Source organism: Streptomyces sp. MP131-18, from assembly GCF_001984575.1.
In the GTDB taxonomy this organism is placed as follows: domain Bacteria; phylum Actinomycetota; class Actinomycetes; order Streptomycetales; family Streptomycetaceae; genus Streptomyces; species Streptomyces johnsoniae.
Window position 1 is genome coordinate 2,044,705 of record NZ_LZNS01000001.1, and the last position, 57,671, is coordinate 2,102,375.

Annotated in this window: 46 protein-coding genes (2 of these 46 only partly in view); 23 read left to right on the top strand and 23 right to left on the bottom strand. The window is 71.5% G+C overall.

What is annotated here, in order from left to right:
• Both STBA_RS36335 and STBA_RS08910 read right to left on the bottom strand, forming a co-directional pair.
• Positions 1-1,036, bottom strand: partial view of a right-handed parallel beta-helix repeat-containing protein gene (locus STBA_RS36335; RefSeq protein ID WP_107485009.1) — the 5' portion only. Its footprint begins 974 nt before the window's first position; 1,036 of the gene's 2,010 nt are visible here — the first part of the coding sequence; it begins with the start codon at positions 1,034-1,036; its stop codon lies off the left edge, out of view.
• 261 nt (positions 1,037-1,297) lie between these two features.
• On the bottom strand, positions 1,298-1,645 hold the full coding sequence (locus tag STBA_RS08910) for a hypothetical protein (protein ID WP_077058719.1): 348 nt from the start codon (positions 1,643-1,645) through the stop codon (positions 1,298-1,300).
• Between the two features lie 114 nt (positions 1,646-1,759).
• Here STBA_RS08910 and STBA_RS08915 point away from each other — a divergent pair, with 114 nt between their 5' ends.
• Positions 1,760-3,559 (top strand): ABC transporter ATP-binding protein, encoded by a 1,800-nt coding sequence (locus STBA_RS08915; RefSeq protein ID WP_107485198.1) that lies wholly within the window; start codon positions 1,760-1,762, stop codon positions 3,557-3,559.
• Positions 3,556-5,409 carry an ABC transporter ATP-binding protein gene (locus tag STBA_RS08920; protein ID WP_077058721.1) on the top strand — a complete coding sequence of 618 codons (1,854 nt, stop codon included), beginning with the start codon at positions 3,556-3,558 and terminating at the stop codon, positions 5,407-5,409. Before STBA_RS08915 ends, STBA_RS08920 begins: the two co-directional genes overlap by 4 nt.
• A gap of 71 nt (positions 5,410-5,480) precedes the next feature.
• Here STBA_RS08920 and glgP read toward each other — a convergent pair whose 3' ends face one another.
• The 6 genes from glgP to STBA_RS08950 form a co-directional block, all read right to left on the bottom strand.
• Positions 5,481-8,042 carry an alpha-glucan family phosphorylase gene (gene glgP, locus STBA_RS08925; RefSeq protein WP_077058722.1) on the bottom strand — a complete coding sequence of 854 codons (2,562 nt, stop codon included), beginning with the start codon at positions 8,040-8,042 and terminating at the stop codon, positions 5,481-5,483.
• Between the two features lie 101 nt (positions 8,043-8,143).
• A complete protein-coding gene (locus STBA_RS08930; RefSeq protein ID WP_077058723.1) occupies positions 8,144-9,220 on the bottom strand; it encodes an oligopeptide/dipeptide ABC transporter ATP-binding protein in 1,077 nt (358 codons plus the stop codon).
• Positions 9,217-10,374, bottom strand: coding sequence for an ABC transporter ATP-binding protein (locus STBA_RS08935; RefSeq protein WP_079251814.1), 1,158 nt, complete (start codon positions 10,372-10,374; stop codon positions 9,217-9,219). The genes STBA_RS08930 and STBA_RS08935 overlap by 4 nt, the downstream gene beginning before the upstream one ends.
• Positions 10,375-10,380: 6 nt before the next feature.
• Complete coding sequence (locus tag STBA_RS08940) at positions 10,381-11,334, bottom strand: ABC transporter permease (RefSeq protein ID WP_077058724.1); 954 nt, start codon at positions 11,332-11,334, stop codon at positions 10,381-10,383.
• Positions 11,334-12,338 (bottom strand): ABC transporter permease, encoded by a 1,005-nt coding sequence (locus STBA_RS08945; RefSeq protein WP_077058725.1) that lies wholly within the window; start codon positions 12,336-12,338, stop codon positions 11,334-11,336. Before STBA_RS08945 ends, STBA_RS08940 begins: the two co-directional genes overlap by 1 nt.
• Positions 12,339-12,447: 109 nt before the next feature.
• The gene (locus tag STBA_RS08950) at positions 12,448-14,121 is read right to left on the bottom strand and encodes an ABC transporter substrate-binding protein (RefSeq protein WP_077058726.1); all 1,674 of its coding nucleotides are present in this window, start codon (positions 14,119-14,121) and stop codon (positions 12,448-12,450) included.
• Between the two features lie 267 nt (positions 14,122-14,388).
• Between STBA_RS08950 and STBA_RS08955 the strand changes: the two genes are divergently transcribed.
• From STBA_RS08955 to glgB, 5 genes are all read left to right on the top strand, one after another.
• On the top strand, positions 14,389-16,305 hold the full coding sequence (locus tag STBA_RS08955; RefSeq protein ID WP_077058727.1) for a rhamnogalacturonan lyase: 1,917 nt from the start codon (positions 14,389-14,391) through the stop codon (positions 16,303-16,305).
• 331 nt (positions 16,306-16,636) lie between these two features.
• Complete coding sequence (locus STBA_RS08960) at positions 16,637-18,673, top strand: alpha-1,4-glucan--maltose-1-phosphate maltosyltransferase (RefSeq protein ID WP_077058728.1); 2,037 nt, start codon at positions 16,637-16,639, stop codon at positions 18,671-18,673.
• Entirely contained in the window at positions 18,670-20,373 is a 1,704-nt protein-coding gene (gene treS, locus STBA_RS08965) for a maltose alpha-D-glucosyltransferase (RefSeq protein ID WP_077058729.1), read from the top strand. The genes STBA_RS08960 and treS overlap by 4 nt, the downstream gene beginning before the upstream one ends.
• Positions 20,374-20,576: 203 nt before the next feature.
• On the top strand, positions 20,577-22,061 hold the full coding sequence (locus tag STBA_RS38730) for a phosphotransferase (protein WP_077058730.1): 1,485 nt from the start codon (positions 20,577-20,579) through the stop codon (positions 22,059-22,061).
• A gap of 20 nt (positions 22,062-22,081) precedes the next feature.
• Complete coding sequence (glgB, locus tag STBA_RS08975; RefSeq protein WP_077058731.1) at positions 22,082-24,241, top strand: 1,4-alpha-glucan branching enzyme; 2,160 nt, start codon at positions 22,082-22,084, stop codon at positions 24,239-24,241.
• A gap of 13 nt (positions 24,242-24,254) precedes the next feature.
• On the opposite strand, the gene STBA_RS08980 is transcribed toward glgB, so the two are convergent.
• The 5 genes from STBA_RS08980 to STBA_RS09000 form a co-directional block, all read right to left on the bottom strand.
• Positions 24,255-24,704: a hypothetical protein gene (locus tag STBA_RS08980; protein WP_143659458.1), complete on the bottom strand. Its 450-nt coding sequence runs from the start codon at positions 24,702-24,704 to the stop codon at positions 24,255-24,257.
• A gap of 172 nt (positions 24,705-24,876) precedes the next feature.
• A complete protein-coding gene (locus STBA_RS08985) occupies positions 24,877-27,267 on the bottom strand; it encodes a hypothetical protein (protein ID WP_077058733.1) in 2,391 nt (796 codons plus the stop codon).
• Positions 27,264-27,638 (bottom strand): hypothetical protein, encoded by a 375-nt coding sequence (locus tag STBA_RS08990; RefSeq protein ID WP_077058734.1) that lies wholly within the window; start codon positions 27,636-27,638, stop codon positions 27,264-27,266. Before STBA_RS08990 ends, STBA_RS08985 begins: the two co-directional genes overlap by 4 nt.
• Positions 27,639-27,752: 114 nt before the next feature.
• Positions 27,753-28,547, bottom strand: coding sequence for an SGNH/GDSL hydrolase family protein (locus STBA_RS08995; RefSeq protein ID WP_077058735.1), 795 nt, complete (start codon positions 28,545-28,547; stop codon positions 27,753-27,755).
• A 217-nt stretch (positions 28,548-28,764) separates the two neighbouring features.
• Positions 28,765-29,988: an amidohydrolase gene (locus STBA_RS09000; protein WP_077058736.1), complete on the bottom strand. Its 1,224-nt coding sequence runs from the start codon at positions 29,986-29,988 to the stop codon at positions 28,765-28,767.
• Positions 29,989-30,331: 343 nt separating this feature from the next.
• Between STBA_RS09000 and STBA_RS09005 the strand changes: the two genes are divergently transcribed.
• Positions 30,332-32,833 (top strand): tetratricopeptide repeat protein, encoded by a 2,502-nt coding sequence (locus STBA_RS09005; protein ID WP_077058737.1) that lies wholly within the window; start codon positions 30,332-30,334, stop codon positions 32,831-32,833.
• A 14-nt stretch (positions 32,834-32,847) separates the two neighbouring features.
• Here STBA_RS09005 and STBA_RS09010 read toward each other — a convergent pair whose 3' ends face one another.
• Positions 32,848-33,492 (bottom strand): peptidoglycan DD-metalloendopeptidase family protein, encoded by a 645-nt coding sequence (locus tag STBA_RS09010; protein ID WP_077058738.1) that lies wholly within the window; start codon positions 33,490-33,492, stop codon positions 32,848-32,850.
• Between the two features lie 217 nt (positions 33,493-33,709).
• On the opposite strand from STBA_RS09010, the gene STBA_RS09015 reads away from it, so the two are divergent.
• The 6 genes from STBA_RS09015 (at position 33,710) to STBA_RS09045 (ending at position 41,577) form a co-directional block, all read left to right on the top strand.
• The gene (locus STBA_RS09015) at positions 33,710-34,873 is read left to right on the top strand and encodes a hypothetical protein (RefSeq protein ID WP_143659459.1); all 1,164 of its coding nucleotides are present in this window, start codon (positions 33,710-33,712) and stop codon (positions 34,871-34,873) included.
• A 297-nt stretch (positions 34,874-35,170) separates the two neighbouring features.
• Entirely contained in the window at positions 35,171-36,241 is a 1,071-nt protein-coding gene (locus STBA_RS09025) for an iron ABC transporter permease (RefSeq protein ID WP_253194592.1), read from the top strand.
• Positions 36,238-37,065, top strand: coding sequence for an ABC transporter ATP-binding protein (locus STBA_RS09030; RefSeq protein WP_077058741.1), 828 nt, complete (start codon positions 36,238-36,240; stop codon positions 37,063-37,065). The genes STBA_RS09025 and STBA_RS09030 overlap by 4 nt, the downstream gene beginning before the upstream one ends.
• Entirely contained in the window at positions 37,062-38,138 is a 1,077-nt protein-coding gene (locus STBA_RS09035) for an ABC transporter substrate-binding protein (RefSeq protein ID WP_079251817.1), read from the top strand. Before STBA_RS09030 ends, STBA_RS09035 begins: the two co-directional genes overlap by 4 nt.
• The gene (locus STBA_RS09040) at positions 38,135-39,901 is read left to right on the top strand and encodes an ABC transporter ATP-binding protein (protein WP_077058742.1); all 1,767 of its coding nucleotides are present in this window, start codon (positions 38,135-38,137) and stop codon (positions 39,899-39,901) included. The genes STBA_RS09035 and STBA_RS09040 overlap by 4 nt, the downstream gene beginning before the upstream one ends.
• Entirely contained in the window at positions 39,898-41,577 is a 1,680-nt protein-coding gene (locus STBA_RS09045; RefSeq protein WP_077058743.1) for an ABC transporter ATP-binding protein, read from the top strand. Before STBA_RS09040 ends, STBA_RS09045 begins: the two co-directional genes overlap by 4 nt.
• Positions 41,578-41,634: 57 nt before the next feature.
• On the opposite strand, the gene STBA_RS09050 is transcribed toward STBA_RS09045, so the two are convergent.
• Together STBA_RS09050 and STBA_RS09055 are read right to left on the bottom strand one after the other, a co-directional pair.
• Positions 41,635-42,051 (bottom strand): PIN domain nuclease, encoded by a 417-nt coding sequence (locus STBA_RS09050; protein WP_077058744.1) that lies wholly within the window; start codon positions 42,049-42,051, stop codon positions 41,635-41,637.
• Positions 42,048-42,284 (bottom strand): type II toxin-antitoxin system VapB family antitoxin, encoded by a 237-nt coding sequence (locus tag STBA_RS09055; protein WP_077058745.1) that lies wholly within the window; start codon positions 42,282-42,284, stop codon positions 42,048-42,050. Before STBA_RS09055 ends, STBA_RS09050 begins: the two co-directional genes overlap by 4 nt.
• Positions 42,285-42,430: 146 nt before the next feature.
• Between STBA_RS09055 and STBA_RS09060 the strand changes: the two genes are divergently transcribed.
• Positions 42,431-43,342: a glycoside hydrolase family 5 protein gene (locus STBA_RS09060; RefSeq protein WP_077058746.1), complete on the top strand. Its 912-nt coding sequence runs from the start codon at positions 42,431-42,433 to the stop codon at positions 43,340-43,342.
• 139 nt (positions 43,343-43,481) lie between these two features.
• On the opposite strand, the gene STBA_RS09065 is transcribed toward STBA_RS09060, so the two are convergent.
• Positions 43,482-44,333 carry a helix-turn-helix transcriptional regulator gene (locus STBA_RS09065; RefSeq protein ID WP_077058747.1) on the bottom strand — a complete coding sequence of 284 codons (852 nt, stop codon included), beginning with the start codon at positions 44,331-44,333 and terminating at the stop codon, positions 43,482-43,484.
• Between the two features lie 102 nt (positions 44,334-44,435).
• Here STBA_RS09065 and STBA_RS09070 point away from each other — a divergent pair, with 102 nt between their 5' ends.
• A complete protein-coding gene (locus STBA_RS09070; protein WP_077058748.1) occupies positions 44,436-45,938 on the top strand; it encodes an MFS transporter in 1,503 nt (500 codons plus the stop codon).
• Positions 45,939-46,166: 228 nt separating this feature from the next.
• On the opposite strand, the gene STBA_RS09075 is transcribed toward STBA_RS09070, so the two are convergent.
• Positions 46,167-46,853, bottom strand: coding sequence for a class I SAM-dependent methyltransferase (locus STBA_RS09075; protein ID WP_077058749.1), 687 nt, complete (start codon positions 46,851-46,853; stop codon positions 46,167-46,169).
• A gap of 111 nt (positions 46,854-46,964) precedes the next feature.
• Positions 46,965-47,429 (bottom strand): hypothetical protein, encoded by a 465-nt coding sequence (locus STBA_RS09080; protein WP_077058750.1) that lies wholly within the window; start codon positions 47,427-47,429, stop codon positions 46,965-46,967.
• A 189-nt stretch (positions 47,430-47,618) separates the two neighbouring features.
• On the opposite strand from STBA_RS09080, the gene STBA_RS09085 reads away from it, so the two are divergent.
• Positions 47,619-48,911, top strand: a complete 1,293-nt coding sequence (locus STBA_RS09085; RefSeq protein WP_077058751.1) for a helix-turn-helix transcriptional regulator — start codon at positions 47,619-47,621, stop codon at positions 48,909-48,911.
• A gap of 11 nt (positions 48,912-48,922) precedes the next feature.
• Here the strand turns inward: STBA_RS09085 and STBA_RS09090 are convergent, their stop codons facing one another.
• Positions 48,923-49,144: a DUF397 domain-containing protein gene (locus STBA_RS09090; RefSeq protein ID WP_077058752.1), complete on the bottom strand. Its 222-nt coding sequence runs from the start codon at positions 49,142-49,144 to the stop codon at positions 48,923-48,925.
• Entirely contained in the window at positions 49,128-49,922 is a 795-nt protein-coding gene (locus STBA_RS09095; RefSeq protein ID WP_253194594.1) for a helix-turn-helix transcriptional regulator, read from the bottom strand. The genes STBA_RS09090 and STBA_RS09095 overlap by 17 nt, the downstream gene beginning before the upstream one ends.
• Before the next feature lie 280 nt (positions 49,923-50,202).
• Here STBA_RS09095 and STBA_RS39240 point away from each other — a divergent pair, with 280 nt between their 5' ends.
• From STBA_RS39240 to STBA_RS09110, 4 genes are all read left to right on the top strand, one after another.
• Positions 50,203-50,331 (top strand): hypothetical protein, encoded by a 129-nt coding sequence (locus tag STBA_RS39240; RefSeq protein ID WP_290443763.1) that lies wholly within the window; start codon positions 50,203-50,205, stop codon positions 50,329-50,331.
• 5 nt (positions 50,332-50,336) lie between these two features.
• Complete coding sequence (locus STBA_RS09100; protein ID WP_143659460.1) at positions 50,337-50,603, top strand: hypothetical protein; 267 nt, start codon at positions 50,337-50,339, stop codon at positions 50,601-50,603.
• 63 nt (positions 50,604-50,666) lie between these two features.
• Positions 50,667-51,962, top strand: coding sequence for an acyltransferase family protein (locus STBA_RS09105; RefSeq protein WP_077058755.1), 1,296 nt, complete (start codon positions 50,667-50,669; stop codon positions 51,960-51,962).
• Positions 51,963-52,040: 78 nt separating this feature from the next.
• Positions 52,041-52,916 (top strand): sulfotransferase domain-containing protein, encoded by an 876-nt coding sequence (locus STBA_RS09110; RefSeq protein ID WP_171987678.1) that lies wholly within the window; start codon positions 52,041-52,043, stop codon positions 52,914-52,916.
• Between the two features lie 4 nt (positions 52,917-52,920).
• On the opposite strand, the gene STBA_RS09115 is transcribed toward STBA_RS09110, so the two are convergent.
• On the bottom strand, positions 52,921-53,559 hold the full coding sequence (locus STBA_RS09115) for a hypothetical protein (RefSeq protein WP_143659461.1): 639 nt from the start codon (positions 53,557-53,559) through the stop codon (positions 52,921-52,923).
• A 365-nt stretch (positions 53,560-53,924) separates the two neighbouring features.
• The gene (locus STBA_RS09120) at positions 53,925-54,950 is read right to left on the bottom strand and encodes an ATP-dependent 6-phosphofructokinase (RefSeq protein WP_077058758.1); all 1,026 of its coding nucleotides are present in this window, start codon (positions 54,948-54,950) and stop codon (positions 53,925-53,927) included.
• A gap of 234 nt (positions 54,951-55,184) precedes the next feature.
• On the opposite strand from STBA_RS09120, the gene pta reads away from it, so the two are divergent.
• Both pta and STBA_RS09130 read left to right on the top strand, forming a co-directional pair.
• Positions 55,185-57,308 (top strand): phosphate acetyltransferase, encoded by a 2,124-nt coding sequence (gene pta / locus STBA_RS09125; protein WP_077058759.1) that lies wholly within the window; start codon positions 55,185-55,187, stop codon positions 57,306-57,308.
• Positions 57,305-57,671, top strand: the beginning of a protein-coding gene (locus tag STBA_RS09130) for an acetate kinase (protein WP_077058760.1). 860 nt of this gene lie beyond the right edge of the window; the window shows 367 of its 1,227 coding nt (coding positions 1-367); its start codon is at positions 57,305-57,307; its stop codon lies beyond the right edge, outside the window. The genes pta and STBA_RS09130 overlap by 4 nt, the downstream gene beginning before the upstream one ends.

The window sequence follows — 57,671 nt, forward strand, 5'->3', positions numbered from 1 at the left end:
GCACGTCCGCACAGGGCAGGACGGTGTAGTCGTAGGGGATCTCGGCGACGCTGCCGCCGGTCTCGCCGTCGCCCGAGTTCTCGAAGCAGTTGTCCCGCGCTTCGAGGTTCCCGTCGCCGGAGCTGCCCTCGCCGAGGTGGAAGGGGTCGTCGACGTTCTCGAAGTAGTTGGCCTCGACGAGCACGCCCGCGTCCTCGGTGGAGGCCACGCCGTAGTCGTCGACGTCCAGGTAGTAGTTGTTGTAGACGTGCACCGGATCGCCGAAGCGCGCGCGGGGGTTCCGCTGGTCGGTGCCGTCGAAGAAGTTGTTGTGGTAGGTGACGTTCAGCCGCCCGACGTCCTGCTCGCTGTTGTCGTCGTCGTGGCCGAGCAGCATGTTCTTGCCGTGCATGCTGTGGTTCCACGACACGGTGACGAAGGACGAGCCGCGCTTGACGTCGAGCGCGCCGTCGCTGCCGCTGACGAACGTGTTGTGGTCGAGCCAGATGTGGTGGGAGAACATCTGGACGTTGATCGCGTCGTCCTCCCAGTCCTCGAAGGTGAGGTTCTGGACGATGACGTTGTGCACGGCGTCGTCCGGCGGATCGGTGATGTCGTCGTCGAGGGGCAGCCCGATGTTCAGCCCGGCACCGGTGAAGCCCGAGTCCGAGCCGACGCCGATGAGCGTCTTGTCGGAGGTCACCTCCTGCATCGGGCCCGGCAGCTCGATCATGCCGTCGACCTGGATGACCAGCGGCCCTTCCTGGCCGGCGGCCTCGATGAACTCGTCCGCGGAGCCGACCGTCACGGTCGGGCCGCCGGCACCGCCCGTGGTGCCGTCCTGGCCCAAGACCGACATCGAGGCGAAGCCCTCCGGCTCGCCGACGGCCGCCGCGGTCGGGTCCGCGCCCGCGCTCGGGGCGACCGTGAGGATCGTCCCCACGACGAGCGCGCCCGCCGCGCCGCCGATCAGCGCGTTGCGCCCGGCCCTGCGGCCGAACGGTCGCGCCGCCTCGCTCTTTCCTCTTCCCCGGTGGCGCACATGTGTGGATGCCATGCCGTGTCCTCCTGAAGGTCCGCGTCCGGCCGACGCGACCTGATCGCGTGCCAGGCGTGCCCTGCCCGCGGTAGCGGACCGCAAGGCCGAGGGGAGCCGTGCGCTCGTCCTGCGCACAAAGCTCTGCCTGGTGGATGGGGGGTGTGCCGGTATGCCGCGCGGCGGGTGGCTCGCTACGTAACCTAACCGGAGGACAGAGGACGATAACGCGACGCATGTGGACTCGGACGCCCGGAGCCGACGCGGACGGAAGCCCCCCGTTCACAGCGGACCGAAGCGCCCCCCGGGCCGGCGTGGCGGCGTGACCGGTGACCGCAGGCCCCGGGTGGCCCGGCGCCTGCGGTCGTTGCACAGCAGGCACTTGCCCCAGCCGGGCGGCAGCGGATCGTCCTTGTCGCCGTAGAGCGGGTCGACCGCGCCGCGCGGATGCTCGCGGCACCCCGTCTCGCCCGGCCCGTCCACGTAGGACTGGGCCGCGGCCAGCGCCCGGCGGAGCGCGTCCACCAGCACCTCGGCCTGCTCCCCCGCCGGCTCGTCGTGGTCGAAGGCGATGTCGGAGGCGGTCCGCAGGGCCGCCTGGAGATCCCTCAGCTCGGACTGCTGATTCATGCGCGCCAGCGTAGGCGGTACCGCTGACAGCGGGCCGGGCCGCGGGGCCTAGGACTGCCCTAGGCCCAAAAACCCATGGGAACTGTCAGAGGCTGCTCGTAGGCTCGTATGTTGATGTCTGCCTCAGCCGATCCCCCCGCGCCCCCTGCCAGAAAACGTTCCGTCGTCCGTTCCCTTCTTCGGCTGTGGCCCTACGTCCGCCCGGTCCGCGGAAGAGTCTTCAGCGCCGCGGGCGTGGCCATCGTCGCCGCCTCGATGGGGCTGCTCATGCCCCTGGTGCTGAAGTGGATCGTCGACGGTCCCGTCGCCGACGGCGACACGTCCGGGGTGTGGCTCGGCGGTGCGGTGCTGCTCGGCGTGGGGCTGGCCGAGGCCCTGCTGTTCGGTCTGCGGCGGTGGCTGGTGGCCAGGCCGCTGGCCGGTGTCGAGGCGTCGATGCGCGCCGCGCTGTACCGGCACGTGCAGCGGCTGCCCGTGTCCTTCCACGACCGGTGGGCCACCGGCCAGCTGCTCTCGCGCGGCACGGGGGACCTCCAGCTGCTCCGGATGTTCCTCGCGTTCGGCCTGACGTTCCTCATCGTCAACAGCGCGACCATCCTCATCGGCTTCGGCATCCTGATGTCGCAGGGCTGGCAGCTCGGCCTCGTGCTGGCCGCCCCCGTGGTGCCGCTGATCTGGCTGTGCGCCCTGTTCGAGACCCGGTTCTCGCTGGTCGCGCGCCGGGCGCAGGACCAGATGGGCGACCTCACCACCGTCATCGAGGAGTCCATCCTCGGTATCCGCATCATCAAGGGCTTCGGCAGGCATCGCAGCCAGGCCCGCGCCTTCCACGCGCTCTCCGGCCGCCTGATGGGGACCGAGCTGCACAAGGCCCGCCTGCTCGCGGGGATCTGGCTGGTCATCCTGGCCCTGCCCGAGATCTTCCTCGGCGCGGCCCTCGTGCTCGGTGCCGTGCAGGTCGCCGACGGCGACCTGACCGCGGGCACGCTCGTCGCCTTCATGACCACCGCGATGGCGCTGCGCTGGCCGATCGAGTCCATCGGCTTCCTGCTCGCCCTGTGCAACGAGTCGGCCACCGCGACCGACCGCTTCTTCGACGTCATGGACGCGGAGGTACCGCCCGAGTCCGCCCGGGAGGGCACGGCGCGGGTGCCCGGCGCCCCCGACGGCCTCCGCTTCGACAACGTGGTGTTCCGCTTCCCGGACAGCCCGCCGGGCAGCCCGCCCGTGCTGGACGGCATCGACCTGCACATCCGCCCCGGCGAGACGCTGGCGCTCGTCGGCGGCACCGGAAGCGGCAAGACCACCCTGATCGGCCTGGTGCCGCGCCTGCACGAGGTCACCTCGGGCCGCATCACGCTGGACGGTGAGGACATCGCCGCCCTGCCCCGGGCCGAGGTGCGGCGGCGGGTCGCCGTCGCCTTCGAGGAGCCGACGCTGTTCTCCGCCACCGTCCGGGAGAACGTGCTGATGGGCGCGGACGGCGTCGGGCACGAGGAGATGGAGCGGGCCCTGCGCGTCGGCCAGGCCGCCGACTTCGTCCACGCCCTGCCCCGGGGCACGGAGACCGAGGTCGGCGAGCAGGGCCTGAGCCTGTCCGGCGGACAGCGGCAGCGGCTGGCGCTGGCCCGCGCGGTCGTCGGCCGGCCGCCGTTCCTGGTGCTGGACGACCCGCTCTCCGCCCTCGACGTGCACACCGAGGCCCGCGTGGAGGCCGCGCTGCGCGACGTCCTCGCGGACACCACCGCGCTCGTCGTCGCCCACCGGCCCTCGACCGTGCAGCTGGCCGACCGCGTCGCGCTGCTGTCCCACGGCCGCATCGCCGCCGTCGGCACCCACGCCGAGCTGCTGCACTCCAACGCCGAGTACCGGCACCTGATGACCGGCGAGCACACCGAGGTGTCCCTGCCATGACCGCCACCGTCCCGAAACAGGCCCCGAAACAGCCGCCCGCCGCGCCGAAGCGTCCGGGGCCCGACATGTTCGACCAGGACACCCTGCCCGCGCCGCGTGGCGCGTCCCGCCGCCTCCTCGGCTCGCTGCTGCGCCCCCACCGCCGCCGGATCGGCCTGGCCGCGGCACTGCTGCTCACGCAGCAGGCCGCCGTGCAGGCCGTGCCGCTGATCGTCGCGTACGCGATCGACAGCGGCGTACCTGCCGTCCGCGACGACGACAACGGGCCGCTGATCGCGGTCGCCGTGGCCTACCTGATCTGCGCGCTCGGCGCCGGGCTGCTCCAGTACACGTTCATCCGCGTCTCCGCCCGGGTCAACCAGAGCATCCTGCTGGAGCTGCGCGGCCGGATCTACCGCCACGCGCAGGCGCTCAGCCTCGACTTCCACGACCGCTACACCTCGGGCCGCCTGATATCGCGCTCCACCAGCGACGTCCAGTCACTGCGCGAGCTGCTGGACGAGGGTCTCCAGGAGATGCTGATCATCCTGGTCTCCCTGGTGTACATCGGCGGGCTGCTGTTCTACCTGGATCTCGGCCTCGGCGGGGCCGCGCTGCTGTCGTTCGTGCCGCTGTGCCTGCTGGTGCGCAACTACCGGCGGCGTTCCGCCCAGCGCTTCAGCAAGCGGTCGACGGCGATCGCGGCGGTCATCGTCAAGTTCTCCGAGACGCTGAACGGGATCAGGCCGGTGAAGGCGTTCCGCCGCGAGCGGGCCAACGACGCCGCCTTCGACGAGCTGAACCGGCGCCACGAGCGCGTGAACGGCGACACGATCCTGGAGATGGCGCGCTTCGTCGTGCTGTCGCGGCTGGTCGCGGCCGTCTCCATCGCCGGGATCGTGCTGTGGGGCGCGCAGCGGGTCACCTCGGGCGACATGGAGCTGGGCGCGCTCGCCGCGGGCGCGCTGTACGTCCGGCGGCTGTACGACCCGCTGGACCGCTTCGCGATGATCCTGAACAACTACCAGTCGGCGGTGGCCTCGCTGGACAAGATCGCGGGCCTGCTCGCGCAGCGCCCCGACGTGCCGGAGCCGGAGCGGCCCGTGGAGCTGCCGCCGCGCTCGGCCGGGCGGCCGGGCCGCGAGGTCGTCTTCGACGACGTGCGGTTCGCGTACCGGACGGGCGGCGAGGTGCTGCCGACGTTCCGGCTGACGCTGCCCGCCGGGCAGACCACGGCCCTGGTGGGCGCGACCGGCGCGGGCAAGTCCACGCTGGCGAAGCTGCTGGCCCGCTTCTACGACGCGACGGAGGGCCGGGTCCTGCTCGACGGGACGGACCTGCGGGATCTCACCATGGCGGAGCTGCGGCGCGGTGTGGTGATGGTGACGCAGGAGGCGTTCCTCTTCTCCGGTACGGTCGCGGAGAACATTGCGCTGGGCAAGCCGGATGCCTCGCGCGAGGAGATCGAGCGGGCGGCGAAGGCCATCGGCGCGCACGACTTCATCGCGTCGCTGCCCGAGGGGTACGACACGGACGTCCGCAAGCGCGGCGGCCGGATCTCGGCGGGGCAGCGGCAGTTGGTGGCGTTCGCCCGGGTGCTGCTGGCCGACCCGTCCGTGGTGATCCTGGACGAGGCGACGTCCTCGCTGGACATCCCCGGGGAGAAGGCGGTGCAGGATGCCATGGTGACGGTGCTGCGCGGGCGCACCGCCCTGGTGATCGCGCACCGGCTGTCCACGGTGGAGATCGCCGACCGGGTGCTGGTGATGGAGGGCGGGCGCCTCGTCGAGGACGGGCCGCCCGCGGATCTGATCGCGGGCACCGGCCGGTTCTCCGACCTGCACCGCGCCTGGCGGGAGAGCCTGGCGTAGGCCGTGCCGTTCGGATCTTCCCGGGGCCCCGCCGGGGCCCGCCGTCGCGGGCCGTCCGGCGGGCTCGGCCGTCAGCGGAAGAGGGTGCCGTGGGCCTCGGCGGCCTCCTCCCCCGGCAGCGCCACGAGGCCCAGCTCGGCGCGGTGGGCCAGCAGCCGGTGGGAGGGCAGGATGCGGACGGTGTAGCCGAACGGGCCCGGCCGGTGCAGGGACAGCTCGCCCGAGAACGTCCAGCGGCCCGCCAGGTCGGCCCCGCCCTCCGGCTTCAGCTGCACGTACACCGGGTCGGCGAGCGTGTCGTCGCCGTCCACCCGGCCGGTGACCGCCTGCACCTCGACGGCGGCCGGATCGAGGTCGCCGAGGGAGACCCGCACCCGCAGCGACACCGTTCCGCCGAGGGTGGGCGACTCGGCGCCGGGCTCGACGTGGTCGACGGAGACCCGCGGCCACTCCTGCCGGACGCGGTCGGCGTACGCGGCCAGCTCCCCGGCGGCCTCCGGGGTCATCGCGCGGTGCGCGGCGGCGGCCGGGGCGTAGAAGCCGGTGACGTACTCGCGCAGCATCCGGTCGGCCAGCACGCGCGGGCCCAGCCGGTCGAGAGTCGCGCGGACCATTTCGAGCCAGCGGATGGGCAGCCCGCCGCGGTTCACGCCGCGGTCGTAGAAGCAGGGGGTGACCTGCTCGTTCAGCAGGGTGTAGAGCGCGGCGGCCTCGATCGCGTCGCGCCGGTCGGGCTCGGCGGCGGCCAGGCCGTCGGCGGTGGGGATCTCCCAGCCGAAGTCCGGGTCGAACCACTCGTCCCACCAGCCGTCGCGCACCGACAGGTTGAGGCAGCCGTTGAGCGCGGCCTTCATCCCCGAGGTGCCGCACGCCTCCAGCGGGCGCAGCGGATTGTTGAGCCACACATCGCAGCCCGCGTACAGGGAACGGGCCATCGCCATGCCGTAGTCGGGCAGGAAGACGATGCGGTGGCGGATCGCCGGGTCGTCGGCGAACCGGACCAGCTCCTGGATGAGCCGCTTGCCGCCGTCGTCCGCCGGGTGGGCCTTGCCCGCCACGACGATCTGCACCGGCCGCTCCGGGTGCAGCAGCAGGGACGTGAGGCGCTCGCGGTCGCGCAGCATCAGCGTCAGCCGCTTGTAGGAAGGAACGCGCCGTGCGAAACCGATGGTCAGAACGTCGGGGTCCAGGACGTCGTCCACCCAGCCCAGCTCGGCCTGCCCGGCTCCGCGCTGCCGCCAGGAGGCGCGCAGCCGGGCGCGGACCTCGTGCACCAGCTGCTCGCGCAGGGTGCGGCGAAGCTCCCACAGTTCGGCGTCGCCGAGCGCCTCGGTACGCGCCCGCAGCACGGCGTCCGCGGTCCAGGTGGGGGCGTGCACCCCGTTGGTGACCGCCCCGATGGGGGCTTCATCGGCGTCGAAGCCCGGCCACAGGCCCGCGAACATGCCGCGGCTCACGTTGCCGTGCAGAGCCGAGACGCCGTTGGCCCGCTGCGCGGTGCGCAGGCCGAGGACAGCCATGTTGAACTGCGGCTCGCCGTCCGCGGTCGTCTCGCGGCCGAGGCGCAGCAGTGCCTCGGTGCCCAGGCCCGCCAGCTCGCCGCCCTCGCCGAAGTGCCGGGCCACCAGCTCTTCAGGGAAGCGGTCGATGCCCGCGGGCACGGGGGTGTGGGTGGTGAACACGGTGCCGGCGCGGACGGACCACAGCGCGGCATCGAAGCCGGTGCCCGCCTCGCCCAGCTCGCGGATGCGCTCGGGGCCCAGGAACCCGGCGTGGCCTTCGTTCATGTGGCACACCTCGGGCTCCGCGTGTCCGGTGACGCGGCAGTAGGTGCGGACTGCACGCATGCCGCCGATGCCGAGCAGCATCTCCTGGAGCAGGCGGTGCTCGCCGCCGCCGCCGTAGAGCCGGTCGGTGACGTCGCGTTCGGCCGGCCCGTTCTCCGCGACGGTGGAGTCGAGCAGCAGCAGCGGAACGCGGCCCACCGCGACCTGCCAGATCCGGGCGGTGAGGGTGCGGCCGACCGGCAGGTCGAGCGTCACCCGGGCGGGTGTGCCGTCGGGCTCGGTGAGCGGGGTCAGCGGCAGCTCGTGCGGGTCGATCACCGGGTAGTGCTCCTGCTGCCAGCCGTCGGGCGACAGGCTCTGCCGGAAGTACCCGTGTCGGTAGAGGAGGCCGACGCCGATCAGCGGGGCACCCAGGTCGCTGGCGGCCTTCAGGTGGTCGCCGGCGAGGATGCCCAGGCCGCCCGAATACTGCGGCAGGGCGGCGGTGATGCCGAATTCCGGGGAGAAGTAGGCCACGCAGCGGGGCAGTTCGCCTCCGGCGCGGGCGTCGGCCTGCTGGTACCAGCGGGGCTCGGTCAGATAGTCGCGGAGGTCGCCGATGGCCACGCCGAGGCGGCGCAGGAAGCCCCGGTCGGCGGCGAGTGCGGCCAGCCGGTCGGCGGAGACGGTGCCGAGCAGGCGCACCGGGTCCTCGCGGGCCGCCTGCCAGCTGTCGGGGGCGACCGAGCGCAGCAGCTCGCGGGTCTCGGGGTGCCAGGACCAGCGCAGATTGAACGCCAGCTCCTGGAGGGGTCGCAGGGGTTCGGGAAGGACGGGGCGGACGGAGAAACGACGGATGGCCTTCACGTTTCCGACCGTAGCCGGGGCCCGGGGGCGGTAGCGGCGGATTCCGGGCCTTTCGGCTGGAATGACACCGGTAAACCACCCCCGGGGACCACGCGGGGTGGTCAGGGGACGGGCACCCCGGGCGGCTCGGACTCGGGCTCGGCATCGCCCAGGATGCGCGGGGCCAGCTCGGTGGTGGGCCGGATCGTTCCCTCGGCGATCTCGGCCGCGTAGTGGCAGGCCACGCGGTGCCCGCCGCCGATGTCCGTCAGCTCGGGGCGCTCGGTGTCGCAGCGCTCCGGCTGCCGCCACGGGCAGCGGGTGTGGAACCGGCAGCCCGTGGGCGGGCTGGCCGGGGAGGGCAGGTCGCCGCGGAGCAGGATGCGCTCGCGGGTGTCCTCCAGATCCGGGTCGGGCACCGGCACCGCCGACATCAGCGCGCGCGTGTAGGGGTGGCGCGGCTCGGCGTACAGAGAGTCGCTCGGGGCCTCCTCCACCAGGGCGCCGAGGTACATGACGCCGATGACGTCGGAAATGTGCCGCACGACGGCCAGGTCGTGGGCGATGACGACGTACGTCAGGCCCATGGCGTCCTGGAGTTCCTCCAGCAGGTTGAGCACCTGGGCCTGGATGGACACGTCCAGGGCGGAGACCGGCTCGTCGCAGATGATGAGGTCGGGTTCCAGGACGAGCGCACGGGCGATGCCGATGCGCTGGCGCTGGCCGCCGGAGAACTCGTGCGGGTAGCGCGACAGGGCGCCGGCCGGCAGGCCGACGCGCTCCAGGATCTCGTTGATCTTCACGCGGCGCTCCTCGCGGGAGGCGCCGATGCCGTGGGCGGCCATGCCCTCGGCGAGGATGGACTCGATGTTCTGCCGCGGGTTGAGGCTGCCCAGCGGGTCCTGGAAGATCATCTGGAGGCGCCTGCGGGACTGCCGCATCTCCTCGTCCGGCAGGGCGGCGAGGTCGGTGCCGTCGAAGAGGACACGGCCCGAGGTGATGTCGTTCAGCCGCAGGATGGCCCGGCCGAGCGTCGTCTTTCCGCAGCCGGACTCGCCGACGAGGCCGTAGGTCTGGCCCGCGGACACGGACAGGGAAATCCCGTCCACGGCGTACACGTGTCCGATCGTCCGGTCGAAGAGCACTCCGCGCTTGATCGGAAAGTGCACCTTGACGTCGTCCAGTTCGAGCAGGCTCATGCCGATGCCTCCGTTCCGGAACCCGTTCCGGTGTCCTCGTCGGTGCCCCCGCCGGCCGCAGGGCCCTCGCCGTCCCCGCCATCCGGGTCGTCATCCCCGCCGGAGGCGGTCTCCTCCGGGGTGGTCGGCTTGTCCAGCAGGGTGGTCGTTTCCGGGGGGCCGGTCATGACCGGGTTGACGCAGCGCACGTCGTGGCCGTCCGCGCCGCGGGGCAGCGCGGCCAGTTGCGGCGTGCCGCGCAGGCACTCGTCGACGTAGAAGTCGCACCGCGGCGCGAAGGCGCAGCCGTCCTGCCACGCGATGGTGTCGTTGATGGAGCCGCGGATCGGGTTCAGCCGTTCGCCGCGCGGGGCGTCGAGCCGCGGAATGGAGCCGAGCAGCCCGTGCGCGTACGGGTGGGCCGGGGCGGCGAACAGCGGGCGGCGGCCGGCCGCCTCCACCACCTTCCCGGCGTACAGCACGTTCACCGTGTCACACATGCCGGCGACCACGCCCAGATCGTGCGTGATCATCAGCAGCGCGGTGCCCTGGTCGTCGACCAGCTCCTTCAGCAGCTCCAGGATCTGCGCCTGGATGGTGACGTCCAGCGCGGTCGTCGGCTCGTCGGCGATCAGCAGACGCGGCGCGCAGGCCACCGCCATCGCGATGAGGGCCCGCTGCCGCATCCCGCCCGACAGCTGGTGCGGGTACTCCTTCAGTCTGCGCGTCGGGTCGGGGATGCCGACCCGGTCGAGCAGGTGGGCGGCCTCCTTGCGCGCCGCCTGGCCGCGCAGGCCGCGGTGGCGGGTCAGGATCTCGGTGACCTGGACGCCGATCGGCACGACCGGGTTCAGGGAGGACAGCGGGTCCTGGAAGATCATCGCCAGCTGCGTGCCGCGCAGGTCGCGCAGGGCCGAGCGGCCCAGCGTCAGCAGGTCGACGGTCTCCCCGCGGCCGGTGCGGAACATCGCCCGGCCGCCGACGCGCACCCCCTTGTTCGGCAGCAGGCCCATCAGCGCGAGCGAGGTGACGCTCTTGCCGCAGCCCGACTCGCCGACGAGGCCGACCACTTGGCCTTCGTCCACCGAGAAGGACACCCCGGACACGGCGTTCACCTCACGCATGCCGCGCCCGCCGAAGGTGACCGCCAGTTCGTCCACGGAAAGCAGGGACATGACGCATCAGCTCCGCAGTTTCGGGTCGAGTGCTTCCCGCATGGCCTCGCCGAGGAGGGTGAAACCGAGGGCGGTGATGATGATGCCGAGCGCGGGATAGACGGCCATCATCGGCGCCTGGTCGAAGAACCGCTGGGCCTGCGCGAGCATCACGCCCCACTCCGGCTGCGAGGCGTCGGGGTTGCCGAGGCCCAGGTAGGACAGGGCCGCCGCCTCGATGATGGCGGTGGCCAGGGCGAGGGTGGTCTGGACGATGACCGGGCCGAGCGAGTTGGGCAGCACGTGGCCCAGCACGATGCGCCGTCGGCGCACGCCCAGGGCGCGGGCGGCCAGCACGTAGTCGGCGCCGGCCTGCGCCAGCATGGAGCCGCGCAGCAGCCGGGCGAATATGGGGATCTGCACGACCCCGACGGCGATCATGACCGTGGTCAGGCTCTGCCCCATGACGGCGGCGATACTCACCGCCAGCAGCAGCGAGGGCATGGCCAGCATCATGTCGATGAAGCGCATCAGCACGGTGTCGAGACGCCGCCCGGCCGCGCCGCCGAAGGACAGGGCGGCGCCGGCGACGCCGCCGATGAGGGCGCCGATGGTGAGTCCGAGCACGGTGGAGACGACGCCGACGAGCAGCGTCTGCCGGGCGCCGACCAGCATGCGGGACAGTTCGTCGCGGCCCAGGTGGTCAAGGCCGAGCCAGTTGTCGCCGCGGGGGCCGACGAAGACGGCGGCGTTGACCCGGACTTCGCCGCGCCACGTCTGCGCGGTCGGGTCGTAGGGCGCGATCCACGGGCCGACGATGGCGATGATGACGAACACGGCCATGATGCCGCCGCCGATCATGGCCATCTTGCTGCTGCGCAGGCGGCGCAGGGCCTCCGCCCACAGGCTGCCGCCGGTGGCGGTCTCGCGCCGCGCGGTGAGTTCGGCCAGGCGGTCGATCTTTGCGGTCTTGGTGGTCATCAGTTCACCCGCACTCTCGGGTCGATGACGCTGTAGGCGAGATCCACCAGCAGGTTGATGAAAACGTAGGTGAGGGCGATGAAGAGGATGAAGCCCATGAGCACCGGGTAGTCGCGTCCGTCGATGGCGGTCTGGATGAACGAGCCGATGCCGCCGAACGCGAAGACCGACTCGGTGAGCACCGCCCCGGAGAGCAGGCTTCCGGTGGCCAGGCCGACGGTCGTGACGACGGGCAGCAGCGCGTTGCGCATGACGTGCCGGCCGCGGACGACGCGCTGGTTGAGGCCCTTGGACTCCGCGGTGCGCACGTAGTCCTCGCCGAGCACTTCGAGCACGCTGGCGCGGGTGATGCGGACGATGAGCGCGAGCGGGATGGAGGCGAGGGCGACGCCGGGCAGCACGAGGTGTTCGATGGCGTCCCAGGAGGCGTCCCACTCGCCGGTGAGGAGCCCGTCGAGCACGAAGAATCCGGTGACTTCCGTGGCGTCGATGCCTGTCGACTGTCTGCCGACGCTGGGGAGCCAGCCGAGGTTGACGGCGAAGAGGGCCCGCAACAGGAAGGCGAGGAAGAACACCGGGATGCACACGCCGATCAGCGAGCCGGAGACGGCGGTCACGTCCAGCCAGCTGCCGCGCCTGCGGGCGGCGAAGTAGCCGAGCGGTATGCCGATGACGACGGCGATCAGGATGGCGGTGAGCGCGAGTTCCACGGTGGCGGGGAACCGCTGGGTGAACTCCTCCCAGACCGGCTGGCCGGTCTGCACGGACGTACCCAGATCGAGCTGGAAGAGCCGCTCCATCCAGCGGCCGTACTGGATCCACACCGGCTCGTCGAGGCCGAGGGCGGCCTCGATCTGGCGGCGGTCGGCCTCGGTGGCGCGCTCGCCGAGCAGCGCGGAGGCCGGCCCACCGGGCAACCGGTTGATCCAGAGGAACAGAAGGATCGTCAGGCCGAACAACGTGGGTATCAGTTGCAGGAGCCTGCGAACGATGAGACGGAGCACCGAGAGGCTCCCCTTTCTCTGTGGGCCCGGAATTCACACGTCCGCCCGGCCACGGGGTGTTGTGGCCGGGCGGATCGTTCCAGGGCCTGCTCGCCTGAGCTGCTTGAAGCTACTTGAAGGAGACCTCGGCGAAGTTCTCCTGGGTGAGCGGGGACACCGTCGGCGGGTTGACGTCGTCGGAGAACGCGATGGAGGGCGGCGAGCTGGAGATCGGCACGCCGGGCAGGAAGTCCATGACCATCTCGTTGATGTCCTCGTAGAGGGCGACGCGAGTGGCCTCGTCGGGCTCCGTCTCGGCCTGGGCCATCAGGTCGAACAGCTCCTCGTTCTCGAAGCCCCACTCCTTCATGTAACTGGCGAACCAGGTGCCGAGGAAGTTGAAGCCGTCGTTGAAGTCACCGGTCCAGCCCAGGAGGTAGATGTTGCAGCCGCCGTCCCGGGTGGTCTCGGTGTAGTCCGGGTTCCACTTGAGCGGGACCGGGTTGACCGTGATGCCCACGGCCTCCAGGTCGGCCTTCAACAGCTCGTAGATGTCGGCGGGGGCCGGCATGTACGGGCGGGTGACCTCGGTCGGGTAGCAGAAGTCGAGCGTCAGGTTTTCCGCGCCCGCGTCCGCGAGCAGCTGCTGGGCGCGCTCGGGGTCGTAGTCGTAGGTGGTGACGTCGTCCGAGTAGCCGGCCACCGTGTCGGGCATGAACTGGCTGGCCACGACGCCGCCCTCGGGCAGCTGGGTGTTGACGATGTTCTCGCGGTCCATGGCGTGGGCCAGGGCCTGGCGTACCTCGGGCTCGGCGAGTGCCTCGTTGCTGTCCTGGGTGATCCCCAGGTACAGGATGTTGAACACGTCGCGGACCGGGACCTGGAAGCCGTCGCCCTCCAGCGTCGCCACGTCGGCGGGCGCGACCAGGTCGTAGCCCTGGATGTCACCGGCCTGGAGCGCCTGGCGGCGGGCGTCTTCCTCGGGGATGGTGCGGATCACCAGTTCCTCGACGCCGGCGGCGTCGCCCCAGTAGTCGTCGAAGCGGGTGAGGTTGACCTCGCCGTTGCCCTTGTTCCACTCGCTGATCTCGAACGGGCCGGTGCCGGCGACGGTGCCGGCCTCCTGGCTGTAGCCGGGGAACGTGATGTTCTCGCCTTCGCCGCTCGCCTCCTCCTCGGCGTACGCCTCCAGGGCGTTGGGCGAGTGGATGGCGAACGCCTGGAGGGAGAAGCCGCCCGGGTAGTTCGCGGAGGGCTCGGCGACCTCGATGACGGCCGTCAGGTCGTCCTGGGCGGTGCAGCCGACGTAGTTGGGGTCGGGCGTCTCTTCGCTCTCGTTCTGCGCGAAGCCGCCGAACACGGTCTGCCAGTAGTAGGAGATCGTGGTGTTCTGGTAGGTGCCCGACCAGTTGTACCAACGGTCGTAGTTCGCGCAGACGACCTCGGCGGTCAGCTCGGCCCCGTCGTGGAACGTCACCCCGTCCCGGAGGTTGAACGTCCACTCGGTGCCGGCCTCGTTGCTGTCCCAGGTCTCCGCGAGGCCGCCCACCAGCTCGGTGCCGCCCGGCTCGTGCTCGATGAGCGCCTCGAATGCCTGGCGGGTGACGCGGAACGTCTCGCCGTCACTGGCAAGCGAGGGGTCCAGGGAGGCGGGGTCGCCCGCGGCGCCGAAGACGAACGGCTGGGAGTCGTCGCCCGAGCCGTTCTCGTCGTCGTCGCGCTCGCTGGCGCAGCCGGTCGCGATCAGGCCGATCGCGAGTACGGCCGCGAACATCTTTGCGGCCCTGGGTCTTGCTATGCGCATTGATCCACCTCAATGGGTCGGCGGTGGTAGGCCCTGTCTCGGAGCCAGACGTTCGGTGGACGGCACATTACTGCGCAGGTACATAGCTGTGAACCGCATACCGGACGGCGATACCGACCTGAGACGTGCCCCATAAAGGGGGACAGAATGCCTTCTATCAGGCGCACTTGTGCCGTTTCAGCGGCCGAACGGGCGCGCGGCAACCTTGTGCGCCCCCTGCGGCAACACTCCCGTGACATTCCCCCACACACGATCAGGAGGATCGCCGTGCGATCCGAGCACCGAAAGACGGACGGGCGACGGGGCAGGCTGCTGCTCTCGGCGGCGCTCGCCGCAGTGGTGGCCACGGGCGGGCTGACCGCGCTGGCCCAGGCGTCCGAAGAAGCGCCGCCGGCCGCGCCGGGCAGGGCGTCCGACGCCGCGCCGGGCGCCCTGCCCGCCGGTACCTACCAGATGGACCGCCTGGACCGCGGCCTGGTCAGCGTCGGCACCGGCGAGGGCAACCTGGTGAGCTGGCGGCTGCTGGCCACCGACGCGGACGACATCGCGTTCCACGTCTACCGGGACGGCACCCGGGTGACCGACGAGCCGCTGACCGGCGTCACCAACTTCCTCGACGAGGGCGCGCCCGCCGACGCCGAGTACACCGTCGGCACGGTCACGGACGGCGCGGAAGTGCGCGACGCGGCGCGGGCGCTGAACATGCCGAACGCGCAGACCGACATCCCCATCAGCTCGCCCGGCGGCGGCTACGTCGCCAACGACGCCTCCGTCGGCGACCTGAACGGCGACGGGGAGCTGGAGATCGTCCTGAAATGGGACCCGGACAACGCGAAGGACAACTCGCAATCGGGCGTCACGGGCAACGTCTACCTCGACGCCTACACGCTGAGCGGCGACCAGCTGTGGCGCATCGACCTCGGCCGCAACATCAGGGCCGGGGCGCACTACACCCAGTTCCAGGTCTTCGACTACGACGGCGACGGTTCGGCCGAGGTCGCGGCGAAGACCGCGGACGGCACGGTGGACGGCGCGGGCACGGTCATCGGCGATGCGGACGCCGACCACCGCAACGACGGCGGGTACATCCTGGAGGGCCCCGAATTCCTCACCATGTTCGACGGCGCGACCGGCGCGGCCGTGGACACGGTGGACTACGTGCCCGGCCGCGGGAACGTGGCGGACTGGGGCGACGACTACGGCAACCGCGTGGACCGCTTCCTGGCGGGGACCGCGTATCTCGACGGCCAGCGGCCCTCCCTGATCATGGCGCGCGGCTACTACACGCGCTCGGTCGTGGCCGCCTGGGACTTCGACGGCTCCTCGCTCTCGCAGCGCTGGGTCTTCGACAGCGACGAGGAGGGCGGCCAGTACGCGGGACAGGGCTCGCACAGCTTGTCCGTGGGCGACCTCGACGGTGACGGCAACGACGAGATCGCCTACGGCTCGATGGCCGTGGACGACGACGGCAGCCCGCTGTGGAACGCCGGCACCGGGCACGGCGACGCGCAGCACCTCGGCGACCTGGACCCGGCGCGGGACGGGCTCGAACTGTTCAAGGTCTCCGAGGATTCCAGCAAGCCGGGCTCGCTCCTCCTCGACGCGGCCAGCGGCGAGATCCTGTGGGAGACCGCCAGCGGCAACGACAACGGGCGCGGCGTGGGCAGCGACATCTGGGACGGCAGCCCGGGCGCCGAGTTCTGGTCCAACGCGGACGGCTCGCTGCGGAACACGGCGGGCGAGGAGATCGGCCGCAAACCGTCGAGCGCCAACTTCCTCAGCTGGTGGGACGGCGACCTGACGCGCGAGCTGCTCGACGGCACGCACATCGACAAGTACGGCCCGGACGGCGACACGCGGCTGCTGACGGGCGAGGGCGTGGCGTCGAACAACGGCACGAAGGCAACGCCCGCGCTGTCCGCCGACATACTCGGCGACTGGCGCGAGGAGGTCATCTGGCGCACCGAGGACAACAGTGCACTGCGCATCTACGCGACGGACATTCCCACGGAGCACGCGATTCCGGCGCTGATGCAGGACCGGCAGTACCGCACCGGCATCGCCTGGCAGAACACGGCATACAACCAGCCGCCGCACCCCGGCTTCGCCATCGGCCCCGACATGGCCGACGTGGCGCCCTCCGATCTGGCCGGTGTCCCGGCCGGCGGGGCCGCGCGGCCGTAACGGCCGTAACGGCCGATCGGACAGCCCGTATCAGCAATTCCCGGTAATCACACCGGTATCACCCGCACCACGGCAGGCCCGCCACATCGCGAGATGTGGCGGGCCTGCCGGTGTGTTCGGGAAACCGCAGGAAAGCCTTCAGACATGTAGCCGTGACAGTGGACGCCTACCGTTGGTGCCCCCCACACGAGTGAACGCGCACCGGAGCGGCCATGCTCGGAACCAGCCACTCAGCAGCGAAGAAGATACAAAGGACAAAGGCCCTCTCAGCGAGGGAAATCCTCATTTCGAGGAACCAGGTCCGCCCTCAACGCTCTCAGGTGATCCCCAAATGATCGGTCGTATCCCTGTTCTCGACGTCCAGCCGCGCGTTGACTGCGGACGGCGCCCCGTCAAGGCCGTGCCGGGCGAGACCTTCCAGGTCTCCGCCACCGTCTTCAGGGAGGGCGCGGAGGCGGTCGGGGCGAACGTCGTCCTCCGCGATCCGAGCGGCCGCGGCGGGCCCTGGACGCCCATGCGCGAACTGGCGCCCGGCACCGACCGCTGGGGCGCCAACGTGACCCCGGACCGCGAGGGCCGGTGGACCTTCGCGGTCGAGGCGTGGGGCGATCCCGTCGCCTCCTGGCGCAACGCCGCCCGCGTCAAGATCCCGGCGGGCGTCGACACCGAGCTGACGCTGTCCGAGGGCACGCAGCTGCTGCGCCAGGCCGCCGCCTCCGTGCCCAAGAGCGAGGGCAAGGACGTCGTCCTGGCGGCCGTCGTGACCCTGGCGGACGCCTCGCTCCCGCCCACCGTGCGGCTCGCCGCCGCCATGACCCCCGAAGTGACGGCCGTGCTCGGCCGGCACCCGCTGCGCGAACTGCTGACGGCCTCCCGGCCGCTGCCGCTGCTCGTGGAGCGGGAACGCGCCCTGTTCGGCTCGTGGTACGAGTTCTTCCCGCGCTCCGAGGTGCCCGTGCCGCACCGGGGCGGCCGGCCCGCGCACGGCACGTTCCGCACGGCGGCCGAGCGGCTGCCCGCCATCGCGGAGATGGGCTTCGACGTCGTCTACCTGCCGCCCGTCCACCCCATCGGCACCGCCTTCCGCAAGGGGCGGAACGGTGCGCTGACCGCGGGGCCCGACGACGTCGGCTCGCCGTGGGCCATCGGCTCGCCGGACGGCGGGCACGACGCGATCCACCCCGACCTCGGCACGCTGGAGGACTTCGACGCCTTCGTGTCCGCGGCCGGGGCGCTCGGCCTTGAGGTCGCCCTGGACTTCGCGCTCCAGTGCAGCCCCGACCACCCGTGGGTGAAGTCGCACCCCGAATGGTTCCACAAGCGCGGGGACGGCAGCATCGCGTTCGCCGAGAATCCGCCGAAGAAGTACCAGGACATCTACCCGATCTCGTTCGAGAACGACTTCCGCGGCCTGGTCACCGAGACGCTGCGGATTCTGCGTTTCTGGATGGCGCACGGGGTGCGGATCTTCCGGGTGGACAATCCGCACACCAAACCGGTGGTGTTCTGGGAAAAGGTCATCGCCGAGATCAACCGCACCGACGCGGACGTCATCTTCCTCGCCGAGGCGTTCACGCGTCCGGCGATGATGCGGACCCTGGCGCAGATCGGCTTCCAGCAGTCGTACACGTATTTCACGTGGCGCAACGGCAAGGACGAGCTGACCGAGTATCTGACGGAGCTGTCGGGGCCCACCGCGCCTTATATGCGTCCCAACTTCTTCGTCAATACGCCGGACATCCTGCACGCCTACCTCCAGCACGGCGGCCGGGCCGCGTTCGAGACGCGCGCGGTGCTCGCCGCGACGCTCTCCCCCACCTGGGGCGTGTACGCGGGCTACGAGCTGTGCGAAAACACGCCGGCGGCGCCGGGCAGCGAGGAATACCAGGACTCGGAGAAGTACCAGATCCGGCCGCGCGACTGGGCCGGCGCGATGGCGGCGGGACGTTCCCTCGTGCCCCTGATCACCAAGCTGAACACCTTGCGCCGCAGCCACCCCGCGCTGCGCCGGCTGCGCGATCTGCACTTCCACCGCACGAACAACGACCACATCCTGGCCTACTCGAAGCGCTCACGGACACCTCACGCCGACTGCGTGCTGATCGTGGTCAACCTCGATCCGCACCACACCCACGAAGCAACGGTCTCGTTGGACATGGAGCAACTCAAGGGTTACGGCCTGACGCCCGCTCAGGAGACGGGTGCCGAGCCCTTCCCGGTGTGCGACGAGCTCACCGGGGAGACCTACTACTGGGGCAGGGACAACTATGTACGGCTTGAGCCGGGCCGTGCGGATGCGTACGCCTCCTCGGCCCACATCTTGGCCCTGCGACCGTCCTCACAGACCGGAGGGTCACCCACACCATGAGCGTCAATGAGCCGGTCCCCGATAAATTCGAGGACACGCCCGACCGCGACCGCGACCCCGAGTGGTTCAAGCGCGCGGTGTTCTACGAGGTCCTGGTCCGCTCCTTCCAGGACAGCAACGGCGACGGAATCGGCGATCTGAAAGGCCTCACCGCCCGGCTTGACTACCTGCAATGGCTCGGCGTCGACTGCCTCTGGCTGCCGCCGTTCTTCAAGTCCCCCATGCGCGACGGCGGGTACGACGTCTCGGACTACGCCGACGTGCACCCCCACTTCGGCGATCTGGCGGATTTCGTCGAGTTCGTCGACGCGGCGCACCAGCGGGGCATTCGGGTCATCATCGACTTCGTCATGAATCACACCAGCGATCAGCACCGCTGGTTCCAGGAATCACGCCAGGACCCGGACGGTCCCTACGGGGACTACTACATGTGGGCCGACGACGACAAGCAGTACGCGGACGCCCGCATCATCTTCGTCGACACCGAGTCCTCCAACTGGACCTTCGACCCCGTCCGCAAGCAGTACTTCTTCCACCGCTTCTTCTCCCACCAGCCCGACCTCAATTACCGCAGCGCCGCCGTGCAGGAGGAAATCCTGTCGGCGCTGCGGTTCTGGCTGGACCTGGGCATCGACGGCTTCCGGCTGGACGCCGTTCCGTACCTGTACGCGGAGGAGGGCACCAACTGCGAAAACCTTCCTGCGTCGCACGCCTTCCTGAAGCGGGTCCGCGCCGAGATCGACGCGCACTACCCCGACACGGTCCTGCTGGCCGAGGCCAACCAGTGGCCCGAGGACGTCGTCGACTACTTCGGCGACTTCGACAAGGGCGGCGACGAATGCCACATGGCGTTCCACTTCCCGGTGATGCCGCGCATCTTCATGGCGGTGCGCCGGGAGTCCCGCTACCCCGTCTCGGAAATCCTGGCCAAGACACCGCAGATCCCCTCCGGCTGCCAGTGGGGCGTCTTCCTGCGCAACCACGACGAGCTGACCCTCGAAATGGTCACCGACGAAGAGCGCGACTACATGTACGCGGAGTACGCCAAGGACCCGCGGATGCGGGCCAACATCGGCATCCGCAGGCGGCTGGCCCCGCTGCTGGACAACGACCGCAATCAGATCGAGCTGTTCACCGCGCTGCTGCTGGCGCTGCCCGGCTCGCCGATCCTGTACTACGGCGACGAGATCGGCATGGGTGACAACATCTGGCTCGGGGACCGCGACGCGGTGCGCACCCCGATGCAGTGGACCCCCGACCGGAACGCGGGCTTTTCCTCCTGCGATCCCGGCCGGCTGTTCCTGCCGAACATCATGGACCCGGTATACGGCTACCAGGTCACCAATGTCGAAGCGGCCATGAGTTCGCCGGCCTCGCTGCTGCACTGGACACGGCGGATGGTGGAGATCCGCAAGCAGAACCGGGCGTTCGGGCTCGGCTCGTACACCGAGCTGCCCTCGTCCAACCCGGCCGTGCTCGCCTTCCTCCGGGAGCACGGGGACGACCTGGTGATGTGCGTCAACAATTTCTCGCGTTTCTCCCAGCCCACCGAGCTGGATCTCGCGGCCTGGGCGGGCCGCGTCCCGGTGGAGCTGATCGGCGGGGTGCGTTTCCCGCCCATCGGGGAGCTGCCGTACCTGCTGACCCTCGCGGGCCACGGCTTCTACTGGTTCCGACTGCGTCAAGCCTCGGAGTCATAAGCCGCGGACGGCACGAGACAGGCTTACCCCCAGCCCTCTGGGGGAAGCCTCCCCGTACGCCAAGCGTTGCCCAGAGCCCTCCATATGCGTTACGGGCCTCACCCGCACGGTCGTTCCTTCACGACACGTCCCGCACCGCCCGGCAACCCACGCCTCAATCCGGGACACTTCGTCACATAATTCGTGCCCGGGGAAAGGACGCCATGTCGGATAGCTCCGCGCCCCGGACGGCTCCGGCCCGGCTTCCGCTCGCCGACGCGCCGCAGGGCAGCGCCCTGCTCCGCTCCCTTGACGGTCTGCTCTCCCGCTGGCTCCCCGGCCAGCGCTGGTTCGCCGGCAAGGGCCGTCCGCTCGGCGGACTCGCCCTCGTCTCCGCGACCGAGCTGACGCCCTGCACCACGGGCAGCCAGCACCCCGGGCTGCTGCACCTGCTGATCCGCACCCGGCCGGCCGACGGCGACGGCACCCAGGCCCCGCCCTCGGGCGACTGCTACCAACTGCTGCTCGGCGTCCGCCCCGCGCTCCCCCCGGCCCTCGGCCCGGCGCTCGTCGGCCGCCCCACCGAGGGGCCGCTGCGCGGGCGCGCCGTCTACGAGGCACTGCACGACCCGCGGCTCGCCGGACTGCTGCTGGAACGCATGCGCACGCCCGGCACCCTCGGCACCCTGCGCTTCGGCCGGGCCCCGGACACCGCCATCCCCTCCGGGCTGCCGGCCCGGCTGCTCACCGGAGAGCAGTCCAACTCCTCCGTCGTATACGGCGACGCCCACGTGCTGAAGCTGTTCCGCCGCGTCAGCCCCGGCGTCAACCCCGACCTGGAACTGCCGCTGGCCCTGGCCGCCGCCGGCTCCGACCGGGTGCCCGCGCCCGCCGCGTGGTTCGAGGCCGTCTTCCCCGGCAGCGGCTCGGGAGCGCCCGGCGGCGACGCGCCGGAGCCCCTGACCCTCGGCGTCCTCGCACCATTCCTCGCCGGGTCCACCGACGGCTGGCAGCTCGCCCTCCAGTCCCTCGGCCACCGAACGGACTTCACCTCCGCCTCGCACTCCCTCGGCCGCGCCACCGCCGAAGTGCACACCGCCCTCGCCGCCGCCCTGCCCACCGACGTGCTGCGCCGCCCCCAGCTCGAACAGACCGCGACCGGCATGATCGAACGACTCACCGAGGCCACGGCCGCAGTGCCGACACTGCGCCCCTACCGCGCCGGGCTGCGCCGCGCGTACGAGGCGCTGGCCTCGTACGCGCGGCGCGGCGGCACCTGCACCGTGCAGCGGCTGCACGGCGATCTGCACCTCGGGCAGGTGCTGCTGACCCCCGACCCCAGGGGCCGCGGCTCCCACTGGTCGGTGATCGACTTCGAGGGCGAACCGGCCCGCCCGCTCACCGACCGGCGCCGCCCGGGGCCGCCCGTGCGGGACATCGCCGGGATGCTGCGCTCGTTCGACTACGCCGCCTGCCAGCACCGCACCGGCGGCCCCTGGATCGAGGAGTGGTCGCGCGCCAACCGCGTCGCCTACTGCCGCGGCTACGCCGAAGCGGCCGGCACCGACCCCATGGAGCAGCGGGAACTGCTGCTCGCCTACGAGACGGACAAGGCCGTGTACGAGGTGCTGTACGAGGCCAGGCACCGCCCGGCGTGGCTGCACGTCCCGATGGCGGCCATCCGCCGCCTGGCCGAGCCCGCCGGCTGACCGAAAGGACGTTCCCCGCTGTGCATGCGACCCTGTCCGGAGCGGAACGCGCCCGCCTGCTGGCCGGTGAGCACCACGATCCGCACGCGCTGCTCGGCGCGCACCCGGCGCCCGGCGGCACCCTCGTGCGCGTCCTGCGCCCCCTCGCCCGCCGGGTGGCGGTCCGCGGCACCGAGCTGACGCCCGAGGGCGACGGCCTGTTCTCCGCGATCCTGCCCCCGGAGCAGGCGGGCGACCGCTGCCCCGTGGTGACCTGGTCAGACGGCAGCCGCAGCCGCGGCCACGACCCGTACCGCTTCCTGCCCGCCCTCGGCGACGTGGACCTGCACCTGCTCGCCGAGGGCCGCCACGAACGGCTGTGGGAAGCGCTGGGCGCCAGGCCCATGACCCACCAGGGCGTGGCGGGCACCCGCTTCACGGTGTGGGCGCCGAACGCGCGCGGCGTGCGGGTCGTCGGCGACTTCAACGGCTGGGACGGCACCGGCTTCCCGATGCGTTCCCTCGGCTCGACCGGCGTGTGGGAACTGTTCGTTCCCGGCGTCGCCGCCGGCACGCGCTACAAGTACGACATCTGCCGCGCCGACGGCACGCACGCGCTGCACGCCGACCCGCTGGCCCTCGCGGCCGAATGCCCGCCCGCCACCGCCTCGGTGGTGCACCGGAGCACCTACGAGTGGGGCGACGCCGAGTGGATGGCCCGCCGCGCGGAACGGCCACCGCACGCCGCGCCGATGTCCGTGTACGAACTGCACCTGCCCTCCTGGCGGCCCGGCCTCGGCTACCGGCAGCTCGCCGAGGAACTGCCGCCCTACATCCGCGACCTCGGCTTCACCCACGTCGAACTGATGCCCCCGGCGGAGCACCCGTTCGGCGGCTCGTGGGGCTACCAGATCACCGGCTACTACGCCCCCACCGCCCGCCTCGGCCCGCCCGACGACTTCAAGTACCTGGTGGACGCGCTGCACCGGGCGGGTATCGGCGTGCTGATGGACTGGGTGCCCGCGCACTTCCCCAAGGACGAGTGGGCACTGATCCGGTTCGACGGCACCCCCTGCTACGAGCACCCCGATCCGCGCCGCGCGGAACACCCCGACTGGGGCACGCTGGAATTCGACTACGGCCGCCCCGAAGTGCGGAACTTCCTCGTCGCCAACGCCGTGTTCTGGTGCGAGGAGTACCACATCGACGGCCTGCGGGTGGACGCCGTCGCCTCCATGCTCTACCTGGACTACTCGCGAGCGGAGGGCCAGTGGACCCCCAACGCGGACGGCGGCCGGGAGAACTGGGACGCCGTCGCGTTCCTCCAGGAGATGAACGCGACGGTGTACCGCCGCTGCCCCGGCGTGGTGACCGTCGCCGAGGAATCCACCGCATGGGACGGCGTCACCCGCGCCACCGACCACGGCGGCCTCGGCTTCGGCTTCAAATGGAACATGGGCTGGATGCACGACTCGCTGACGTACATGTCCAAGGAGCCCGTGCACCGCGGCTGGCACCACGGCGACATGACGTTCTCCATGGTGTACGCCTACTCCGAGAACTACCTGCTGCCCATTTCGCACGACGAAGTCGTCCACGGCAAACGCGCCCTGGTCTCCAAGATGCCGGGCGACTGGTGGCAGCAGCGCGCCAACCTGCGCGCCTACCTCGCGTTCATGTGGTCCCACCCGGGCAAGCAACTCCTGTTCATGGGGCAGGAGTTCGCGCAGGGCGCCGAGTGGTCCGAGACGGAAGGACCGCAGTGGTGGGTCCTGGACCCCGCCTACACCGCCGCCGGCGACCACGCGGGCGTCCAGCGCCTCGTCCGCCACCTGAACACCCGCTACCGCGCCACCCCGGCCCTGTGGGAACGCGACACGGAGCCGTCCGGCTTCTCCTGGGTCGAGGCCGACGCCGCGACGGACAACGTCCTGGCGTTCCTCCGCTTCGCGGCCAACGGCACCCCCCTGCTGGCCGTCAGCAACTTCTCCCCCGAGGTCCGCCACGCCTACCGCCTCGGCGTGCCCCTGGTGGCGAAGAGGTGGCGCGAAGCGCTGAACACCGACGCGGCGGAGTACGGCGGCAGCGGCATCACCACCCCCACCCCGATCCGCACCACCCCCACCCCCAGCCACGGCCACCCGACCAGCCTCCCCCTGACCCTCCCCCCACTCGCGACGGTATGGCTCCGCCCTGCCTGACCCCCGCGGCGCGTCAGGCGGGGTCGCACGTGCCGGGTTCCTGCGCCGCGAGGAAGTCTTCGGCGTAGGGCTGCAAGAACTGCTCCAACTCGTCGCCGAAGTCCTGATATTCCTCCGCCCATGCAAGGCTGATGGACAGATTGACGGCCGAAAAGCCCCTTTCCGGCGCCTCGGCACATTCCATGCGGATGGCGGCATAGTCGTCCCAGACGATGTACTCGTGCGGACTTCCGCCGACTGTGCGGCCGTCTTCCATCTGGACATCGTGCCGCAAATCTTCGAGGAACTCGGCAATGCCATCCTCGTCCTCGTAGGTCATGGACGGCTTCGCCCTGACCTGGATGACACCCGTACCGTCGACCTCCACGACGCAGTCGAGCCAGACGTCCACCCAATCGGGCCGCCAACTCACATCCACTTCTTCTCCCGGCGGGAATAAGGCCGCTGCCGTCGCCTCATTCATCGGAATGTCGCACAGCCGGGCCGGGAGCTCGTAGTCTCGCGTCTGCTCGGCGACAGGGGAGCCTGCCGTACAGCCGGCGCAGGCCAGCGCGGCCAGCAGGCCGGGGACAACCCACCAGGTCCGAGCAGACGTAAATGATCTGGGCGTCCCGAGTCCGCCGCCCGCCACAGACTCACAATCGGCCGGCCTCGCTGACGCCATCTTCGAAACCTCCCCCGAACTGCAGAGACGCCGTTGACTTCAGATCGTCCGCCTCGCCCACCTCGACATCGATGCCGCCTCGCCGCGCGGCATCCTCAACGGCATCACGCATATACGTCTCGTAATACTCCTTGGTCTCGGCGTAATTGCGGTTGGTCTGCTCCGCGGCGGTGGGCTGGCTGTCCCGTGTGAAGCTGCCGAAGATGGATTCCGTCAGCGCCGATCTGAGTTCGGCTGCGGGCGGACCGACAACAGGAATACGCCCCAGCCCTTCATCCACCGTCGATGAAAGGGCCCGCTCGGTCCACGTGCCCACTTGCCCCAGCGTTGTGTTGAACTGGCTGTCCGAGGCGATGTGCTGCTCGTAGACCGCCGTGGCTCGGGCATCAGTCATGATGCCCGTAACCTGTCCGCTGCTCGCCGCCGCGTAACCGAGATGCCTCATCCGCTCGCCCTCATCCGGCCAGTCACCGTTGACCGCCTGATCAACGGCCACGTGCGTATACGCCTCATTCGCGGCCGTGATGCTTGCGTATGCCTCCGGCGCCGTGCCGATGTCGAACAGCATGAGCGACATGCGCCCGGGGTCGAACTCGGCCTGCGGCTCCGGTCGCGGTTCGAAACGCGCGCCGCTCAACGTCTGCTGCACGTCCGGCATGTAGTCCGCGGCGATGGCGCCCAGGGCCGGGCGGAGGTCGGCGAAGGGTTCGCCCTCGGCGATGCGGGGGGTCTTGATGTCGGACAGCTCGTCCGAGCCCGCGTAGTCCGCCGCGAACTCGTTCCACACGGTCTCCGCCACCCGGGCGTTCGCCTCCGAGTGGGTCCGGTGTTCGCCCGGGGGCGGGGGCTCGCCCGGGGGGAGGCCGGTGGCCGCCGCTTCCAGGGCGGCTTGCAGGCCGGGGCCCGGGGGCGTGGTCTGCCACTGGGCGTGCAGCGGCGAGGGGGTGGCGCCCACGGCCGCGTGGCGGGCCTCGTCGCCCTCGCCGATGAAGTAGTCCAGGTGCTCCGCGCCGGGGCCCTCGGGGTCGAAGAACGCCGTCACCGCGTCGGGGTTGCTGTGCGCGCCGATGCCCAGCATGCGGTCCACCAGGTCGTTCTTCGCGTCCCATGGGCTCGGCAGCCACGGGGATTCCCGTTCGGGGAAGCGGTCATGCGACCAGATGCCGGGGGTCTCCTGTTCCAGCTCGATCAGCCGGCTCGTCGTCTGGTAGAAGAACTGGTCGTCGACGGGCACGTCCGACGCCTCCAGCAGGTCGAAGGCGACGTCGTAGCCGACGCGCTGGTCCGCGGAGCCGCGGTCGAGCGGGCTCGGCTCGTGCAGCAGGCGGTTGCCCGACTCGTGGAAGGCGTCGTAACGCTCCTGGTACTGCTGTCCGGCCGAGGTCTGAAGCCACTGGAGGTACGCCGGTGAGCCGGGCGGCGCGCTGCTCATGTCGCCCGCGGGCCGCAGTGACGTGGACAGGGCGGTGCCGAGGCCCTGCCGCAGGTCGGCGGCGAGCGTGCCGTCGCTGTTGAGCCGGGTCGCGGTCGTCTCCGTCCGCTCGGCCAGCAGCAGGTACTCCTCCATGCCGATCGTGTCGACGATGTGGGCGGCGAACTCCGGGTCGTCCGCGTGGTCTTCGAGTAACCGGTTCATGCGGTGGAGATCGGCCGCGGTGGGGTCCGCCTGCCGCGCGAGCGCCACGAACGCCGCCGCGTCCTCGGCGATCAGCGAGTCGTGCGCGTGCGTCGCGTCGTTGTAGGGCGAGCCGGCGAACTGTTCGCCGCCCGCGGACGCCATCTCGGTGAGCGCGCGGGCGGTCAGCCGGTCGGACTCGGCCGCGGTGTCGACGATGCGCCGGATCTCCTCCTGCGTCTCCTGCATCGCGTGCACGGCGGCGGCGTCCGTCTCGTCGGACTCCGTCGGCAGGGCCTGCCGCGCGAGGGCTTCCGGCAGCGTCAGGTGCGGGGGCGTCACCGAGCGGACGACGCCCTCGGGGTCGATGAGCACGCCCTGCTCCCTGGCCGTCGTCTCCAGGCTGCGCAGCGCCCGCTGTCCGGCCAGCAGGTCGCCGTGGAGGTCGAGCAGCAGGCTGCGGATGGCGCGTGCCTGCGCGTGGGCGCCTTCGAACCGCCGGCAGGTGCGGTCGATGAACGGCCGCGTCGCGTCGGCGTTCTCGCCCGCCCACCCCGCGTCCCTCGCCCCGCCGAGCATGTCGTGCCGGGCGGTCATGGACAGTTCCTCCAGGCCGCTCTCGACGGTCTCCCACTGGTCCGCCGCGGCGGCCAGCGTGGCGAGGTCGCACTGGTACAGGCCGGTGTAGGTCAGCCGCGCGTCGCCGAATCCGAAGATGTCGGGTACGGGGGGCAGCCAACCGGTCACGCCTCGCGCTCCAGGCTCGCGGGCCCGATGCCCTCGGCGGCGAGCAGGGCGTAGTTGGGCTGTACGGCTCGCAGGTCGTTACCGATGCGGTGTTCGAGATCGCTGTGGGAGACGATGGTGCCGTCCAGGTGGCCGGAGATCCTGGCGCAGTCGTTCTGGAGCGAGGTGATCCTCGTGCGCCAGGTCTCCGTCAGCCCGGTGAGGGCCGTGCCGCTGGCGATGCCGTGCCGGGCGAGTCCGGCGCCGGTGTCCTGGCTCTCCGGCTCGGCCGCGAGGCCCTTGGACGGCAGTAGTTCGTATAACTCGCGGGCCGCGGACTCCACCGGGCCCAGTTCTTCGCTGTTGACCGAAAGGTCCGCTCCGTCGTACATGTCCCGCCCCCTTGGCTGGTGTTGCCGTGCGAGGGCCCAGGCTAGTCACACGTATCGTGACCGGTCCACTGCGCCCCGCACCGGGGGCGGGATCGGTGACGGGGCGTCAGCCGTTCAGTCGTTGGCGTTGAGGGCGGGGAGGTAGCCGCTGGAGTGGCCGACGGCGGTGGGGTGGTAGGACTCCCACACCGGCAGGGCGAGGTCGTGGAGCCAGTCGTCGCCGGAGCACAGCTCGTGTCCGTCGAACGTGTTCCGCACGTCGCCGAACGCGAAGCCGTGCGCGGCGGCCCGGTCGGCGATCACCGTGTTCAGCAGGTCGGAGGCGTCGTTGATGGCTTCGCGCTTGGTCTCGCCGATTCCGGCGCACCCGGGGGACGGCTCTATGTACATGCGCGGGTAGCCGAGAACGACGACGCGCGCGTCGGGGGCGCCGGCCCGGATGGCGTCGTAGGTGGCGTCGAGGCGGCCGGGCAGCGTTCCGGAGATGAACGATTCGGCGGTGGCGATGTCGCCGAGGCAGGTGTCGACGGAGCTGATCACGCAGGTGGTCATCACGTCGGCGAAACCGGCGTCGTTGCCGCCGATGGAGATGCTGACGAGCTGCGTGTCCGCGTTCAGCGCGGAGAGCTGGGAGCCGGTCACATCGCTGGTGACGGCGCCGGAGCAGGCGGCGAAGGAGAACGAGGAGGGGGCGTTGGCGGCGGCCCACAGGGCCGGGTAGGCGCTGTTGCTGCGGTGGCAGTCGCCGCTTGAGTCGATGTAGTTGCCCGCGCCGTTGCCGGAGGAGTAGGAGTCGCCGAGCGCGACGTAGGAGGGTCCGGCGGCTTGGGCCGTTCCGCCGCCGACGAGGGCGAGGAGCAGTCCGGATACGGCGGTGGCGAGCGTGGTGAGAGCTCTTGTCCTGCGCATGCGTCCTCCGAGTGTCCGTGTGGGGGGAAGAGGCCGACGCATGTCAGGCTGCCCGACGCAACGCGCGTTGACAAGCATGCACATGTCACCAATACCAGCCGCTCGAAGAGTTTCCCGGGCGTTCAACTCCCCTGCCCACCGGCGCAGTCCGCCTGTCCGCCTGTCCGCCTGTCCGCCTGTCCGGCGCCCCGCGGGCCTCGCGGGGCGCCGGTGGGCGTCAGGCCGTGGCCGGCTCCCGGTAGTACGGGTCGACGACCGAGCCCGAACGCGTCCCCTCGTGCCAGCGGTAGACCTCCCGGCCCTCCACGAACACGCGCAGCGCCCGGCTCATCACGTCCAGCGGGTCGCCGGACCAGATGACGACATCGCCGTCGAGGCCGGGGCGCAGGCTGCCGACCCGGTCGTCAAGACCCAGGATCTCCGCCGGGTTGGTGGTGATGGTGCGCAGCGCGGTGCCGCGGTCCAGGCCCTCCTTCACGCACAGGGTCACCTGGTGGACGAGGAAGTTGATCGGGACCACCGGGTGGTCGGTGGTGATGGCGACCTTGACGCCGGCGCGGGTCAGGATGCCGGGGTTGGCGAGGGTGCGCTGCCGCACCTCCACCTTCGTGCGGGTGGTGAACAGCGGCCCGGCGATCACCGGCACGTCGCGGCGGGCGATCTCGTCGGCCAGCAGATGCGCCTCGGTGCCGTGGTTGATGACGACGCGGTAGCCGAACTCGTCCGCGAGCCGCAGGGCGGTCGCGATGTCGTCGGCGCGGTGCGTGTGCTGGCACCAGGGCAGTTCCTGGCCCAGCACCCGCACCAGGACCTCGAGACCGGCGTCGCGTTCGAACGGCTTGCCCTCGGCCGCGGCGTGCTCGCGCCGTGTCAGGTAGTCCTGGGCCCGGGTGAAGGCGTCGCGGATGACGGCGGCCACGCCCTGCCGGGTGGAAGGCAGTTGCTTCTTGTCGCCGTAGACCCGCTTGGGGTTCTCGCCGAGCGCGCTCTTGACGCTCACCGGCTGCCTGATCAGCATGTCGTCGACGCTGCGCCCCCAGCACTTGACGGCAACGGTCTGGCCGCCGACCGGATTTCCCGAACCGGGCTTGATGACGGCGCTGGTGACGCCGCCCGCGAGGGCGTCGGCGAAGCCCGCGTCGGCCGGGTTGATGGCATCGAGGGCGCGCATCCTGGCGCCGTTGGGGTCGGTCATCTCGTTCGTGTCCTGACCGGCCCAGCCCTCCGCCTCCTCGTGCACGCCCAGGTGGCCGTGGGCCTCGACGAAGCCGGGCAGCACCCAGGCGCCCGCGGCGTCGACGACGGGCGTCCCCGCCGGGACGGCGACCGAGGCATCGGGCCCCACGGCGGCGATCTTGCCGTCGACGACGAGAACGGTGCCGCCGTCGATCGGCTGCCCCTCGACGGGTACGACATAACCGGAAGTGATCGCGATATTCATGGCGGTCGAACCTACCCGAACCCGGCCATGGACACCGGGCAAGAAGTGACGCGCGCCCGCCGCCGTGGAATCGGGCCTGCGTGACCTCCGCCGGGCGGACCCGCGGCGGGGCGGCGGTGAACGGTGGGGACGGGGCGGCCGTCCGCCACCGCCCTGTCCCCTGTCCCTCCCCCCGGTGTCCCGCGGTTCCCCTCCGCGCGCACGGTGCTTGCGCGGTCCCGCGGGCGTCACCGCCGCGCCCATCATCACCGGGAAGAGGGGCGGCCGTCGCGTTTCCCGTGCAAACCCGGTCACGACGGGTAGACACCCGTGGTGTTCAATGGGTGACGGTGTGGAGGACGCGATGAGGGACACCGGCGCGCGGCGGCCTCCGGGCGATCCACCGGACCCGGGCGGCGCGCGGACCATGGACGAACTGGTGGCGTGCCTGCGCGCGTTGCGCGGCTGGGCCGGGCTGTCGGAGCGCGAGGTGCACCGGCGCGTGAGCCGTGCACGCGCGGCGCGCGGCATTCCCGAGGTGCCCAGTTACGACACGGTGCACCGCTGTTTCCAGCAGGGCAGGGCGCGGCTGAATGTCGACCTCGTGGAGGACATCGCGCGCGCCCTGGTGGGTAACGAGGCCGCGGCCGGGCGGTGGCGCGGCGCGCACGCCAGGATCGTCGGCGCGGTGGCCGGCTCCGGGGTGGTGACGGTCGCGGACGCGCCGCCGGCCGACCTGCCCGCGTTCAGCGGGCGGCGCGACGCGTTGCGCGCGCTGCTCGGCGGCGGGGGCTCCCCGGCCGGGCTGCGGGTCATCGAGGGCATGGCGGGCGTCGGGAAGACGGCGCTCGCCGCGCGGGCCGCCCATCTGCTGCGGCGGCAGGGCGGTTTCGAGGCGACGCTGTGGGTCGACCTGAACGGTTACGCGCCCGATCTGCCGCCGGCCGATCCGCTGGCCGTGCTCGACGCGTCGCTGCGGCGGCTCGGCATGTCGGCGGACCGCGTCCGGCTGCTCACGCCGCAGGCGCGCGCCCGCGAGTTCCACCGGCGGCTGGCCGGCCGCCGCGTGCTGCTGGTGCTGGACAACGCGGGGGACGAGGAGCAGGTGCGCCCCTTGCTGCCGGAGGGCCCCGGCTGCCTGACGCTCGTGACGAGCCGCCGCAGCCTTCCCGGGCTGCCGGGGGCACTGCGGCTGCGCCTCGACGTCTTCTCGCCCGGGGAGGCGATGGAGCTGCTGCGCCGCACGGCGGGCGCGGACCGCGTGGACACCGACCCGGGGACGGCCGCGCGGATCGCGGAGTCGGTCGGTCATCTGCCGCTGGCGCTCGGCGTGGTGGCGGGGCGGATCGGCGGCCGGTTCGGCTGGACGCTGGCGGACCATCTGGAGCAGTTGCTCGGGCACCGGGACCGGCTGCGTTCCGAGGACAGCGTGGAGCTGGCGCTGCGGCTGTCGTACGAGAGCCTGGCGCCCGGCTGCCGGCGTCTGTTCCGGGTGCTGGCCCTCGGCCCGCGGCCGGATCTGGACGTGTACGCCGCCGCCGCGCTGGCGGACGACGACCCGGCCGGGGTGCGGGCGCGCCTGGAGACGCTGCTTGCGGCCAACCTGCTGCGCGAGCCCGTTCCCGGCCGGTACGCGTTCCACGATCTGGTGCGGATCTACGCGACGGCGCAGGCGCACGAGCACGACCCGGCGCACGCCCGGCGCGCCGCGCTGGCGCGGCTGCTCGACCACGACCGGCACGCCGCGTCGCTCGCGATGGACCACTTCGCGCCGTACGAGCGCCACCACCGGCCGCCGCCTGGCACCCCGGGCACGGTGCTGCCGCCCCTGCTGACCGACCGGCGGTCCGCGACGGCGTGGCTCGATGCGGAACGGGCGGGTCTGGTCGCCACGGCCCTGCACGCGGCGGAGCACGGCCGGCCGGACCACACGGGCAAGATGTCGGCGATCCTCTTCCGTTACCTGGATGTCGGCGGGCACTACCAGGAGGCGGAGGCCCTGCACACCCGCGCCGACCTGACGCCCGACCCGCACGACCGGGCGCAGGCGCTGGCGCGGCTCGGCGCGGTGCGCTGGCGGGTCGGCCGCGACCTGGACGCGATCGAGGACTTCCAGCAGGCGCTGGCGGCGTTCCGCAGCGTCGGGGACCGGGTCGGCGAGGGCTGGGTGCTGGGCAATACCGGCGAGGTGCTCCAGCACGTGGGGCGGCTGTCCGAGGCGCGGGAGCACTTCGGACAGGCCCTCGGCATCGCGCGCCAGTTGCGGGCGCGGCGCGAGGAGGACGGCAAGCTCGGGGACCGCGGCGTGATGTACGAGCCACTGGGGCGCTACCCGAAGCAGTTCACGCATCCGCGCGAGGCGCTGGAGATGGGCCGGGAGATCCTGGGCATCGCGCGGCGCATCGGGGACCGGGTCAGCGAGGGGCAGGTACTCGGCAGCCTGGGATCGATCCTGCGGCAGGACGGCCGCCCGGCCCAGGCGCTGAACCATCTGCGGCAGGCACTGACGATCGCACGCGGCATCGGGCACCACGTGGCGGAGGTGGCGCTGCTGAACGAACTGGGCGCCACGCTGCGGGCGTTGCCGGGAGACGGCCGGTGGGCGCGGGCGGCGCGGTACTACCGGGAGGCGGCGGCGCGGGCCGGTGAGCTGGGCGACCGTTACGAGGGGGCGCGGGCGCACGAGGGCCTGGGGCACTGCCGGTCCGCGGCCGGCGACGCGCCCGGCGCACGCGCCGCTTGGCGCCGGGCGCACGCGCTGTTCGCGGAGCTCGGCACCCCGGAGGCGGAGGCGGTCGCGCGGCGGCTCGCCTCGCTCGACGCGGCGGACGTTCCCCTGCCGGAGTACCGGGACGAGCCGGGCTGAGGCGGCGGGTCGCCTCACCAACTGGGCCTGCGGACCTCGCCGTAGCCGCCGCCGTGCGGCCGGTCCTCCAGGTGCAGGTGCGGGCCCGTGGTGGCGCCGCTGTCGCCGACCTCGCCGATCCGCTGCCCGGCGCTGACCCGGGCCCCGGCCTCGACGGAGCGGGCGGCGAGGTGGCAGTAGACGTAGTCCCGGCCGTTGTCGGCGCGCAGGCCGATCCACTGCCCGTAGGCGCCGCCCTCGCCGTTCGACCAGGCGATGGTGCCGCCGCGGACGGCGACCACGGGTGTCCCGGCCGGGGCCGCGTAGTCGTCGCCGGTGTGGAACCCGGCCGCGTAGCGGCTGTTGCGCACCCCGTACGGGTAGGTGATCTCGCGCCCGGGCACGGGCGAGGCGACCCGGCCCGCGGCACCGCCGGACCGCGTGCTGTTCGCGAAGCCGAGCCCGGCGAACGTCTTCGCCCCCGGCACCCCGTCCGCCCCGGCACCGCGCCAGCCCTGCGCCCGCTGGAACGCGGCGCACGCGGCCTTCGTCTGCTCGCCGTAGTACCCGGTGGCGCCCGCGGCGATGGCGAACCCCTTTGCCATGAGCGCCCGTTGGAACGCCGCCACGCAGCTGTCCCGGCTCCCGTACCTGACGTGCGCGAACGTGATGACCGCCATGCCGCCCCCCGTTTCCCGGTTCCGCCCGGATTCTGGCAGCGATCTCTCCCCGCCTGAATAGCCCGGCAACCGGCCCTCGCCTCCGCCCGTTGTCGCACCCCGCCTCCACCAGAAGCGCGAGCCGGAGCGCAACGGCGCGGCGCGCCCCGGCCCGTGACCGGCGGGAACCGGACACGCCCGGGACCCCTCCCAGGCCGTCCCCCGTACGCTCGGGCGCATGAGACGTGTGCGACGCCGCGCGATCGCGGAACGGGCGAGGGACGCCGGCCTCGGCGCCGTCCACCGGGTGCACTACGAGCGGCGGAGCTGGGTGACCGGCGGCGGCGCGCACCTGCTCGGACTTTTCATCGGCGTCGTCGTCTTCACCCCGCTCTACATACCCGCCGTCCTGCCGTTCCTTCTCGTCGGCGTCCCGCTGCTGCTCGTCTGCTGGGCGGCCTGGGTGTACCTGATGCCGCCCCGAAGCCTGACGGGGCGGCGCTGGTTCGCGGTCTGCGACGAGGGCCTGCTCCTCTGGTCCCGGCACAACGGGCAGCCCGCCGCCCTCGCGATCCCGTGGGAAATGATCGGCGGGGTGGAGGAGGGGGTGAACGACGCGCAGGGCGCCTTCTCGTTCCGGCTGTCCTGGCTGGAGGGCGAACGGCACCGGAAGGACCTCGCGCACGAACGTTCCCTCACCGTCGGGGCGGTGATGGGCCGTTCCGGCCTGATCCGGGCCCTGCGGGCGCGGGGTGCGCTGCCGCGTCCCGTCGCCCGGCGGGTCGTGATCACCTCGGTGGCGCTCGGCTCGGCGGCCGTCCTGTCGTGGGCACTGATGCTGCTGCCTCCCGTCAACGACGCCGTCCTCGGCGACCTGCCGCGCGACCTCCGCGACTTCGCGCGCATCTGCGGGGAGGACGGCGAGGGCGGCGGCGAACCGTTCCCGCGCGCCGCCCCGTTCGAGCCCGGCGCGGAGCAGGAGCCGAGCCCGTGGGTGGCCATCGAGGACGAGTGGGATGAGCACTCGGCCACGGGCACGGAAACGGCGGAGCCGGAGTGGGGCGACGACGAGCCGGACGCGGACACGGTGCAACTGGTGGCGTGCGCCGCGGTGTCCGGGGCGGTGCCGGGCTCGGATATCTCCTGCCCGTACACGGAGGGACCGCTCGGGTTCGGCCCGGCCACCCAGTCCGTCGAGTTCGCCCAGGGCCGTTACCGCGTGACCGTCTACGAGGCGCGCACCGGCGACAAGGTCGGCGAGGGCGTGCTGGAGGGCGAGGACGACGTGGAGTGCTACGAGTACGTCTCCGCCGAGGAGGCCGGGCCCATCTACACCAGCCCCGAGTGGGACGCCTACGCGACCCTCCTCACCGAGGTCCAGGCCGCCCCCGCCGGCTCGTAGCCGAACGGGACCCCGCCGGGCCCGCGTTCGCCCTGGCCGCTGCCGCCCCGGCGCATGGGTCGGCCGGTGATGCCCTGGATCGCGCCGAAGTCGCCGTCGCCGTCGTGGTGGAGAACGGCGCGGCGCCTCGCGCGCACCCACATGCTCCGAACGCCAAGTGATCAGGCCCACAAACGACAATCGTTGTCATTTTCTCTTCGGCTTGCCATCATCGTGCCGTTCGGCGCCGATCAGCGCCAGAGATCACCGGCTCGTGCCCCCTCGCGCGCCGGGTGGAGAAAGAGACGAGTGTCCTCCGTGCCCGCACTGCCCGACCGGCGATCCGGAAGAGTGCTCGCAGGCGCCCAAGCAGGTCTGATAGCCGCCGCCCTGCTCGTGCTCGTGCTCTCCGGGGCAACCGGCCCGGCGGACGTGTCGTTGACCGAATCGGTGCAGATCGTCACCGGGCATCTGGTGCCCGGTCTCCCCTGGATGAGCGACGGATCGCTCACACCGCTCCAGGACCAGGCCGTCTGGCAGTTCCGACTGCCCCGCACACTTCTCGCCGGGCTGGCGGGAGCAGGTCTTGCCCTGGCCGGCACGCTGATGCAGGCGGTGGTGCGCAACCCGCTGGCCGAGCCGTACATCCTGGGGGTCTCGGCCGGTGCCGGGCTCGGCGCGGTCTCCGTGATCACGCTCGGGTCCGCCGCTCTGGCCGGCGTGACGCTGAGCACCGCCGCGTTCGCGGGAGCCCTCGCCGCGACCGCGGCCGTCTACCTGCTGGCCCGCCTGGACGGGGTGCTGGCGCCCACCCGGATGATCCTGGCCGGGGTGGCGCTCGGCTCCCTGCTCAGCGCGGTGACGAGTTATCTGACGCTCACCACCGAGGCGCAGAACGTGTTCAGCGTGCTGTTCTTCCTGCTGGGCAGCGTGTCCGCGGCCGGCATGGACGACTTGGCCATCCCGGCGGGCGCGCTGGCCGCCGTCACCGTCTTCGCCCTGGCACGTGCCCGCGCGCTCAACGCGCTGCTGGTGGGCGACGAGAGTGCCACCGCGCTGGGGCTCAATGTCAGCAGGCTCAGGGCCCAGCTCATGATCGCCGCTGCCCTCCTGACCGGTGCCATCGTGTCCGTCAGCGGCGGCATCGGCTTCGTCGGGCTGGTCGTTCCGCACACCGCACGCATTCTCGTGGGCGCCGATCACCGCCGGATGCTGCCCATCGCCGTGCTCGGCGGCGCCGTCTTCCTCATGGTCTGCGACCTGCTCGCCCGGACCGTCGCCGCCCCGGCCGAAATTCCGCTGGGGATCATCACCGCCATCGTCGGTGCACCGTTCTTCCTCTGGCTGATCCGCCGGGGGCACGCCGGCCGAGCGGGGATGGACCGATGAGGGTCGAATTCACGCATGTCGGCATCGCCCTCGGGGGCGCCCGGATCGTGGACGATGTCACGCTCACCGTGCCGCCGGGCCAGTTCCTCGGCCTGGTGGGCCCCAACGGCAGCGGCAAGTCGACGCTGCTGCGCGGCCTCTACCGCGTCCTCCGGCCCGCCACCGGCACCGTGCGCATCGACGGGCAGGACGTCTGGCGGCTTCCGCCCAGACGCGTGGCCCAGCACATAGCGGTGATGACGCAGGAGACGGACACCGGCTTCGACCTGAACGTGCTCGACGTCGTCCTGCTGGGCCGCCTGCCGCACCAGGGCAGCTTCGGCGGGCACACGCGGCACGACCTCACCCTCGCTGCCGGGGCGCTGGGCCGCGTCGGCGCCGACCACCTGTCGCGCCGGACCTTCTCCGGTCTTTCGGGCGGCGAGAAGCAACGCGTCCTGCTCGCCCGCGCGCTGGTGCAGGAGAGCCAGGTCCTCGTGCTCGACGAGCCGACGAACCACCTGGACATCGCCTTTCAGCTGGAACTCATGCGCATGGTCCGCGGCCTCGGCCTGACCACGCTGGCGGCGCTGCACGACCTCAATCTGGCGGCGTCCCACTGCGACGCGATCGCCGTGCTGCACCGTGGACGGATCATCGCCGGGGGAACGCCGGCCGAGGTGCTCACCCCCGACTTGCTCCGCGAGGTCTTCGGCGTCCATGCACACCTGCTCAGCCATCCGGACACGGGGAAGCCGCTGATCGCCTTCTCCCCCGGGCACGAACCCGTATCAACCCCCGCCGGCCGCGCGGCCGCGCGGCCGAGGAGTGACACCCAGCCATGATCCGCTTTCCCAGATCCGCCCCGCACACCGGGCGTTCCCGCCCCCGCCTGCGGTCCGGAGCCGGGGCCGTCGCCGGCCTCGGCTGCCTCGTCGTACTGACCGCCACCGCCTGCGGCTCGGGCGTCACCGAGGACGGGGAACGGACGGGCTCCGGCTCCGGCTCCGGCTCCGGAGAAACCGTGCTGACCAACTGCGCCAGGGACGTCAGCATCCCCGCCGTTCCCGAGGCGATCGTCGGGCTGAACCCGGCGCAGACCGAGCTGCTTCTGCGCCTCGGGCTCGGTGACCGGATCGTGGGGCAGGCCCAGACGGACACCGCTCCGCTGCCCGAGGAGCTACGGGACGAGGCGGCGCGGATACCCGTGCTCAGCGAGGACACTCCGCCCTCGCGGGAGGCGCTCCTCAACGCGGACCCGGATTTCGTATTCGCCCCGACAGCCTACGAGTTCACCGCCGAGCAGGGCTTCGCCAGCCTCGAACAGCTCCAGGATGCCGGCGTCGCCGCCTGGATCGCGACGGGCGGCTGCCCGGAACGCCGCATGACCGGCACCGTCGACGACCTCTTCACCGACCTCACCGGGCTCGGACAGGCCCTCGACGCCGAGGAGGCCGCCGGGGAGCTGGCCGAAGAGGCGCGCACCACCCTGGACGACGTCGCGGCCCGGGTCTCCGACGGTGAGCCGCTGACGGTCGCCCAGGTCTACCTGGAGGGTGAGACTCTTTCCGCTATCGGTGCCGGGATCGAGTACGACATCGTCCGGCGGGCCGGCGGGAACAACGTGTTCGGCCCGGACGACGGCGCGTTCGCGGAATTCTTCGCGGCCCAGGTCAACCCGGAAACGATCGCGGAACGCGCCCCGCAGGCCCTGGTCTTCACCGTGCACGACGAGGAACACGAGCAGGCGACCCGCGACTACCTGACCCGTACCTTCCCCGACATCCCGGCCGTGCGGGAGGACCGGCTGATCGCCGTGTCGGGAGCCGATGTCTTCCCGGGAAGCCTGGGCAACGTCACCGCCGTCCGGCAGATCGCGCAGGGCCTGTACCCCGACGCGTTCCGCGACGGGTCGTGATCCACGGCCGTCTGCTCCGGCTCGCCGGTGCCCTCGCCGCCCCCGTGCTGCTATGTGCGCTGGTTTCCCTGTGCCTGTCCGCGGCATCCCTGGGGCAGGCGTATGCCCTGGCCCGCGCCCTGGCAGACCTCTTCGGCGACGACCCCCGGGCAGCGGCCCGCGCGCTGCTGTGGGCCTCGGCATGCACCGTGCTGCGCGCCGCGCTGATCTGGCTCGCGGAGGTCACGCGCGCGCGATGCGGCATCGCCATCCGCACCCGGCTGCGCGACCACTTGGTCGCCCGGCTCGGCGAGCTGGGACCTGCCTACGCGGCGGGGGCCCGCGCCGGAGCGGTCCAGACGACGCTGGTCGCGGGAGTGGAAGGGCTGGACGCCTACTACTCCCGCTACCTGCCGCAACTTCTGGTGACGCTGATCGTCCCCGCCGCTGTCGTCGCCTGGCTGTTCGGCGTCTCCGCGCCCGCCGCCACGGTGCTGGGCTGTGCCGTGGCGGCGGCCGTGCTCGTTCCCCGTTTCTGGGACGCCACTCTGCTGCGCCGCGGCCGGGCCCGCTGGGCGGGCCTGACCCGGCTCAGCGCCGACTACCTGGAAGCGGTACAGGCCGTCCCCACCCTGCGGGCGCTCGGCGCGGGCCGGCACATCGGTGACCGCCTGGCGAGCCAGGCGCAGAGCCTCTACCGATCCACCATGGTCCAACTGCGCACGTCGCTGGTGGAGAACGGCATCACCGCCCTGGCCATTCACGGCGGCACCGCCGCGACGCTGATCGTCGTGGCTGCTGCCGCCGCCTCGGGAAGCACCCCGCCCGCCGATGCCTTCCTCTTCCTGCTCTGCGCACGTGAATGTTTCCGGCCGCTGAACGACCTTTCGTCCGCGTGGCACGCCGGCTACCTGGGCCTGACGGCCGCGGACGGCATCGAGGAACTGCTCACGGCGACTCCCCGGGTGGCGGACACCGGAAAGGACACCGTGTCCGCGGGAGCGCCCGAAGTCCGCTTCGACCGCGTTGCCTTCACGTATCCGCAGGCCAGGGCCCACCCGGGATGCGGCGCGGGCGGACGGTCCCTGGAATCCGTCTCGCTGGCCTGCCCCCCGGGCGGGCTGCTCGGCATCGTCGGCCCGTCGGGGGCGGGCAAAAGCACCCTGGCGCACCTGCTGCAACGCCACGACGACCCCGACGAGGGCCGCGTGCTGCTCGCCGGCCGCCCACTGCCGCACTACCGGCTGGCATCGCTGCGCGCGAGTCTCGCGGTCGTCCATCAGGACCCCTACCTCTTCCACGCGACGGTCGCCGACAATCTCCGGCTCGCCCGGCCCGACGCGGACGAGGCGGAAGTCGTCCGCGCGGCGCGGCTGGCGCAGGCCCACGCGTTCGTCTCCGCGCTGCCCGCGGGCTACGACACGGTGATCGGGGAACGCGGGAGTTCCCTCTCCGGCGGTCAGGCCCAGCGCCTCGCCCTGGCCCGCGCGTTCCTCACCACCGCTCCCGTTCTCGTGCTGGACGAGGCGACGTCCCATCTCGACGTGCCCACGGAACGCGCCATCGTCCGTGCCCTGGCCACCGAACTCGCCGACCGCACCCGCCTGGTCATCGCCCACCGCCTCAGTGCCGTCCGCGACGCCGACCTGATCGCCGTGGTCGCGGGCGGGCGGGTGACCGAAACCGGTACCCACGACGAACTGATGCGCCTCCCGGGCGGGACCTACCGTGCGCTGGCCCGCCACCAGGGCGGCACCGGGAGCGGCACGGAGGTACCCGTATGAACGGACTTCGCTCGCTGCTGCCGCACATCGCCCGGCACCGGGCCGTGTTCGTGTGGACTCTGCTGAGCAATCTGGCGGTACAGCTCGGCGTGCTGACGCTCGGCCTGCTGGGTGCGCTGCTCGTCTCGCGGGCGCTGAACGGCACGGAGGGACCGGCCCTGGGCTATCTGGCCGCCGCGCTGGCGCTGACGGCGGCGTTGTGTGCCCTTGCCACGTGGCGCGAGTCCTACGTGTCCCACGACTTGGCCTACCGCATCCTGGCCGATCTGCGGGACCGTGTCTTCACGTCGCTGCGGCGCTCCCTGCCCACCCGCCGTGCTGCCCGGCACAGCGGCGACCTCGGCGCGGTGGCCCTGTCCGACGTGGAGACGCTGGAGTGGCTTTTCGCCCACACCGCCGCGCAGCTGCTCGTTTCCGGAGTCATGCTGGCCGCCACCACCGCCCTGTCCCTCGCCATCTCGCCGTGGCTCGTCCTGGCCTGGCTGCCCTGCCTGGTCGTGATCGCCGCCCTGCCCTGGCTGTTCGGGCCGGCCGCGGCACGCCGCGGTACGGAGCTGAGCGCCGCCAACGCCGCGCTACAGGCCGAGATCGTGGACACCGTGCAGGGCATGCGTGAACTCGCCGCGGCCGGCGCGTTGGAGCGTCGCAGGCGCCGGCTGGCCGGCTCGACGCGGAAACTCACCCTGGCCCAATGGCGCACCGCCCGCCTCAACGGCGCGGAGGCGGCGCTGTCCGATCTCGCCGTGGCCGCCTCGGGCACCGCCGCGCTGGCCATGGTGGCCGGGCCCGGCGCCGGGATCGATCCGGTCCTCGCCCCGGTGGCGTTCACCCTGGCCACCGCCGCGCTCGGACCGATCGGTCAGATCTCGGCGCTGCTGCGGAACTTCGGCGCGCTGCGCGCCTCCGCGGTCCGCGTCGCGACCGTGCTGGCCACGCCGCCGTCCGTGCCCGAGCCCGCACGGTCGGCCGGGCCCGCGCGCGGCTCCCTCACCTTCGAGAACGTCGGCTTCGGGTACGCCCCCACCGCGCCCCGGGTGCTCGGGAACGTGAGCTTCACCGTCCGCCCCGGCGAAACCGTTGCCCTCGTCGGCGGCTCCGGCTGCGGCAAATCCACCTGCGTGAGTCTCGCGCTGCGTCTGTGGGACCCGGACACGGGCACGGTCCGCGTGGGCGGTACGGACCTGCGCGACCTGGCCGACGCCGACCTGCGGGCCACCGTCGCGGCAGTGCCCCAGCGGATCGGCCTGTTCACCGGCACGGTGGCCGACAACATTTCCCTGGCCGCCCCCGGCGCCCCGGACGACGACGTGCGCGCTGCCGCCGCCCGCGCGGGCGTGCTCAGCCCGGACAGTGGTTTCCGCGACGGCCTCGACACCCCGGTCGGCGAGGGCGGCCGGGCTCTGTCCGGAGGGCAGCGGGCCCGGATCGCACTGGCCCGCGCCTTCCTTCAGGACGCCCCGGTGCTCCTCCTCGACGAGGCCATGGCCCACCTCGACGCCGCATCCGAACGCGCTCTCGACGGCGCGCTGCGGCAGGACGCCGCCCACCGGGCCACGCTGGTGGTGGCACACAGAGCCACCACCATCAACGCCGCCGACCGCATCCTGCTGCTTGAGGCCGGCACGGTCCGCGAAGTGGCCGCGTGGCCACCGCCGCCATTGCCGCGGAGGGATTAGTGCGGCTTTGCGCATGCAATATCCCTGCTCGGGGGGCGCGGGGCGCTCTCGTGCCGCTCAGCGATCAGCGGTCCCCGGCTCGACGACCCAGCGCATCGACTGGCCGGTGATGCCCTGCACCATGTCGAAGTCGCCGTCGTAGTGCAGAACCGTCAACCCGTGCCGTTCCGCGGTGGCCGCGATCAGGACGTCGGACAGCGAGAGCGCCCGGTGGAAGCCGCGGCGCAGCGCCTCGCGCTGGAGCCATAAAGCCTGCTCATGCTCTTCGTCGTTGCAGGGCACGTAGTCGAAGGCACGAAGGCCGGCCCGGATGCGGGACACGTCCTGCTTGGTACGCGCACTGTAGATCATTTCGTATTCGACGACCGCGCACGTGGCGAGCAGCCCTCTGTCGTTGAGATCATCGAGAACAGCCCCCACGGTCGGCTGCCCCCAGCGCGCAAAAGCCGACTTGTCGACCAGGAAGGCGCTCATGCCGCGTCGCTTCCCCGGTCCCTCCCCCGGGTCCCGGCGGGCCCGGTGTCCTCAATGATCTCGGTGAAGTCCAGCTCCCCCGACTTCACGGCATCGGCGAACTCCAGGCGCAGCCGCCGCTGCACCGCATCCTCCATGGCCGCCCGCACCGCGGCCGCCTTCGTCCTGGCGCCGTACAGCCGCATGGCCTCTTCGACGATCTCATCGTCCAGATCAATGACCGTCCGCGACATGGCACACCTTCCTTTCACGTAACGGAAGAAATGATATCGCACCACTAGCAATAGCGATATCGTTCCTTGCGGCCGGTCCGCGCCGGACGGTGACCGGGCCACCGACCACAAGTAGCCTTACTCGTCGCTGATACCAGGAGGCCCGGGTGAACCGGTGGCTTGGACGAGGAATCAATTTCGGCAACGCGCTCGACGCGTTGGGCGGTGGGTCGGAGCTGCCGCTCGATGAACGGTACTTCGACGAGGTGGCCCGGGCGGGCATCGATACCGTCCGCCTGCCGGTCCGCTGGTCGGCGCACGCAGAGCCCGCCCCGCCGTACGCGATCGATCCGGCGTTCTTCCAGCGCGTCGACGCGGGCGTACGCGCGGCCCTCGACCGCGATCTGAACGTCGTGGTGAACGTCCACCATTACCACGAGCTGTGCGCTGCGCCGGACGAGCACCTGCCGCGCTTCCTCGCGCTCTGGCAGCAGATCGCGTCACACTACGCCGACCACTGCGGACGGCTCTGCTTCGAGTTGCTCAACGAGCCACGCGGTCAGCTCACGGCGGCCCGCTGGAACGCCGTCCTGGCACAGGCCCTCGCCGTCGTGCGCGATTCGAACCCCGAGCGCACCGTGATCATCGGGTCCGCCGACATGAACGACCCCGGCGCACTGCCCGCGCTCGCCGTGCCTGACGACGACCACCTGATCGCCACGGTCCATTACTACGCCCCGTTCGAGTTCACCCACCAGGGCGCCGGATGGGTCGAGGGGGCGGAAGGATGGCTCGGCCGCATGTGGGGGGAGCCCGCCGACGAGAATGCCGTGCGCGATGATCTGGCCGAGGTCGCGGCGTGGGGGCGGCAACAGCGGCTCCCGCTGTTCATCGGCGAGTTCGGTGCCTTCTCCAGGGCTGACATGGTCTCCCGGGCGCGGTGGACGACCTTCGTGCGGGCCGAGGCCGAGCGGCTCGGCATGAGCTGGGCCTACTGGGAGTTCGGCACGGACTTCGGAGCCTTCGACCTGCAACGGTCCGCCTGGCGCGAACCGTTGCGGCGTGCCCTCCTCGGATGATCCGGCCGAACGCCGGCTGTTCGCCGGGGTCACACCCGGTGCTCGGACCCGACGTGCGTGCTGGAGCCCTCGCCGTTCCGGCTGTGGTGGGACCCGGGTCACTTACTGCGGCGTGGCGTGAGAGCTTCGGCCGAGCAGATCATTCAGCGTTCGCGGCGAATTCCGTCAGCCTGGTCAGTCGCTGGGATGTGGCGTTATCCGCCGGCGTCATGACGGTCATCCGATGACCGGTGTCCGAGGTGTGTGTGGAAACGAACTTGAGGTGCAGCAGGCCGACCAAGGGGCTGTTCAGGCGTTTGGTCTCGTAGTCTTGGAGAAGAATGTCGTGCCGACTCCACAGTCGCGCGAATTCGTCTGATCGTTCCCGCAGCTTTTCGACCGTCGCTGCGGCTGCTGAGGTGTGCAGGTCGGTGCCCACGGCGGCACGCATCCCCGCGACCATCCGGGTGGCGACGATGTCGTCGTCGACATAGCGGCTGCGCCAGTCGGGGTCGGTGAAGAACTGCACCGCGCAATTGCGTTCCTCTGCCGGGATCATGTCCATGTCGGTGAACAGGAAGCGATACGCGCGGTTATAGGCCACCAGGTCGAACTGCGGAGTTTGCAGACACGTGGGAAACGGTTCGAGTTTGTCCAGCACCGGCTGGAACGCCGCCACCAAGGCCGGGTCGTGCACGCTCGGTTCCGGGGGCGGCAACGGCAGGCCCGCAAGCCGTTGCAGATGCCATTTCTCGGTGTCGTCCAGTCTGAGTGCTCTGCCGACAGCCATCAGTACCTGCATGCTGACGTTGATCGGGCGGCCCTGCTCGAGCCAGGTGTACCAAGTCACGCCGACTCCGGCCATCACCGCCACCTCCTCGCGGCGCAAGCCCGGTGTGCGGCGGCGCCCGGTAGCAGGAAGGCCCACCTGTTCCGGGGTCAGCCGCTCGCGCCGGGTACGCAGGAAGTCACCGAGCTCCCGCCGGATCGCGGGGGGCCTGACGTCGGTCATGTCTTCGTCCTGCCGGCAGGTATCGGTCCATAGCCAGGTTCTGCCAGTACCCGCATAAACTGGCTTCTGGTACCAGCATGGTAATGCCGTCACGGTAAGGGTGTGACCACAGAATCCACGCCCCGCAGCACCCCGTCCGAGACGCGAGCAGAAAGCGACGGCACGACCGTCCCCCCTCAGGCGCCGCGCTCGCGGTCCGCCGCCGCTCCTCGGACGCTGGGCACGGCCGGGCTTTTCACCGCGTTGTCGGCGCTGTTTCTGTCGGTGGTGAGTTTCGCCGCCGTCGGCATCGCGGTGCCCGATATCGGCGCGTCACTGCACGCCTCGGCTGCCGAGCAGTCTCTTGTGGTGTCGGTGTACTCGCTGGGTTTCGCCGTGCCCATGGTGCTCGGCGGCCGCCTCGGTGACCTGTACGGGCGCCGCCGCCTGTTCCTCGTCGGCATGGCCGGGTTCACGGTGTTCTCGCTGATCGCGACCGCGGCACCCGCCATGCCCGTGTTGATCGCTGCGCGCGCGCTCACCGGTGTCTGCGCATCCGCGATGGTGCCTCAGGTGCTGGCGACGATCACGGCATCGACCACAGGGCGCGAGCGGGCCAGAGCCGTCGCCCTGTTCGGCGCGACCGCGGGCGGTGCCACGGCGATCGGTCAGGTGCTCGGCGGCGTGCTGTTGTCCGTGCCGTTGCCGGGCGCCCCGTGGCGCATGGTCTTCGCGGTCAGCGTCCTCATGGGCGTCGTTGCCTTCCTCGCCGGCCTCCGCTGGCTGCCGGACACCAGCTCGCCCGGTCATCGCTCACTCGACCTGATCGGCACCGCCCTGCTGGGGGCCGCGCTGCTGGCGCTGCTGATTCCGCTGTCCCAGGGCGGAGCACTCGGCTGGCCGGTCTGGTGCTGGGTGCTGCTGGGGACGGCCCCGATGCTGTTCGCGGCGTTCTGGGCCTGGCAGCACCGGCTGCATCGCGGGGACCGTGTGCCCTTGGTGCCGCCGCCCTTGCTCCGGCTGGGCTCGTACCGGATCGGCCTGGTGATGGCGCTGATGCTCCAATCCGCATTCGGCGCTTTCACCTTCCTCTACGCGCTCACCACACAGACCGGACTGGGCTGGTCCCCGATGCACGCCGCCCTGGTGCTGCTGCCCTACGCCCTGTGTTTTTTCGCCGTGTCGATCTGGTCGGGGAAGCTGGCGCCCCGCTTCGGCTTCCGCCGGCTGCTGACGATCGGCGGAATCGTCCAGGCCATGCTGCTCGCGGTCACCGCGACATCGGTGTTCATCCAGAACGCCGAGTTGAACTCGTGGACGCTGGCCGCGCTGCTCGTCGGGGTCGGGGTCGGCCAGGCGTTGATGTTCGGCCCTCTGGTCGGCGCGATGATCGCCGACGTCCCGCCGGCTTTCGCGGGAGCAGCCTCCGGAGCACTCCAGACCACACAGCAGGCCGCGATGGGCCTCGGTGTCGCCGTCGCCGGCGGACTGCTCGGCACCGCGATGGCCGGTTCGACAGCCTCGGCCGACCAGTCGTACACCACCGCCCTCGCGATCTGCATGGTCGTCCAGGCCGTCCTCGCAGTCGCCTTCGCCCTCTGCGCTCTCGGCCTGCCACGCCGCTGACCCGATCGTGGCGAGCCGAGCACTCCTGGCCGGGCGGCGGGTCAGCCATGGTGAGCAGATCCGCCCCTGGAGAGCCGTCAACCGCATGGGCAGACCGCTGCCCCGGACCACCGGATCACGACAACCGACCGTGTGTGGGAGCGTTCAGCGGGCGGGGAAGTCCGTGTCCTTCACGGCCGTGACGAACGCGGCCATTTGGCGGCCCGGAAGCCTCGGTGTCGCGGGCGGTCACGACGGACGGTACGCGGTCACCAGCAGCGTGTCGGCGGCATGCGGCCCGTCCCCGCCGGGCAGCACGTCGACGCTGATCCGGGTGAACCCGGCCTCGTCGAGCAGTTTGGTCCATACCTGCTCCTGGAGTACCCAGCGACGCACCGTGGTTGCCTGGCCGTCCGGCGTCCGCGCCGGGATATCGGCGTACTGCACGTCGGGCCGCGCGGGCGCGCCGCCGAGGTAATGGGCGAGGGAAGAAAAGACCAGCCGCCCGCCGGGCCGCAGCCCGGTGGCCACCGCCGGCAGCAGCTCACGCGGCTCCGTGAAGTCCACCGCGCCGAAGACGCTGTACAGCACGTCGTACGTCTCCTGTTTCGTGCGCAGGTGACTCACCGCGTTGGACAGCAAGGGGCGCAGGCGGGGCGCAAGGTAGCCGTACAGATCGGCGGCCATGGCGCACTGGGCGGGCGAGGCATCAACAGCGACGATCCGGGCAGGCTGGTGGCGGCTCGCCAGGTAGGCGGCATGCCGGGCAGCCCCGGCACCGAGGTCGCCGACACATAGACCCGTCAGGTCGCCGAGGACCTCCGGGCCAGGACCGCTGTGCTGACTCCAGCTCCAGCGGAAGGCGTCGGGCACGGCCCGGTCGGTGGCGTGGCGGGTGCGGCCGTAGTGGTACCAGAGGTCTGCGGTGGTGGTCACCCGCCCATCCTGTCGGGCGCGACCGGGCGGCGAGCCGGTTCTGCGGAACTGCACCCGCTTGTGCCCCGGGGGCGCCGGCCGAAAGCCGGCGCCCCCGGGAGACGTGCGGGGTCAGTGCGAGTCGTTGCCTGGATGGCACGGACCGCACTCGGCGGCGTCCGCCCACAGCGACAGATCGACATCCCAGCCGTCGGCCGCGATGTAGTGCGCCGTCTTCATCACCGAGCCGTCGTTCTTCAGCCCGATCTTGGGCACGTGGTGCAAGAAGTGCCCGCCGTTGAAACGGCCGCACAACTCGGCGTATGCAACGGTGTCGAGGATGATCGTGTGGACGCCGATGTCGACGAGCTTGCTGGGCGCGAGCCCCAGCGACTCGCCTCGGTGCCGCATCGCGGTCAGCAGGTATGCGTACCCCTGGCCCAGGACACGAGCGGCCATGATCGAGTCGTACGGGTAGTCCCGCTGGAGGAGTCCGACCTGCTTGTTCCACAGGTCTGTCGGCACGAGATCCTTTACGGAGCGGGCCGGACAGGCCGTCGGATCGGTGACCGAAAGGGTCGCAACGGTGGTTGCCATGGTACCTCCGGTGGATGAACGGTGCCCCGCGGTTGGGGGCGCTGCGTCCAGCACACCGCTACGACAGGGTGAGCGGTTGGCAAGTTGCCTGCCCTGCAAGCCTTTTGCACGTCGTGCAAGCGGTATCTACGAGCCCACCACTGCCCTCGTAGTGTGAAGGCCCCCGGTTGTGCGGTGTGGGAGGGACTTGTGCCCGTTGACCCGCTCTGGAACAGCACGAGAGCACGCGAGCTGGCCGCGCAGCGTCGCCCTGGCGCGCTGATCCGGCTCGGCCGCCGACACCGCGCCTGGACGCTGGCCGCCCTCGGGAACCGGCTCGGCTGCTCGTCGGCCACGCTCTCCCGGCTGGAACGCCGCGCCCGGATCGTCGACCTGTCGTTGGTACACCGCGCCGCCCTCGAAGTCGGCGTGCCACGGCACATCCTGATGACGTCACTGGCGCCACCCCTCTCGACAGCACCGATGGCCACTAAAGTGACGGCCAGTCTGTGTGACGCCGAGGAGGACCCCATGCGCCGCCGTACGCTGCTCGCCGCCACGACGGCCGCCGGACCGGCCGCCCTGCTGGCGGGACTGGACGAGGCCCTGGCTGACCCCCCGCCGCCGGCCGACGCCGGGCCGATGGACGCCCGCCTGGCCGCCGCCCGTGAGTTGTACGACAAGGGCATGCACGGGCGGCTCCTCGCTGTGCTGCCCGGTCTCATCGCGGACGGGCACTCCGCGGCCGCCGCTCGCCGTGATCTCGACCGGGCCCGGCTCTCCTCCGTGTACAGCCTGGCCGCCGCCGTGCTGAGCAAGCTCGGATCGTACGAGCGGGCACGGCTGACCGCGGACCGCGCCCGCACCTGGGCAGAGGTATCCGGCTCCCCGCTCGCGGCGGCGGCCGCCGCGCGGGAGTTGGCAATCGTGTTGCGCCACCAGGACCGCAACGCCGACGCCGAGCGCATCATGATGTCGGCGGCCGCTGGCGTGGAGGCAAGCGGGCTGCGCACCGAAGCCTCGGCAGCCGCGTACGCGCAGATGCTCTGCACGCTGGCGTACACCTCCGCCAGAGGCGGGCAGCGCGCCGATGCGCTGGCCATGATCAGTGAGGCCCGCCGTGCTGCCTGCGGGCTGCCGCCCACGGCTCCGGCGGGCCGCTTGTTTTCCATCAGCCCGGCCGCCGTCGACCTGTATGCGGTCGGTGTGCACTGGGCGCTCGGGGATGCGGGCGCCGCTCTGGAAGCCGGGGAGGACCTGCGGCCTGAGCAGTTTCCGACCGCCGAGCGGAAGGCCCGCATGGGCACGGATATGGCGCGGGCCTGGTGGGCATGGGACCGGCCCGAGCAGACCGCCCGTGCCCTGCTGGACGCCCACCGAGCCAGCCCCGGAGAGGTCCGGGACCGGCCCGCAATCCGCAGCATCGTCGACGAACTGGCTCAGCGGCATCCGCGCATCAGCGGCGTACGCGAGCTGCGCGCCGCCGTGACGCGGGCCGGCTGACGACGCCGACGTCAGCGGGCGGGGAAGTCCGTGTCCTTCACGGCCGTGACGAACGCGCTCCAGCCAGCGGTCGGGAACACCAGGGCCGGGCCCTGCGGGGCCTTGCTGTCCCGCACGGGAACGGCGGACGGCACCGCCCCCTCCGCCACCTCGACGCAGCCGCCCTCTGAGTTGTCGCTGTGACTCGACTTGCGCCACGCACCCGCCCTGAACGCCTCATCCGGCTGCTGCATGCTCGTACTCCTTCGCGTAGTAGCGCAAAATTTCTGCGGATTCGTCTTCGGGAAGCGACATCGAACGCGCGACGTCGAAGCGTTGAGAGAATGCAGCGAACCTCTTCGGAGAGTCCGCAGTGTCTCCGGTCGCGAAGCTCTCAATATAGGCGATTCCTCCGCCGTTCTTCAGCGTGAGGAGGCTGACGCTGCCGCCGAGCATCGGATGCAAGGCCTGCCGAAAGGGGAGCACCTGGATCGTGACGCGCGGCCTCTGCGCCATGGTCAGTATACGTTCGACTTGTTGCAGCATGAGCCCTCTGTCCTTGGTGGGGCGCCTCAACACCGCCTCGTCCAGGATGGCCCAGTAGAAGGGAGCGTCTTCGGCGTCGAGAAGCCGCTGCCGCTTCATGCGGAAGTCGACGTGCGCCTGGACCTTGCTGTCCGGATCGCCTTGCATGGTCGTACGGAAGAGCTCTCTTGCGTACTCCGGAGTCTGGAGCAACCCCGGAACCAGGCTGCTGGTGAAGACCTGAATGCGTACGGACTCGCGCTCCCTTCGGGCAAAGTCCCGATTGTAGTCGGGCACAGAAAGCTCCTGCACCATGTCCAGCAGTTCGGTGAACAGGCTATCCGCCCGAAAGAACTTGTCCAGCTCCTTCACGAGGGCCTCGGTGGCGGGTTGTTCACCGCGTTCCACACGCCCCAGGAACCCGTAGGGAAAATGGATCTTTTCGCTCAGGCCCCGCAGGGACAGTCCCGCACCCTCCCGGGCGCGGCGCATTCTGCGACTCAGCATCGCACTCGGTGTGGGCCTGTCGTCCTCATATAGCTCCATCGAACGTATCTCCAACTCGCCGAGTCCCGAGTCTTTTTGGGCTCGTGCCGGGTGTGTACCGGAAGCCGCCGGGCGGCAATAGTGGTATCCACACGGCTGGTTCGCGGTCAAGACGGCGAATCGGTCTCGGAGCCCCGCGGGCGGTCGCACCCGCCCCGGGGCTTGGCCATCAACTAGAGGACGTCGACGACATGCGCCACGTTACCGCGCTAGGCATTCCCTGCGGGAGGGTGCGGGGAAAATGACCGAAGACGAAGCGAAGGAGGAGCCGCCGGCGGTGGAGGGGGACACCGTTCTCGAAGAACTGTCCCGGGAGCTTGCCGAGTTGAATCAGCGTATTGCGGAACACCTCGGACGGAGGCCGGAATGACGGCCATGGACGCAGGCATAGGCGGACGCGGCGGTGGTCCGGTGGCCGGGGTGCTCGTGGCCGTGGAGATTGACGCGGGGACCGTGCGGCGCGGCGATCAGCTGATGGTGGGCGGGCAGGCGCTGATCGTGCGGGACATGGCCGCGGTCGCCGGTGGCGGGAAGCGGCTCGAATTCACCAGCGGCGAGTTCTTCACCATGCGGCGCACGACGGTGCTGTGGGCGGCGCGGCGGGTTTCCCCGCGCCTCACCCGGCGCAGGGCACCGCGCTGAAGTCCTGACCAAGGTCGGCGCGTCCCTTCTTCCGTACGGGCGGGGGCGCGCGACGCTGGTGGGGTGGACGACGCACGGGATGGGCGTCCGGGGCGCAATCACTACGCCGACCTGCTGCGGGTGGGCGCGATCGCCGCGGTGGTGACCGGGCACTGGCTGCTGACCGACATCACCTACCGGGACGGCCGCCTGTCCGGCCGGGACGCTCTGGACCACGTCGACTGGGGCAGTTGGGTGACGCTGGTCCTACAGGTGCTGCCGGTCTTCTTCCTGGTCGGCGGCTATGTCAACGCGACCTCCTGGACCTCCCACCGGCGGCGCGGCGTCCCCTGGCACGTCTGGGTCCAGGGCCGGGCGCTGGGGCTGATGTGGCCGACGGCGGTGTACGTGGCGGTGGCGCTGCTCGGGGTACTCGCCGCCACGTCGGCGGGCGCGCCCGCGCCGGACCTCGACCGCGGAGGCTGGCTGGTCGCCCTGCACCTGTGGTTCCTGCCCCTCTACCTGCTGATGATCGTGCTGACCCCGCTGATGCTCGCCGCCCACCGCCGCTGGGGCCTCGCGGTGTCCGCCGCGATGGCCGTGCTGGCCGGCGGGGTGGACATCGCGGTGGTCGGCCGCGGGCTGCCGTGGCTCGGTGCCCTCAACTACCTGCTGGTGTGGGGAACGATGCACCAGTGGGGTTTCGCCTGGCAGGACGGCCGCCTGGTCCGTCCCCGGTGGCGCTCCGCCGCGCTGGCGGCGGCCGGGGCGGTGCTGCTGGTCGTCCTGCTGTGGCCGGGTCCTTTTCCGGTGGCCATGATCGGTGCGGACACCCGGGTGGACAACACCTCGCCGCCGTCGACGGCACTCCTGGCGCTCGCCGCCACCCAGGCCGGGCTCCTGCTGACGGCGGGACCCGCCGTCTCGCCCCGCCTGGCGCGGCCCGCCCGGCTGCGGCGGCTCGGGCGGCTGAACCGCGCGGTCATGACCGTCTACCTGTGGCACATGGCGCCGGTGGTCCTCGTGGCCGTAACGCTCTACCCGACCGGGATCGCGCCGCAGCCGGACATCGGCTCGGCGTCCTGGCTGGCCCTGCGGGTGGGCTGGGTCGCGCTGCTCGCGGTCGTCCTCGCCCCGGTGACCGCGGCGCTGCTGTGGGCGCAGCGCCCGCTCGGCCGGCTGCCGCGGGGCGCGCGCCCGGCGGGGGCATGGTGGGGGCCTGCGCTGCTGCTGTGCGGGGTCGGCGCGGCCGCTGCGGCGCTCGCCCTGCTGGCCACCGAGGGGTTCGCGCCCGGGGGCCGGGCGGCCGTGCTCGCGCCGGCGCTGTTCGCGGGCGGCCTTGCCGCAACGTTCCTGTCGGGCCCGCGGGGACGCGTATGAACACGCATGAACGCGCGCGGCCCGGCACAGTATGTAGTCATGTGGACACCGGCTGCACAGAGGTACCGAAGTTTCTTCATGGACAGCACCCACTGGGACGGATTTCAGCCGCGCGAAGGCGACATCGTCATTTCCACCGCGCCCAAGGTGGGCACCACCTGGACCCAGCGCATCGTGTCCGTTCTGGTGTTCCAGCACACGCGGCTCGGCGCGCCCCTCATGGACGTCAGCCCGTGGCTCGACGGCACGTTCACCGCACGCGACGACATGCTGCGCACCCTGGACGGGCAACGGCACCGGCGGTTCATCAAGAGCCATCTCCCGCTGGACGGGCTGCCGTTCCACTCCGGAACGTCCTATCTGATCGTCGGCCGCGACCCGCGTGACACGGTGGTGTCCGCCCACAATCACGCCCGCGGCATGAACGCGACGGCCGACGACCGGGTGACGTCTCCGACCGGCGAGGACGTGCACACCCCGGAGCAGCCGGTCATCGCCGACGACCTGGCCGACTACTGGCCCGCCTACTTCACCCGCAGCGCCTTCCCGTGGGAGCCGAACGGCTGGCCGTTCAACTCCCCCACCCGGCACCTGGAATCGTGGTGGGCGATGCGCGACCGGCCGAACGTCCTCTTCCTGCACTACCAAGATCTGCTGAACGACCTGGACGGCGAAATGCGGCGCATCAGCGCGTTCCTCGGCATTCCTGTCGACGAGTCGGTCTGGCCCGGCCTGGTGGCCGCGTGCCGGTTCTCGGCCATGAAGGCGGAACCCGAGCGGATCTTCACCAAGGGCTCGGTTGCCGACATCGTCTCGAACTTCGAGTTCTTCCACCGCGGCAGGAACGGCCAGTGGCGTGGCGCCGGTCCGGAAGCGGCGGCCCTGGCCCTCTACCGGGCGGCGGTGGCCCCGCTTCCGGAAGACCTGAGGGCCTGGCTGACCCGCAGCGCCTGACCCCTCAGGGCTCCAGCCGCTGCGGCGGGCCCGTGCTCAGGCCGGACTCGTCCAGGCAGCCGAAGCCCCGGGCGATGGCCAGCGATGCCGCGTTGAGCACCGTGATGCGTTCGTCCGGCTCACCGCCGCGCGGACTGGCGAGCCGGGCCTTGAGGAGGTCTCCGTCCCGGCCTTCCACCGTGCAGGGGAAGGTGATGACCGCGGACTGGTTCCGGGAGAGGGCGCTCTCCCCGGTGTCGTAACGGAGGGCTGTCCCGTCTTCCGTCGTGGATTCCGTGCCGTCGTCCGGCGGCTCCCAGCCGAAAAATACTTCCAGGGCCGGGAGAATGCCCGAGGTGGGTGTGAAGACACGGCAGAACTGCTCCTCCGCCCCCTGGGACTCTCGAAGTGCCCGGATAAAGGCGGGTATATCGAGGGATTCCCCGAGAGCGGGCCTGTCCACAAACTCGACCGCGCCGGTTAAACCCTCCAGGTCCCGCGCCACCCGCGAAAAGGCTCCGTCGCACACCCGGTCGGCCGCGACGAACTCTTCCGTCGACGGCTGGGCCGCTCCCGGCTCCTCGGCCTGGCCGGCCTCCTCGTTCCCGCATCCGCTGACGCCGAGAATCGCCAGAAAGAGCAGGGACCCCGCCAATCCTCGCATGACGGACCCGCCATCGCCCCGCATCATCTTTTGCCCTTTCCCGGCTCATCGCCACTTCCGCGGCTCCGTCAGTCAGCCCAGACTCTCCCAGACTTCGGAAGTCTTTGGCAACGGACCAGAAGTCAAAGGGATAGCCCCACCGAGCGGAAAAGGCCGAACATGGCATTCTCCCGCCCTGCTCACGCGGGCAAACTCGACGCCGGTGACCTTTTTCGCAGAATCACCGCAAGAAGACGTGAAGATCTCGTGCGACTCCACCGGAATGCGTCTTTACGAGCATTCCCGTTCATCCGTGCCGGATATGCGGTGGGAACGGGCGAATCCGCGCCCGTCGGGCGCGGGGCACGGGGCGCGAGGGGGGCCGGTCAGAACACCGCTTCCGTCTCGTCCATCCGGTTCTGCGGAACGCGGTTCAGCTCCGCCGTCGCGTCGGCCAGGGGGGCCATCACGATGTCCGTGCCGCGCAGTGCCGTCATCCTGCCGAACTCGCCGTGGTGTGCGGCCTCCACCGCGTGCCAGCCGAAGCGGGTGGCCAGCACCCGGTCGTAGGCGGTCGGGGTGCCGCCGCGCTGGATGTGGCCGAGGATCATCGCGCGGGCCTCCTTGCCGAGCCGGTGCTCCAGCTCGTCGGCGAGGCGCTGGCCGATGCCCGTGAACCGCTCATGGCCGTACGGGTCGATCTCGCCGCGCTCGTACGGCATGGAGCCCTCGGCCGGGCGGGCGCCCTCGGCGACGCAGATCACGGCGAACTTCTTGCCGCGCGCGAACCGTTCCTCGACCATCTTGCACAGGTCGTCGATCTGGAAGGGCCGCTCGGGGATGCAGATGCCGTGCGCGCCGCCGGCCATGCCGGCCTCCAGCGCGATCCAGCCCGCGTGCCGCCCCATGACCTCGACGACCATGACCCGCTGGTGCGACTCCGCGGTCGTCTTCAGCCGGTCGATGGCCTCGGTGGCGACGCCGACGGCCGTGTCGAAGCCGAAGGTGCGGTCGGTGGCCGAAATGTCGTTGTCGATGGTCTTGGGCACGCCCACGACCGGGATACCGGCGTCGGAGAGCATGCGCGCCGCGGTCAGGGTGCCCTCGCCGCCGATCGGGATGAGGGCGTCCAGGCTGAGCTTGTGCCGGAACGCCTCCGCGTTGTCGCACGCCTCGGCAAGCCGGTGCCGCTCCAGGCGGCTGGAGCCGAGGATGGTGCCGCCGCGGGCCAGGATGCCGCTCACCTCGTTGATGTCCAGCTCGCGGTAGCGCCCTTCGAGGAGCCCTTTGAAGCCGTCCTCGAAACCGATCACCTGGTCGCCCCGGTCCACGACGGCACGGTGCACAACCGACCGGATCACGGCGTTGAGGCCAGGGCAGTCACCGCCGGCGGTGAGAACTCCGATGCGCATGGGGAACGCTCTCCTGCTCGCTTGGGACGGGGGTCGGGGACAGGCAAGGCTGGGATCGGCGACCGCTCCCTCGCGGCCGCCCGAATTGTTTCACGAGAAGGCGGCACGTTCGAACGGCGCTCGTCAACCCGACGCGCGCCCCATTACCTCTCACGGGTACGGTCGATAGGAGGGATGCTGCCCGGAACCCCTCACACCAGGCTTGCGACGGGACGACGGGGACGGGACGGGAAAGTGACGCGCAGCGTGTACGTGGCCGGTATCGGCCGCGGGGACGGCCGGCAGGCGATCGAGCTGGGGCTCATGGAGCTGTTGACGCGCCAGGTGGACCGGGTGGGGGTGTTCCGGCCGCTGGCGCACGAGGGCCCCGATCCGGTCTTCGACCTGCTCCGCGCCCGCTACCGGCTGGCCCAGTCGCCCGGGGCGGCGCGCGGCCTGCACTACGCGCAGGCCGCGGAGCTGCTGGCGGAGCGCGGCACGGACGCCCTGGTGGGGCGGCTGCTCGACCGGTTCCACGCGGTCACGCGCCAGTACGAGGTGGTGCTCGTCCTGGGCACCGACTACGCCGACACGCAACTGCCCGCGGAGCTGTCGCTGAACGCGCGGCTGGCGAACGAGTTCGGCGCGGCGGTGCTGCCCGTGGTGTCCGGCCTGGGGCAGGGCGGGGATTCGATCGTGGCCGAGGTGCGCAACGCCCACCACGCGTACGCCTCGCTCGGCTGCGAGGTGATCGCCATGATGGTGAACCGGGTCCGCGACAGCCACGCCGTGCGGGCGGCCCGTGAGCTGGCGGGTCACCTGCCCGTTCCGGTGTGGGTGCTGCCGGAGGAGCCCGCGCTGGCCGCGCCGACCGTGGCGCAGGTGCGGGAGGCGCTGGGGGCCGAGGTGCTGCTGGGCGACGCGACGGGGCTGGCGCGCGACGTGCGGGACTTCGTGTTCGGCGGGGCGACGCTGCCGGTTTTCCTGCCCGCGCTGACCGAGGGCTGCCTGGTGCTCACGCCGGGCGACCGCGCGGATCTGGTGGTGGGCGCGCTGGCGGCACACTCCGCGAGCGCGCCGCCGATCGCGGGGCTCCTGCTGACGCTGGGCGCGCGCCCGGGCGAGGAGACGATGGCGCTGGCCGCCCGCCTCGCGCCGGGGACGCCGGTGCTGTCCGTGCCCGACGGCTCGTTCGCCACCGCCACCGCGCTCTCCGGCCTCGAGGGCAAGCTGACGGCGGCCACGCCGCGGAAGGCGGAGATCGCGCTCGGGGTGTTCGAGCGGCATGTGGCGACGCAGGCGCTGACCGAACGGATATCGCTGGTGCGCGGCGACCGGGTCACCCCGATGATGTTCGAGCACCGGCTGATCGAGCGGGCCCGCGCGGACCGGCGGCACGTGGTGCTGCCCGAGGGCACCGAGGAACGGGTGCTGCGCGCGGCCGAGGTGCTGCTGCGGCGGAACGTGTGCGAGCTGACGCTGCTCGGCGACGAGACGGCCGTGCGCAAGCGGGCGGCGGATCTTGGCATCGACCTGACGGGCGGCGACCTGCCGGTGCGGATCACCGATCCGGTGACCTCGCCGCTGCGCGAACGGTTCGCCGAGGTGTACGCGGGGCTGCGGGCGCACCGGGGCGTCACCTACGAACTGGCGCACGACGTGGTGGCGGACGTGTCGTACTTCGGAACGCTGATGGTGAAGGAAGGGCTGGCCGACGGCATGGTCTCGGGCGCGGCGCATTCGACGGCGGCGACGATCCGGCCGGCGTTCGAGGTGATCAGGACGAAGCCGGAGGCGTCGATCGTGTCCTCCGTGTTCTTCATGTGCCTGGCGGACAAGGTGCTGGCCTACGGCGACTGCGCGGTCAATCCGGACCCGGACGCGGCGCAGCTGGCGGACATCGCGATCCAGTCGGCGGCGACCGCGGCCCAGTTCGGGGTGGAGCCGCGGATCGCGATGCTGTCGTACTCGACCGGCACCTCCGGCTCCGGCGCGGACGTGGACAAGGTGCGCGAGGCGACGGAGCTGGTGCGGCGGCTGCGCCCGGAGCTGATGGTGGAGGGCCCGATCCAGTACGACGCGGCGGTCGAGCCTTCGGTGGCGGCGACGAAACTGCCGGGGTCGAAGGTGGCCGGGCAGGCGACGGTCCTGGTCTTCCCCGACCTGAACACCGGGAACAACACGTACAAGGCGGTCCAGCGCTCGGCGGGCGCGGTCGCCGTGGGGCCCGTGCTCCAGGGGCTGCGCAAGCCGGTGAACGACCTGTCGCGGGGCGCGCTGGTGCAGGACATCGTCAACACGGTCGCCATCACCGCGATCCAGGCCCAGCAGGGCGGCCTTGCCGATCAGGAGGCCGATCAGGAGGAGGTGGCGTCGTGACGCGCACGAGGCGTGCGGGCAGCCGGGTACTCGTTCTCAACTCCGGCTCGTCGTCGGTGAAATACCAGCTGCTCGACATGAACGGCACCGTGAACGGCGCCGCGCGGCTCGCCACTGGTCTGGTGGAGCGCATCGGGGAACGTTCCGCGCGCCTGGTGCACACCCCGGCGCGCGGCGAGCGGCGCGAGCGGGAGGCGGATCTGCCGGACCACCGGGCGGCGCTGACCGCGGCGGCCGAGGAGCTGGCGGCGGACGGGCTCGGCCTCGACGCGCCGGAGCTGGCCGCGGTGGGCCACCGTGTGGTGCACGGCGGGCGGTGGTTCACCGAGCCGACGGTGGTGGACGAGGGCGTGCTCGCCGAGA

Bases quoted from the DNA above. Each gene is read 5' to 3' on its own strand.
- STBA_RS08990 (WP_077058734.1), bottom strand. From the start codon at position 27,638: ATGTACGACGGAGCGGACCTTTCGGTCAACAGCGAAGAACTGGGCCCG.
- STBA_RS09095 (WP_253194594.1), bottom strand. From the start codon at position 49,922: ATGCTGAGTCGCAGAATGCGCCGCGCCCGGGAGGGTGCGGGACTGTCC.
- STBA_RS08940 (WP_077058724.1), bottom strand. From the start codon at position 11,334: ATGACCACCAAGACCGCAAAGATCGACCGCCTGGCCGAACTCACCGCG.
- STBA_RS08910 (WP_077058719.1), bottom strand. From the start codon at position 1,645: ATGAATCAGCAGTCCGAGCTGAGGGATCTCCAGGCGGCCCTGCGGACC.
- STBA_RS08960 (WP_077058728.1), top strand. From the start codon at position 16,637: ATGATCGGTCGTATCCCTGTTCTCGACGTCCAGCCGCGCGTTGACTGC.
- STBA_RS39240 (WP_290443763.1), top strand. From the start codon at position 50,203: ATGACCGAAGACGAAGCGAAGGAGGAGCCGCCGGCGGTGGAGGGGGAC.
- STBA_RS08980 (WP_143659458.1), bottom strand. From the start codon at position 24,704: ATGAATGAGGCGACGGCAGCGGCCTTATTCCCGCCGGGAGAAGAAGTG.
- STBA_RS09030 (WP_077058741.1), top strand. From the start codon at position 36,238: ATGAGGGTCGAATTCACGCATGTCGGCATCGCCCTCGGGGGCGCCCGG.
- STBA_RS09120 (WP_077058758.1), bottom strand. From the start codon at position 54,950: ATGCGCATCGGAGTTCTCACCGCCGGCGGTGACTGCCCTGGCCTCAAC.
- STBA_RS08920 (WP_077058721.1), top strand. From the start codon at position 3,556: ATGACCGCCACCGTCCCGAAACAGGCCCCGAAACAGCCGCCCGCCGCG.
- STBA_RS08915 (WP_107485198.1), top strand. From the start codon at position 1,760: ATGTCTGCCTCAGCCGATCCCCCCGCGCCCCCTGCCAGAAAACGTTCC.
- STBA_RS09080 (WP_077058750.1), bottom strand. From the start codon at position 47,429: ATGGCAACCACCGTTGCGACCCTTTCGGTCACCGATCCGACGGCCTGT.
- STBA_RS09100 (WP_143659460.1), top strand. From the start codon at position 50,337: ATGGACGCAGGCATAGGCGGACGCGGCGGTGGTCCGGTGGCCGGGGTG.
- STBA_RS09010 (WP_077058738.1), bottom strand. From the start codon at position 33,492: ATGGCGGTCATCACGTTCGCGCACGTCAGGTACGGGAGCCGGGACAGC.
- STBA_RS08930 (WP_077058723.1), bottom strand. From the start codon at position 9,220: ATGAGCCTGCTCGAACTGGACGACGTCAAGGTGCACTTTCCGATCAAG.
- STBA_RS09050 (WP_077058744.1), bottom strand. From the start codon at position 42,051: ATGAGCGCCTTCCTGGTCGACAAGTCGGCTTTTGCGCGCTGGGGGCAG.
- STBA_RS09115 (WP_143659461.1), bottom strand. From the start codon at position 53,559: ATGCGAGGATTGGCGGGGTCCCTGCTCTTTCTGGCGATTCTCGGCGTC.
- STBA_RS08995 (WP_077058735.1), bottom strand. From the start codon at position 28,547: ATGCGCAGGACAAGAGCTCTCACCACGCTCGCCACCGCCGTATCCGGA.
- STBA_RS09000 (WP_077058736.1), bottom strand. From the start codon at position 29,988: ATGAATATCGCGATCACTTCCGGTTATGTCGTACCCGTCGAGGGGCAG.
- treS (WP_077058729.1), top strand. From the start codon at position 18,670: ATGAGCGTCAATGAGCCGGTCCCCGATAAATTCGAGGACACGCCCGAC.
- STBA_RS38730 (WP_077058730.1), top strand. From the start codon at position 20,577: ATGTCGGATAGCTCCGCGCCCCGGACGGCTCCGGCCCGGCTTCCGCTC.
- STBA_RS09110 (WP_171987678.1), top strand. From the start codon at position 52,041: ATGGACAGCACCCACTGGGACGGATTTCAGCCGCGCGAAGGCGACATC.
- STBA_RS09005 (WP_077058737.1), top strand. From the start codon at position 30,332: ATGAGGGACACCGGCGCGCGGCGGCCTCCGGGCGATCCACCGGACCCG.
- STBA_RS09045 (WP_077058743.1), top strand. From the start codon at position 39,898: ATGAACGGACTTCGCTCGCTGCTGCCGCACATCGCCCGGCACCGGGCC.
- STBA_RS08935 (WP_079251814.1), bottom strand. From the start codon at position 10,374: ATGTCCCTGCTTTCCGTGGACGAACTGGCGGTCACCTTCGGCGGGCGC.
- STBA_RS09065 (WP_077058747.1), bottom strand. From the start codon at position 44,333: ATGACCGACGTCAGGCCCCCCGCGATCCGGCGGGAGCTCGGTGACTTC.
- STBA_RS09090 (WP_077058752.1), bottom strand. From the start codon at position 49,144: ATGCAGCAGCCGGATGAGGCGTTCAGGGCGGGTGCGTGGCGCAAGTCG.
- STBA_RS09015 (WP_143659459.1), top strand. From the start codon at position 33,710: ATGAGACGTGTGCGACGCCGCGCGATCGCGGAACGGGCGAGGGACGCC.
- STBA_RS09055 (WP_077058745.1), bottom strand. From the start codon at position 42,284: ATGTCGCGGACGGTCATTGATCTGGACGATGAGATCGTCGAAGAGGCC.
- STBA_RS08950 (WP_077058726.1), bottom strand. From the start codon at position 14,121: ATGCGCATAGCAAGACCCAGGGCCGCAAAGATGTTCGCGGCCGTACTC.
- STBA_RS09035 (WP_079251817.1), top strand. From the start codon at position 37,062: ATGATCCGCTTTCCCAGATCCGCCCCGCACACCGGGCGTTCCCGCCCC.